Origin of the sequence: Paenibacillus silvestris (genome assembly GCF_009882985.1) — a bacterium.
Classification (GTDB): Bacteria; Bacillota; Bacilli; order Paenibacillales; family NBRC-103111; genus Paenibacillus_E; species Paenibacillus_E silvestris.
This window is the reverse complement of record NZ_WTUZ01000020.1, coordinates 1-57,671: the sequence shown is the minus strand read 5'-3', so window position 1 is coordinate 57,671 and position 57,671 is coordinate 1. Positions and strand designations below refer to the sequence as shown.

Here is a 57,671-nt window from a genome sequence, read left to right as displayed (position 1 = left end):
GCGGAATGCCGCGGTCAATCATTTCGATGCCGACGAGCTTGCGTGGTGCACCGTTGGCTTTATGCTCAGCGATCACATCACGCCCGATGAAGTCTCCTTTATCCAATTTCACAAAATAGTTCAGCCCAGCCTCCAGAGGTGAGATTTCATTGGAGAGCTCTTGCCCGTAAAGGGGAAGGCGTGCTTCAAAACGCAGCGTATCACGAGCGCCCAAGCCAGCCGGTACGAGACCATATTCTTGACCTGCCTCTAGCAGGAGCTTCCACAACTGAACGGCATCATGTTGATCGACGTACAGTTCAAAGCCGTCTTCTCCGGTATAACCGGTACGGGACAGTAGGGCGTTGATGTCGGCTACTTTCACATCTGGTAGGAAACGAAATGTTTTCAAAGTCTGGATAGGTGCGTCTGTCAATTTGGCTAAAATCTGTTCAGCGTGAGGACCTTGCACGGCGAGCATAGCGGTTTCATCAGAAATGTTGGTGATCTCGGTGTGTCCAGTTAGATTCTGCTGCATCCATGCCACATCTTTGTCGATGTTGGATGCGTTAATTACTAGCATGTAGTTGTTGTCGCCTAGTTTATAAACGAGCAAATCGTCTACGACGCCACCGTCTGGGTAACACATGAGGCTGTATTGGCATTGTCCGTTTTCGAGCTTTGCCACATCGTTCGTGGTGATCTTTTGCAGGAAAGGGAGGGCGTCTTCTCCGGTAACCCGGACTTCTCCCATGTGCGACACATCAAAAAGCCCAGCCTGCTGCCTGACGGCATCGTGCTCTTTTTGAATACCCGTGAACTGCACCGGCAGCTCCCAGCCTCCAAAATCAATAACTCGCGCTCCATGCTCCGCATAAACAGGGAAGAGCGGTGTTCGTTTCAGCATGTGTTTACCTCACCTTCGATTTTGTACATCCCATATCTTGCCCAAAATGCAAAAAAGAGCAAAAGATATGCAACACAAACATACCTTTTGCCCTGTCCTTTTTACCTGAGAGTTACCCCGATTAGACCTATGTACGGCCCATCAAGTTTCCCCGTTGGTGTCCGAATTCCCGCTTGCGCGTTCATCCAAAGCTCTCCAGAGTTGCGTCCGGTACAAGTCCTTTTGCCTGAGAGATTCACCACTATTGGGCTTACTCCTTCGGCGCCGCGTTACTTCACTGCGGTCTCTCCCTGCACCATCATTCGCCAATATTCAGTTTTTAGTATTGTATTAATTTTTGCCCACAGAGGTGTGAATTGTCAATTGTTACTTTTCATAAAATTTACCTTCGTCCGCCTTGACTTTAATGTTCCCATTAGATTAAGCTAAAATCAAAATTTGCTGGTAAGCGAGGGCGTAAACCGATGAGTAACGTACAAGCCAATTTGTTATACACCAAAGAGCATGAGTGGGTAGAGAAGCTGTCAGACACGGTAGTCCGTGTGGGTATTACTGATTTTGCCCAAGATCAATTGGGAGATATTGTGTTTGTTGAGCTGCCTAAGGCTGGGACAACCATTACCGCAAATGAAAGCATCGGCAGTGTGGAATCCGTTAAGACGGTTTCCGATATTTTCTCGCCCGTATCCGGCAAAGTAACAGCTGTGAACGGTTCATTGGAAGGGTCTCCAGAGCTGGTAAACAGTGCACCGTTCGGCGAAGGCTGGATGGTTGAGGTCGAGGTTTCCGGCGCGGAAGCACTTGAGGGTTTGCTGACGGCTGCTGAATATGCTTCGTATATTGGCAACGAATAAAACGCGTTAAAGAACGAGTTCCTAACCATCGAATTTCGATGGTAGGGCTCGTTTTTTTGTGTTTACCGATTTTTTGGAGCAGCTGCAACTGATCTTCGGGTATGCAAGCATGCGCCAAGGCTATGTTGTATTTAATACAACCTTTTCATATATTTTCTATGCAAAATTGCCGCTAGGTTGCACAAAATACAACTATTTTGGGGCTATGGAGACCAAAACAGTTTTTTTAGTTCAAATGGTTGTATAAAGTGCAATGAAGTGATGAGTCCGGGCTTGGTAATCGTTTTCAAGTTGCACAAAATACAACATAGCGTGGGGAGATTGCACGATAGTAGTTAAAAACACAATGTACATGTGCCGCCTCAAACTGTTACAGCTCAATGAGCTCACGTTCCCCAAACTGTACCAGCTCAAAGCGATCGCCTCCCCGGAGCTGTACCAGCCCACCGCACTCGCTCCCAGAGCTGTATCAGCACACCGAACTGTACCAGCTCAACGCACTCGTCCTCTCCCAGTTGTAACATCCCAATGAGCTCGCTCTTACCAAACCTGTACCATATCAACGCACTCGTTTTATCCAAACTGTTACAGCCCAAAGCACTAACCCTCCCCCGAGCTGTACCAGCTCAATCTACTCGTTCTCCCCAAACTGTTACAGCCCATTCATCTGCCCTCCATACACTGTAATTTCCCGAAAATTCCAGTTCATTATTCAATGCTTTCAATGTCTATTTCGTATGAATATCCGCCTCGACAGCAAAGTCGATTTTTGTCGTTAAAACTGTTTTTAGACTTGACAGCGTTTAAAGATGAGGAATATAATAAAAAACATGAAATAGGTAACCGGTTACACATCGTTTATCAAGGTAACATAAATAATTAATATGTCATGTGTAAATAATAGTATTTATCGAGATAAAGGAAAATTTCGGAAGCATGTAACCGGTACCCTACGCAAGAATTTCTTTGCTGAGAGTACGGGTTTGCTTTTTAGTAGGAGTGAGTCGTAACCAGTGGCAACAATTAGAGATGTAGCGAAGTTGGCAGGCGTTTCCGTAGCGACTATTTCCCGATTCTTGAACAAAAACGGATATGTCAATGAAGAAACAAAATTACGAGTAGAGCAAGCGATCAAGACGCTTCAGTACGAGCCGAACGCGATGGCTAGAGGGCTTGCTGGAAGAAAGACAGGCACCATTGCCTTAATATTCCCAGACATCACGAACCCATTCTTTGCGGAGCTAGCCAGAGCTGTTGAGGATGTTGCCCGCATGTATGGATACACAGTCATCCTATGTAATTCGGATAATCAAGCGGACAAAGAGCAAACCTACATCAGGGTCCTGAAACAGCGGTATGTAGACGGCATTTTGTTTGCTTCCTACAGTCTTCGCTCTGATGATGTTGATGCTTTGAATAACGAGAAAATTCCTTTCATTATGCTGGATAGAGCGCCGCGCGAGACCTCGTGCACGGTTGTAAGCTCCAAGCATTTGGAAGGGGCACAGCAAGCTGTACAGCATTTGCTGGATGAGGGCTGCACGAAAATTGCTCATATTTACGGCCCACAAGACACAGTAACCGGAAGAGAGCGGTTCATGGGATACGAGCAATCTGTGAAACATTTTCCTTGGTACTCGCCAAGCCTCGTAGAACCTGGTTATTTCCGCGTTGACGGCGGAATGGAAGCGGTTGAAAACCTGATGAAACGCCATCCTGATATTGACGGAATTTTTGCCGGCAACGATACGATGGCTGTTGGAGCACTTAAGAAATTACAGCGAATGGGCGTGCGCGTCCCTGATCAAGTTGCGTTGTGCGGTTTCGATGGGATCGACCTAACGGTCATCGTCGAGCCGGAAATTACGACGGTCGCACAATCGATTTATGATATGGGGATGCTGTCAACACGGCTTCTTATTAAGAAAATCGAGGGTGACAACAGCGAAGATCAAACGCATCTATTCGATGTCAAACTCATTCCTCGCGAATCAACGAGAAGAAAAAGAAAAGAATGAACCATCGAATCGGATAATGGACAGTGGAGGTAGTAAAACAATGGAACAATTCAAAATTTTGGCGCCCTGCGGGATGTTAGGTTACGGATTTCCGAAATCATCGTTTATAAGAGGCATGGAGCATAAACCTGATGCCATCGTCGTGGATGCCGGATCAACGGATGCTGGTCCTCATAAATTAGGAGCGGGTACGGCGATTGTCAGTAAGCAAGCTTGCAAGAAAGATTTGGAATTGATGATTGTAGCTGGTGCAGAGGCTAAGATTCCGGTCATTATCGGATCTGCCGGAGGAAGCGGCGCCAAGGTCCATGTTGAATGGACACGAGCAATCATTATGGAAATTCTTGAAGAAAACAAGATTACAGGGTTGAAAGTCGCGACAATCTGGGCGGACATTCCTAAAGAGGTCGTGGAAGCTAAATTAGCAGCAGGCGAGTGTGAACCACTTGGCATTGCAGTGAAGACGCTTACGAAGGAAAGATTGGAAGCTACCAACGGTATTGTCGCCCAAATGGGACATGAACCTATTATCGCAGCGCTTCAAGAAGGCGCTGACATTATCATCTGTGGTCGCGCTTACGATCCTTCACCGTTTGCCGCGGTAGCGATGCATCATGGTTTTGATACAGCGCTTGCGTATCATTTGGGTAAAATTCTCGAATGCTCAGCACTTTGTGCAGAACCAGGGACAACGAAAGATTGCATGCTGGGCATTCTGACTAAAGATTCATTTATCGTTAAACCTCTGAACGATAAACGGAAATGTACGGCAGTTTCCGTAGCTGCACACACGTTTTATGAGAAGGATCATCCTTATCTGCTTCATGGTCCTGGACTTGTTCTGGATCTTGAACACTGCGAGTTCAAGGAATTGGGAGACGATAGCGTAGAAGTACGAGGCAGCCGAATCTTGCCATCCCCTGAGTATAAAATCAAGCTTGAGGGCGCAATGAAAGTGGCTTACCGAACACTCGTTGTCGCAGGTATCCGCGACCCGCTTTTGATCGAACGAATCGAAGAAGTTGAAGACTTGGTCAAGCAGCAGGTTTGGGAGTACTATAGCGAAGTCCCGCAAGAGGATTATGAAATTAATTTCATTAATTACGGTCTTAATGGCGTGCTCGGTGAATTGGAGCCGCAAAAAAAGGCCGGTCACGAATTAGGTGTTGTATTCGAAGTTGTTGCTAAGACACAGGAGCTGGCGAACACAATCTGCAGCTCTGTCAGATCTACATTCTTACATTACGGCTATGAGGGCAGGAAATCGACAGCAGGCAATCTGGCGTTCCCTTTTGCTCCAAGCGATATCCCTTTCGGTGCTGTGTATGAATTCTCTGTTTATCATTTGATGCAAGTTGCGGATGGCAATGAGATGTTCCGTAACGAATATATCGAGGTGTAATTATGAAGCTAGTAGATGCAGCCAAAGTACTGAGAAGTAAGAACAGCGGACCATTTGAAATTACCGTAGATGCCCTTTTCACAGATTCGGAGATTTATTACAAAATTAAGAATTCCGGCATCATTAACAAGGATTTGGTATCGAAGCTTTATAACATTGAGCAAGATAAGATCATGCATATCGTCTTTTTCGATCAAGCGCTCGGCTTCAAAATTACGTTCGCGCGGAAAGTTTCTTCAGGCACGTTCTTAGATCGTGACGTATACGGTGCTCAACAGCATGCCCCACTGATGGAATTGGAAGTCGACGTATGATGGGAAAGGAGTCGATTCAAATCAGAACGCATTCGAAAGTTAAACAAATGTGGAGTGACAAAGTCCTCTACTTGATGCTTTTGCCGGGAATCGCTTATTTTATCATTTTTCACATCTGGCCGATTATCGGCATGAAGCTAGCCTTTTACGATTATCAAATTCTCGGAGATAACGTTTTTGTTGGATTTAAATATTTCCGGGAGCTCTTCAGCACGCCAGTTTTTGAGCAGGTATTAAAAAATACGCTCATTATCAGCGCGATGAAAATGTTTCTTATTTTTCCAATTCCGATCATCTTCGCGCTCATCCTTAACGAGTTCATTAACGGAAAGTTCCGGAAATCGATTCAAGTTATTTCGTATTTGCCGCATTTTCTTTCCTGGGTCGTTATTGCCGGGGTATGGTTCGACTTTTTATCCAAGTCAAATGGTGTCGTGAATGAGATTATTCAAGCCTTGGGGTTTCAACCGCACGATTTCTTGACAGATAAATCAGCAATTAGATGGGTGCTTGTTGCCAGTGAAGCATGGCGGAATATCGGCTGGGATTCGATCATTTTCCTTGCAGCCATCATGGGTGTGAATCAAAGCTTGTACGAAGCGGCGCATGTTGATGGAGCCAATCGCTGGCACATTGTAACGCGAATTGTTCTGCCTCATCTGTACATTCCAATGGTGACCATCTTTATTCTAAATGTCGGATTTATTATGAATGCAGGGCTGGATCAAGTGTTGAACTTCACGAATGATTCCGTCAATAGCCGTATCGATATTATCGATACTTATGTTTATCGCGTTGGTTTGATCAACGGTCAGTATTCGTTCGCTACAGCGGCTAATTTGTTCAAAAGTATGATTGGGGTCGTGCTGGTGCTTTCCACGCATTTCATATCCAAGAAACTGACCTCGAAAGGCGCATGGTAAGGAGGAGTAAGCATGAGTGTCCAAAAATTTTCGTTCACCAAATTAGTGCTGGGTGCCGTACTCGTCCTCTTATCGCTGACGATGTTTGTACCGATTATGAACTTGATCGCCAAAGCTTTCTCGAACCCCAGCAAAGTCCATATGCTGCATGGCTATGACATTTTGCCAAAAGGTTTCTCGTTCATCAATTTCCAGGTGGTGCTCAGCAATCCGATTGTCGGGAAAGCGTTAATGAACTCTTTATTTATTACGATTGTGGGTACGGTGTTCAGCATTTTCTTCACAACGATTACAGCTTACGTATTGACACGTAAAAATCTGGTCGGCAAAACGCCTATCATGATTTTCCTCATCATTATCATGATTTTTGAGCCAGGTATCGTGCAAGAATATATGGTCATCAAAGACCTGCACTTGCTGGATAATCTTTGGGCGATGGTCCTCTACCGCACGATTAACGTCTTTTATTTGATCATTATGATGCGGTTTATTGAAGAAATTCCTGACTCTCTCGTTGAGGCTGCTAAAATCGATGGCGCTGGGCACATGACTGTGTTCATGCGGATTATCTTACCGCTGTCCCGTATTCCGCTTCTGACGATCGGCATGTTCTATGCGGTAGCTAGATGGAATGAATTCTTCAAATCGAGCATTTTCTTATCAAGCCGAGACAACACCGTGCTGCAAGTACTGCTCAGGCAATTCGTTGTTGAAGGAGATACGACGACGTTAGTCGGTGCGGCTGATTTGATGAAAAACAACCATATCGCACAACTGGACTTCTCGTCCTTGAAAGCGGCTACGATTGTCATTGCTATGGTTCCGATTCTAATGCTATATCCCATTATTCTGAAGCATTATACCAAAGGAGTAATGGAAGGCGGCGTAAAAGAATAGTATTCAAACATTATTTTGGGAGGCAATCCAAATGAAAAAAGCGCTTTTTGCAATGGCTGCAGTCGTTCTGGTCACTACAACAGCATGCAGTTCCGGAGGGGACAAATCAACGAACACGTCTGCACCATCTGCAACACAAAATGGCCAGGCGGTTACGACAGTCTCCATTTTAGCCAAGGATTTTGCACCAGACGATCCTAACGTTCAGAAATTGGTTAAAGGTATCGAAGATGGCATGAAAGCAGAAGGCAAAAATGTTAAGCTGCAAATTACGCCTGTGCAAAGCGGAACGTATTCCGAGAAAATGGGCTTACTCTTACAAAGCGGTAACATCCCTGATCTTATCTACTTCCAAGGTGGAGATTATCAATTCGCAACGACTCAGAAAATTTTGGAGGATCTGACTCCATATATCGATAAATCCAAATATGTTAAGGCTTCTATGAATCCTTATAACATTGAAAGAATGAAGAACTACCCTTACTTGCTATGGTTGTCACCGGTTAGCAGTGCTATTCCTGTCGTGCGTCAAGACTTGATGGACAAAACAGCATCCGGTAAAGCCGCTTTGGAAAACCCAACAATCGATAACTACTACACGTTCTTCAAAGAGTTAAAGGAAAAAAGCGGCGCGAAATATGCCTATACAACAGCAGGCAATCTCGATGAGTTGGACGCTATGTTCGGGCAAGCCTTCGGATTAACGACAACTTGGCTCAAAGGTACAGACGGTAAATTCACTTTCGGCAAAACAACCCAGTCTGAAAAAGAGAAACTGGAATTCTACGCTAAAATGTACAAAGAGGGCTTGCTTGATCCTGAGTTCCTGACGAAGAAATGGGATACGAAAGAAAAAGCGTTCTATGACGGTCAAGCCGCTATCATGGCGGGTACACAAGGTAAAGTAATTGACCTGTACAACTCCAAATCAACTGCGCAAAATGGTGCAGGCGCGAAAGTCGTTCCACTGCCGCCGGCAAAAGGGAAAGGCCAAGGTTACACACCGGTTGATACAAGTAAAGAAAGCCGTGGTTTCGCGATTTCCAAAACGTCCAAAAACAAAGATATGGCCTTTGCTGTATTAGAATACATGGCTAGTCCAAAAGGTCAAATGATGGATAAGCTTGGTTTTGAAGGCTCCGAGTATCAAGTCGTTGATAACAAAATCAAACTGACAGATAAGTTTGCTGCTTGGTATCCGCACTTTGTCGAGTCCGTTATCAGCTTCACGCCGGACAAAGAGTTTGATCCAACTACACCTTACTTCTCGGAACCGGCAGCGAAATCGCTCAAACTGTTCGAGAGCAATTCGACTAAAGACAATACCTTCATTATGCCTGCCGATTTGACGGCGAAATGGGATGCAGCTACGGCTGTTTACAAAGAGTTCGCTGCTGATATCGTAACTGGCAAGAAAACAGGCGCTGATTTCGATAAGTTCGTTCAAGCCTGGAACGCTGCAGGCGGTAAAGATGTAACGGATTATGCGAATAAAACAATTAAATAAATCAGGCTTTGAAGCCAATAAATGAACTGCAAAGTGTGGGGTGTAACAACCCTGCACTCCCTGTAGAAGGGAGTAAGTCAAATGGTTACTTTTGCTGATAGAGTGAAAGGCGTTGTTTTCGGCACAGCTTATGGCGATGCGATGGGCGCTGTCGTTGAGAAAATGACGTTTAATGAAATTCATGAAAAGTATGGTCGGGTAGAAACAACGATGACCAAATGGTGGAAAGCGGATTGGCCGGAAGACAAGAGGCTCGGCAGGATGAGGGGCGAAGGCATCGTTACGGATGATACGCTCATGACGCTTGCACTTATGAATGTATATGGCATTGAACGTCGTCATTTGGATGCTTACGATCTGGCGAATGAATTTGTCAAAGAGATCTCGTTTCGTCCCAAATATATTCCCGAACTGGGAAAAGTAGCGATGGTCATGGATCGCTTGTTTTATCCAGAGAAGCATATTTTCAACCGTCATGTGCTTGCCAATTGCGAACCCCGCGAAGGTGGGTATGGCAATATGGTTAACTGCGGTGCTGCTATGTATATCTCACCGATCGGCATTGTGAATGCCTGCAATCCGAAGGCTGCTTATGATGAAGCGATTCTTTTTGCATCCGGTCATCAAGTCAGCTATGGCTTGGAAGCGGCGGGTGTTTTGGCAGCTTGTGTTGCGAAAGCATTTGAACCTGATGTGACGGTAGAAGATATCATTCAAACAGCCTTAACCTATGCGAAAGATGGTACCAAGCAGGCGATTCAAGATCTATGTGATACAGCTCGATCCTTGAAGAAAGTCAAGCATAACCGGGCTGAAGTTGTTGGGCAACTGCACGCTGTAATGGGCAAATATTCGCCAATGGGTGATGATGTCAACCGCAGCATTCATAAAGTAGGCATTCCTTCTAACCATTATACCCCTAGTCGATTGTTCTCGATTGAGGAACTCCCACTAGCACTGGCTTACATTATTTTGCATGATGGGGATTTATTGGAGGCAGTCAAAGACGGAGTGAGCTCTGGTCGCGACACGGATTCTATTGGTGTTATGGCTGGTGCCATTCTTGGAGCTATGCACGGCGTTGCGGCTATTCCACAAGCTGAAATTGCTGTTATTGAACAGATTAATAAGCAAGAAATCGAGAAGCACTGCCATGCATTTATTGAAGCTGCCTCATTCATTATCGAGCAAGACATCGCACTCAGCAACCGTAGACAACAACAGATTCGTTCTATTATTTAAAAGGTGGTGTAATCGTTGATTCCTTCTAATTATTTGGAAAAAATTTATTCTGGTTACTTAGGTATGAACATTGGCATAAGACTAGGCGCTCCGGTAGAACCGACGATTTGGACTTATGAAAGAATACAAAGCACATATGGCGACATTACGGACTATGTCAAAGAGTTTAAGAATTTCGCAGCGGACGACGATGCGAACGGTCCATTCTACTTCTTGCGCGCACTGTATGACGATGCCAAGGACCGCGATATTACGCCTAATGATGTAGCTCGCGCTTGGTTGAACTATGCTCGTGAGGGTATCGGAATGTTCTGGTGGGGCGGATATGGCGTAAGTACAGAGCATACAGCCTACATCAATTTGAAAAAAGGGATTGAAGCTCCTCAGTCTGGATCGATTGAGCAAAATGGACTTATTATCGCCGAACAAATTGGCGGTCAAATTTTCATCGACACATGGGGTCTCGTTAACCCTGGTAATCCGAAAAAAGCAGCTGATTTCGGTGAGGCGGCAGCTCGCGTTTCACATGACGGCGAAGGTGTGCTAGGCGCAAGATTCTTCTGTGCAGCTATTTCCAAAGCATTCGAAACAAGCGACATCAATGAAATTATTGAAGCTGGTTTGGCTCAAATTCCAGTTGACTCGATCTATGCCAAAGTGTCCCGAGCAGTACTTGAGTTCCACGCACAACATCCGAATGATTTCAGAGCATGCCGTGACATGCTTGAAAGAGACTGGGGTTACGACAAGTATACAGGCGTATGCCACATCATTCCTAATGCAGGCGTCTGCGTACTGTCCATGATTTACGGTCAAGGCGACTTCAACAAAACGGTTGAAATTGCCACGATGTGTGGTTGGGACACAGATTGCAATGCTGGTAACGTTGGTACGGTTCTGGGTGTAGCTTGTGGTCTCGAAGGTATTGCAGATAAGTATCGTAAACCGATCAACGATTCCATCGTAATGTCAGGGATTTCGGGCTTTATGAATATTCTCGATATTCCAACCTACGCGAAAGAATTGGCAATTCTAGGCTATCGCTTGGCGAATGTTCCTTGCCCAGAAGGTCTTGTAGAGAGCTTCACAGAGCACGATATTTATTTCGACTTCGAGCTGCCGGGTTCCACACATAACATCCGTATCTCGGATCCGTTCTTCTGCCAGGCGAAACATTCAACGGAGAAGTCCTTCAAGGGAACAGGCTCGCTGGAAGTTGTGTTTGACCGTATGACTCGTGGAGAAAAATCAAAAGTATTCTACAAACCATTTTACACACGTGATGATTTCAGTGACGAAAGATACTCACCGACATTTGCGCCTAAAGCATCCTCTGGTCAAAAAGTATCCATGCAAATCTTCTTGGATCAATGGGGCGGCAATGAAACAATGGGCATCGCACCTTATGTGCGCTTATCCAATAGCAAAAAAGAGCTTGTACAAGGTTATGTGAAGCTCGTTGATCAAGAGTGGGTTCATGTTGAATTTGTCATCCCGGATTCCGAAGGCGAGCTGATTGATGAAGTCGGTATCGTGCTAGAGGCTTATTCGACTCGCAAGCCGAAAAGCTTGGGACGCATTTTCATTGATGAATTCCGTATCTACGGCAACGCAGATTACACGATTGATTTCAACAAGCAATTGAGCAATTTTGGCTGTATTACACCATTTGCACATAACAATGGAGCTTGGAGTTTAGAAGCAGGCGCAATGTATCTTATGACGGCGGAGCCAAGCGAAGCCTATACAGGTAACTACTTTGCCAAAGATTACTCCGTATCTGTAGAGCTCAACCCGCAAAGCGGACATTCGCACTTAGTGGCAGTTCGTGCGCAAGGCGCAATGAGAGGTTATCATGTAGGATTTGATGGAGCTAATCAAGTGTCTCTGTATATCAATAACTTCGGCTTTACGAAGCTAGCGAGTGCAGAGTTCCCGTGGCAGCTTGGCAAAGACTACGACTTCAAAGTGACGGTGCAGGGGAATTCCATTAATTTCGCTATTGACGGACAAGACGTTTTGAAGCACACTGACGATACGTTCAACTACGGGATGTTTGGCGTAAGCACAAGAACTGCAGCTAGAACTTATTTCAGACATATTAGATTTATGGAAATTTAGAAATTGTAGGTGGAGCGGGGAACGTTATGAAAATAATCGTAATTGGCAGTGCAAATATGGATATGGTCATGCGGACTAGCCGTATTCCAGAAATGGGCGAAACAATGCGGGGCGATGGATTTATCCTATCCGCCGGAGGCAAGGGAGCCAATCAGGCGGTTGCTTGCGCAAAAATGGGCGCTGATACCTGGTTTATGGCGAAAGTTGGCGACGATATTTTTGGGCAATCGTTGATCGGCAGCCTCAAAGGGTTCGGTGTAAAAACGGATTATGTAGGAATTGAACCTGAAGTTTCGACAGGTGTAGCCGCGATTACGGTTTGCGATGGGAATAATGCGATCATTCTAGACGGCGGCGCCAATAACCTAGTTAAACCTGGTTATATTGAAAGCTACAAAGAAGAAGTGCTCTCGGCCTCAGCTATTATGCTGCAGCTGGAAATTCCGGTGGAAACCGTCTATGCGACCATTCAGCTTGCGAAAGGCAAGGTGCCGATTTTCCTAAATCCGGCGCCTGCCATTCCACTGGATGACAAGATGTTGGATGGTGTGGATTATTTCACGCCGAATGAAATCGAGTGCCGGTTGTATACGAATGTGGAAGTGAAGACTACGGAGGATGCTTTCGCGGCGCTGGATATTTTACGCGGCAAAGGGATTCGCTTCCCGTTGATTACACTTGGTGAAAAAGGCATTGTGTACTATAACGGCACCGAAAATGTGTATATGGAAGGTCGGAAAGTGAAGGCCATAGATACAACGGCTGCTGGAGACACGTTCTCCGGGACGCTTGCCGCTATGATTGCTTCAGGCAAATCCCTCGATGAAGCGGTCAACATTGCGCAGCTTGCGTCTTCGATTTCGGTTACCCGCATGGGCGCACAGAATTCGATCCCGTATTTATCGGAGCTTTCGGATCTATGATGAACCTAGGTGAAATCCGTTTTCATGAGCTATTGAAAACTGCTGAGCATTTAGGTGAACACCGTATTCGTACGGTGGAGCGGAGGTCAGACCCATACGGCGACTATGCCGCTATGTATATGGAGACCGAACTCATCCCGGGTGAGTGGGTGAAAACGTATTTCTGGATAGGCGTTCCTTATGGGGAAACGCCTTTTCCTGCTATGCTGCACATCCACGGGGGAGGTTCGCAGACAGCAAATGTGGAACATGTCCGGCATTGGATGAGCAAAGGGTATGTCGCGCTTAGCTATGACTGGAAAGAGGAACTTTCTGGACAGGAGCATTATTCCGATTTGGCGGACATGCCTACCAAAGACATGGAAGAAGAGTTTGATCCGCTGCAATCGGTCATGTTCACGCGTCTCATCCACGCGAAGAAAATGGTAACGTGGCTGGCTCAGCTGCCTGAAGTGGACGCGGAGCGGATGGGTGCTTTCGGCATTTCCCGAGGAGGCACAGTAACCAGACTGCTTAATGCCTGGGATAGCCGCTTGCAGGCAGTGGCTCCTATCTATGGCTGCGGCAAGCACATGTCGCCAGGACGGCTGAATCGTAACGTTCGCAGGCCGCATACATTGGAAGACACCTACGATTGGGAGCGGCTGCTTAGCGGTTTGAAGCTAGCCGAGCGGGAGCAGTCGCCGATGCTGATCATGTCGGCGACGAATGATTACTGGGGCTGGATGGATGCCATCTGCGAAGGAGCTGCGCACCTTCCGAAGACGAAGCGCGGGCTGTATTTCGCTGCCAATCAGAATCATCATCTCGATGGCTGGGCAGGCGCTGCATTGGACTGTTGGATGGATGCGCTTGTGAAGGGAGAGGGGCATTGGCGGCAAGCTCCGTCCGCTGTTGTTTCTGTTAGCGAGGGAGCACTGCGGGTGACCTCCGAATTTGGCGCTGAGGGGCTGTCCGCGCTTCCGCTAAAGCTCCGCTTTTGCTGGTCTTGGTATGACTGGAGCGAGGTGCTTCCGCCGGGGAGATACTGGCATGTGAAGGAACTCGACTGTTCAGAGGCCAGCGACTTCAGCGTGGAGATACCGATTATTGATCCTGCAATAAGCGGTTTCGTCTATGTGGATGCCATCTATGCGGATGGCGTGAAAACGAGCAGTTTCCCTCTGCGATTCTCTCCCATTTATCTGGGAGCAGTTGCATCGGGTGTGCCTTTAACGCTAGAGTTGGCTGATTTCACTCGCGGGCTCGATGGATGGCATTGTCCGGAACAGCGGACGGAGCCATTTGATCCTGATTTCCGCTATGTGTTTGTGGACGATCCATCCGGAGGCAAGGCGCTTGCCTTGGACGAACCGGGCATGAAATTTGCCCTGGTCACGCATAAGCCGGTCGACCCGATTATACAAGGGGACAAAGACCATTTGCAGCTGCAGCTCAGGCTGTTTACGGACGTTCCGGGCGTGTGGGAGGTATCGGTTTTCTATCGGCCGGATCAAGCGGGCCAGATCGTATGGGTGAGTGAGGTTGAGGGAGTTCTTGGCTGGGCGAATGTACGACTAGCACGGCAGTCGTTTGGCCATGCAGACGGCAAGGTGCTCTCGTCTTGGGAGAAGATGCACAAGATCTGTGTGACTTTTCTTCCTGAACAGGTGGAGGCCATCTGTGGTGGCAGACCGGCTCTTGGTTCGGTTCGTTTTATTTAAGGGGACGGGTTACTATGAACTTGAACTAACGCCGATTACTCCTGCTAATTTCTTTTAATGGTCTACTTTTACAGATTTAACTGGAATTTCTACAGCTAATTTCACCGAATCTAGCCGATTTGGTCCATCTACCAGCGATATAGCTGGAGTTACTACCGTTATTTCATTCTCTGCGACAGCAGAGCGCAGAATAACGGTAGTTTTTCCATCTATTATCTCCGTATGACTACGCTATCATTGGTAAAAATAACTGTTGACACAAACTGAGCTACTTACTACTATAAAGGTGTGGGTAATTGGATGATCCAATTCTCAGCATATTGCCAGACGGAAGGTACTCATCATGACAATAAAGAAAATTAAGTACCACAGAGTGTATGAGGATGTCATTGAGCAGATTGAAAAGCTGATCCTTGAAGGCAACCTTGCTCCTGGAGACGTTTTGCCAACGGAAAGAGAGCTTGCCCAAGCTTTCGGAATCAGCCGCGGGACTTTGCGTGAAGCGTTCCGAATTCTGGAACGAGAAGGGCTGATCGAGACTCGTCCAGGTGGCGGTCGATTTCTTAACAAGAACCTCAGCAAGGCGGAAGATAAAACGAGAATCCTCGATAATATTGAGAGAGCTACGATTATTGAGCTGCTTGAGGCTAGGGAGATTTTTGAAACAGGCATCGTGGAATTGGCAGCACAAAGAGCATCCGATCAGGATATTCTAGAAATTGAAAGCGCTCTCGAAAAATGGGGCACTATTGACAGCGAATCGGATGATCCCGTTTCTCCAGATCAAGCCTTTCATCTATCCATAGCCAAAGCAACACATAATGTGGTGTTGGTGAATCTCATCGATCTTAACATGGATTTGTTGAAAAGGACGGCTACGAAGACAGTGGAAATACCTGGCCGTAGAAGTGAAGTGTACAAAGAGCATTTTAACATTTTCCAGGCTATTAAAGAGAGAGATCCACTTAAAGCGAAAGAAACGCTGCTGTACCACTTGAAGCAAGTCAAACAAAATATTCAATTGAAATAGCCGAAAACGGATGAAGTCTATCCGTCTCATGTAATTGGGTCATCCAATTACCCAAATCATAATGTAATCGCTTTATCTTAAATGTAAGCGGCTACAAGGATATCATTTTCGATTCTCGTGCCGTATCCCATTCTTCTAGAGGCACTACTACGAAACGATTGAAGTAATGGAAGACGGCTTCAGAATAATAGATAGACAAAAAAGGGAGGAAATAGAATGAAAAAGTCACTTCTTATGGTGGTCACGGCTTTAATGGTTGTAACAACCGCATGCTCCAGCGGCGGCAGCAAATCTCCGAGCAATTCGGCAGCTCCAACGTCTGCACCAGCTGCAACAACAGCAGGGGATGCGACGAAAGAGCCGGTTACACTTTCCATTGTGGCGAAAGATTTAATGGGAGATGACCCTGGTGTTCAGAAGCTGATGAAAGGCATCGAAGAAGGAATGAAGGCGGAGGGCAAAAATATTAAGCTGAAAGTAGTCCCTGTACAAAGCGGGACCTACTCAGAGAAGCTGGGCTTGCTGCTGCAAAGCGGCAATATTCCTGATCTTATTTACTTCCAAGGCGGCGACTACCAATTTGCCGTGACACAAAAAATCCTCGAAGATTTGACGCCTTTTATCGATAAGTCGACGAATGTGAAGGCATCGATGAACGTTTTTAACCAAGAGAGAATGAAGAACTATCCATATCTGTTATGGCTGTCGCCTCTGAATAGTGCTGTGCCTGTCGTTCGTCAAGACTGGTTTGATAAAACCGCATCGGGCAAGGACCTGCTGTCCAATCCAACAAGTGATAATTACTATGCCTTCTTCAAAGAGTTGAAGGAGAAAAGCGGCGCGAAGTACGCCTACACGGCGGCTGGAACACTCGATGAGCTCGACGTTATGTTCGGTCAGTCCTTTGGTCTGACATCCACGTGGATCAAAGGTGATGACGGTAAATATGCCTTCGGCAAAACAACACAGTTTGAAAAAGATAAACTTCTATTCTACGCCAAATTGTACAAAGATGGCCTGCTGGATCCCGAGTTCCTGACCAAGAAATGGGATACGAAAGAGAAAGCCTTTTATGATGGGCAAGCAGCTATCATGGCAGGTACTCAAGGCAAAGTTATCGACATCTACAACAATAAATCGGTTAGTCAAAATGGAGCAGCTGCCAAAGTCATGACACTGCCGCCAGCAAAAGGCAAAGCACAAGGTTATACCCCGGTTGATATCAGTAAGGAAAGCCGCGGCTTTGCTATCGCTAAGACATCAAAGAACAAAGATATGGCCTTTGCGGTTCTGGAATATATGGCCGGTCAGAAAGGTCAAATGCTAGATAAGCTTGGTGTTGAGGGCGATGAATACCAAATCGTGAACAACAAAATCAAATTAACGGATAAATTTGCAGCGTGGTTCCCGCACTTTGTAGAGTCCACAGTGAACTTCAAGCCGGATAAAGAGTTTGATCCAGCAACACCTTATTTCTCTGAACAGGCAAGCAAATCTCTGCAAATGTTCGCTTCCATGTCGACGAAAGACAATACCTTTGTCATTCCTGCTGAGCTTGCTTCCAAGTGGGATGCTTCCACGGCCAAGTACAAAGAGTTTGCAGCTGATCTCGTAACTGGCAAGAAAAGCGCAGCAGATTTCGATAAGTTTGTTCAAGATTGGAACGCAGCAGGCGGTAAAGAAGTGACGGAATACGCGAATAAAACGATCAAATAAATAACTGACTAGGGTGGGGCGTGAGCCCCACTTTTTACCAATGAATAGAGAGGTGAAGGCAATGGAAGCGCAGGCATTTCATACGGAAGATGACAATCGGGTGTTCATTCCAGAAACATCGTACATTTATCGTGTTCAACATCGCATCATGGAGGGGGATTGCCAGTGTGATCACGGCCCATTTCTAGTTACGGTGCAGGCTTTCTATATGGATAAATACCCTGTTACCAATGAGCAATACAAGCAGTTTCTTGATGAGAGCGGCTATTATCCAGAGGACAGTCACAATTTTATCAAACATTGGCAAGAAAGCGGTATTCCTCAGGGGAAGGAGAATCATCCGGTTATTTGGGTCAGTCAAGAGGATGCAAGAGCTTATGCAAAATGGAAAGGCGGCAGACTTCCGAAGGAGACGGAATGGCAGCTTGCGGCGGGAGGCAACCAGAAATTAAAGTGGCCATGGGGCAATCAATACAACGCCGATAAGTGTCATTCTTCCGGTTTCGATACGATGCCGGTCGATACTTTTTCGTCCAACAGCAGCCCTTATGGTTGTGTAGACCTGTCCGGCAATGCTTGGGAATGGATGGATGACACCGTAAACGATGAACAGCACAAATTCACCTTTTTAAGGGGAGGCTCCTATTATAAGGCGCCGCATACCTGGCATGCGGAAGGCGGTCCACACCCGACTGATTATCATCTGAAATTCCAACTGTTGAATGAAGGGTTAAACCGCTGCGAAACCGTTGGTTTCCGCTGCGTATACGAGGTGACACGATGATTCTGAGCGATAAGGTTATGAACATAATTACGATTAAAAATGACAAAATGGGATTTGCCATCAAGCATGATGGCCGTCTGATGCTGCATCAAGTGTTTCACAATGCGATCCATCAGCGTGCTGAATTGACATCGGAAGAAGCTGAATTGTTCACGATGGAGCTTGAAGGCGGGCACATGCTCCCTTGCAGCCAGTGGCTCATTACCGGGATTGAGTCGGGAGGTGATCAAACGGAAGAACTAGTATCCGTTTCATTATCGATTCAATGCGGGCAGGATGAACTGATGGCAAAAGTTATTTTTCTTCATCAGTTGGAGGATCAATCGATTCGATACCTGATCCAGCTTAGCGCTAAGTGGGATGAATCAGGGCCGAAGGAAGTTTACTTACACATGCCATTCCTGGCGAATCTTAGATTGGACGAAGAGCATCCGAATCATTACTATTTTCCGTCTAACCCTCAATCGAAGCGGGATGGCAGCAGCATCATGCAGATGCACGTTGAATTTACGATGCCGCTTGGCATTTTCCATCCCAATCAGCTCCATGGTTTTAGCTTGGAATTCCCTAACTTAAATGAATATTGGTTCATTTGGGTGCAAAATCGCAACATGGAATTAAAGCAAATGGCATCTCTTACGGAGCTTAAGCAGCACCGCTTGCTGCTTCGCCCTGATCCATCACTGGCTGATGTGATGGAAATCAAGTTCTCGGCGATTGAGCGCGGGTGGGTGGAGTTCTTCAACAACTGGAGGCAGAATGCCCGCAAGCCGATTTCTTTCAAAGAGTACGAGCGGCCGGAGTTGAAATGGTACAACGATACGTTTCTGCAGCATTTTACGTATATCTTCAGCAAAGAAGTATATGATTTTGAAAAAAATCAGATTGACGTGGAACGTTTACTTCAACAAGGTGAAGCATTCGGAGGCTATGATTCCGTGCTATTATGGCATCAGTATCCGCGCCTTGGTGTAGACAGCAGAAATCAATGGGAGTTTTTCGGGGAGTTTCCTGGAGGCATGCCGGGATTGAAAAATACGGTGGAACAATTTCACCAGCGCGGCGTAAAGGTATTCTTGCCTTTTAAACCGTGGGATATTGGCTTTGACGAGTCTGTGAAGCAATCCACGCTGAGTATCGTGGAGATCGTAAGAGAAACGGATATCGACGGCGTATTCCTGGATACGATGGACAGTGTTCCCGATAGTTTCCGCGATGCGGTTCACGAAATTAAACCTGACTTCGTTTTCTGCTCCGAAGGGCGCCCGAAAAAGAAGCATCAAATTGAAATCATTACCGGTTCGTGGAACCAGTTCAAGAATAAAGAATCAATGCCGGAGACCGATATCTTCCGATATGTGATGACGGAGCATTTTTCGCCGATTATTTCACGCTGGCATGTTGGCATTCGCAAGGATTTGCTCATTAAGCGGGCTATCTTTAATGGTACTGGCATACTGGTTTGGCAGGATGTTTTTGGCAGTTGGTTGCCCTATAACAAGCTTCAGCAGGCGGCAATCAAGAAGTGGAAGACCATCTGGCGGGAGCATAAAGCCAACTACCAGAGTTCGGGCCCTGTCCCGTTATATCCAACTCTGCAGAGTGGATTGTATTGTAATGCCTTTCCAGCCGATGATGGGAGGAGTATTATTTATACAGTTTATAATGACACGGATGAGGAGATTCTTGGGGATTTGTTGACATGTACGAGCTCGGAAATCACGAGTATAGCGGAGCTGTGGGATGATCTTCCGGTGCATGTGGAGCAGCTTGAGGGGTATGATCTTATTCGCGGGACTGTGAAGTCTAAACAGTTGTCGATTATTAAAGTGGGTTTATGATAGATACGAGGTTAGCTGCCCCTTCTTATGAGATTAACTGGAAAAACTACTGCTATTTATTGGAATAGGGCTGCTAAAGTTTGATTAACTGGAATTTCTCCTGTTAATGGGATAGTTGAGCTAGTGAAGTGGGGTATTCAAGACTAATTAGCGGTATTTTTTCCATTTAATTAGCAATATAAGTCGGTATATGATTAAAATAACTGGAGTATTTCCCGTTAATTATAAACTGCGGATAGTGGATACGCAATTATCCTGATTGCCAGGGCCGCGTTTGGTGAAAGGAAAAAAACGAGAAACGAAGCGAGAACTGACCGCTTTCATTTCTCGTTTTTTTGAATTCAACCCTGGGACACACTCTCTTGCACTCAATCCACCAACCGCAAAAGCTCCGCCTTCACACTATCGTAAGCGTTCCGATCGCCTTTTTTAGCATAAAATCGAAGCCCGTCTATGCCCTTGAATAGCAGCGCACACTTCAAACGCTCCTCGAAATGCGGAATGTCTCGCCCCTCGCTAGCCCAAGCGCTGCGCACCATTTCTGGAAATTGCAACTGCGGCGTCCAGAGATGCTGCGTCGCCAAATCGAACACGAAGTCGCCATAGAAGGCCATCTCCCAGTCAACAATACCCGTGACACGCTGCCCGTCCGTCAGCATATTCCCCAGATGGAAATCGCCATGCACAAGATATCGCTGCTGCGTGGAATAGGTCGATAACTCTATCATGATGCCGTATAAGTGCTGATAAACGTCCTTTTCCAGGAAAGTATCCTCAAAGAGCGCATACCAGTTATGCCAGAAGCCAGTCTGCTCCTCCCGAAAGAAGGAAGCAAGGAAATCAGGCCAACTCTCGTGCGTGCCGTCTCCTGAGGGCTGAATCCAGCCATACCCTTTGGCCCGGCCAAGCTGGACTTCATTCTTTATTTTAAAATGCTGGATAAGATCGGGAAGAATCTGCTTGATTTCGGCTTCCGGATAGGAGATGATGGTACGTCCCGGTACCTTTTCGGCAATGGAAAAGCACAGATCTTCGTTCACACGGCCAATCTCAAGAACACGAGGAATCGGCAGGCCTTGGGACGAAAATGTTTCATGCACATAACGTTCTCTAACAAAACCTTCACTGCCACTGTTAAAATGAATGATAAATTCCTCATCGTGCTGTCTATAGCTGAACACTTTGCTAACTTCGCCTTGCTCAATCGGCTGTAAATCGGTAACTGGCTTGTTCAAAATCTGCTGCAAGAAAGCTTCTGCTGATCGGGTATCCATGTTGGGTTTAATGCCGGACATCTTGCCATCACCTTCCCTAATTCATCCTATGTTGGTTATTCGCAGCCTGGCTATATGAGACATGAAAGCAGGATACTTCCTAGTCTATCACGAAAATCTGTAGTGGAAAAATAAAACAATTCGGAGAGAAATTTCATTATACAAAAGGAGCGAACAATGAACTTATTTCATTTTAGTGAAGAAAGCGGAATTCGTGTGTTTGTGCCTAGAGTGAAAGAAAATCATAATAATATGCCTCCCGTCGTCTGGGCGATTGAAGATGTTCACGCTTTTACCTACTATTTTCCAAGAAATTGTCCCCGTATTGTCTATACAAGAACGAATGAGATCTCCGATGAGGATCATGAGAAGTTTTTTAACCTAACCTCCTCCGATATTGTCGTGACGGTTGAAACAGATTGGTACGAACGCATACAACGTACAACGCTATATCGATATAAAATGCCGAGCGACACCTTTCAAGTATTTGATGCCTGTGCCGGTTACTACATTTCCCCTCAAACCATCATTCCTGAAGAAGTTGAACCACTTACGAACCTCTTGGATCGCCTCATGCAGCTGGGTATCGAGGTGAGATTCACCCCTAACCTGCATCCACTGAGAAACGCTATTTTGAGCTCAACGTTGAACGATTTTGGTATACATAGATTTGCGAACGCGAAAGGGGCTGACCTATGATGGAGCATAGCGCCCAAATAACTAGCAAGTGAATTTGACCTCACCAAACACAACTGACAGCACGCTGTCAGGGTATCTCCTGTATGATTAAGGTAACAATGAGAGATGACATTTAGCCAAGGGAGAGATTATTATGACAGAGCAAATACGGAACATGTACGATTACCATGTATGGGCAAATCAAACAATGCTGAATCACTTGAAAAAACTGGGCCAGGACATTTACACACAGGAGATTCAAAGTGTTTTTCCAACAGTGGCTAAGACCATCGCTCACATTTATGTTGTGGATTCCGGTTGGTTAGATATGATGCAGGGCAAAAGCATGAAGGAAGCCATGACGGATTCGGGCCAATTGACGGCTAATGCGGAAACCAAGAGCATGGAGGAAATAGAAATCATGTATGCCCAATTGGCAGACAGGTTCAAAGCATTTCTGGATGCGCAAGAATCCTTAGAGGAGACGATTGTGCTAGATAATCCTTATGCAGGGGTGCGTGATACCAGCCGCGCGGAAATGCTCCTTCAAGTGGTCAATCATGGCACCTATCACCGGGGAAATATTACTGCGATGCTGCGCCAAATGGGGCACGCCTCTGTGATGACGGAGTTTGCGCTGTTTTGGTATGCGGGCTAAATTACTCCTATTCCTTCATATTTTGCAGAGCTTCAATCGCATAATTCAGCTCAACATCTTGTCCTCGAACATACTTCTCTTCGAAAGTTTGCTCATTTAAAGGGATCTTGATATCGGGAATGGCTCCTCCTAACCCCTTATCGTTACTATCGCCTTGAATCATTTTTTCTTGATTCAGCGATCTTCCGTCTGGCATTTGCAGGACGTAACCTTCCGGCATTTCAACTACGATAGGGCTTGATACAACTCCAAATGATCCATTTGTTGATGTAAATCCGACAATTCGGGCATGGGGCAAGCCCTTGACTGCAAGCGGTAATCCTTCTCCGGAACTTCCAGTTCGTTGATTAATCAGAACAGCTAGCTTTCCGTCATAGGAAGGCGTTAAGGGTTTAATTGTACGAGTTTCATTAGGATTGATTTCAAATGTACCAGTCCTATGATTGTAATAACTCACATATTCATAAAACTTCGGCTCTTTCACCAAATAACCTGCCATCGCAGCAACGAGGTCATCATCTCCCCCCGGATTGTCCCGAACATCAATAATCAGGCCTTTTATTTGTTTTTCCTCAAACTCTTTTAACAGGTTTTCGAACACTTTTTCTGGATGAGTCATGGTCGCACTTGGAAGAAAGTATCTCATTTTCACATAGCCATACCCGTTGCTTAGAACTTTGCCTTCCACAGGTGCATCCGTTTTGGTTAACTTTACTCTTGTCTTTTTTAGTGTCTCGTAATTGTCGTCATACGCCTTTAGCGTTACTTTTTTAATTTCGTTATCACCTTTGTTTTTAAAAGCTACCTGAATGTCTTTTCCAATGGACGTTCTTGTCATGAACCTTCCTTGATTAGCAAGTTGGTCACCCCCCCGTAGCCATGGGAGCTTCGCTCCAGGAGGTAGTCTGATAAGCTTCTCGCGCCTCCTTGCCATCCCAGGAAATGATCTCAGCCCCAAGCTCGATGCCGCTTTGTTCAGCAGGACTGCCTGCTATAAGCAAATTGACCATTACCTTGCTTTGATCTAATTGAATCGTACTTAAACCAACACCACCGCCAACTTCTCGTTTGAATATTTGATTGTCATCGTACAAGTTCTCATTCATGATTTTGACATGCCCGTCTCGAAAAGAAGAAAGATACGATCTTAACGTCTTATCATATAATTCTTTATCCTTCTGCTGCTCTGCCTGTTGAAAAAGGGGTTCATACTTATCTTTCAGTGCCGCCCAGTCGACCTTTTTCCATTCCCCAAAGGGGTATTCTCTGGAGAGTCGCTCGTTCAGTCGTACAAAGGCTTGGGAATAGCTTAAATGGCTGAATTGACTCACCGGATTGAAACGGGACTCACCTGCCAGCATCATGGATAGGACAAGAGGGGAGAAACCAATTAGACAGAGAACGACCCTTAGTATTCTGTACTTGGGCATAGGGATGCAACGAACCGGTCTATATACTTTCTTGACTGTACATAAGAAAATTACCGCGGTCACAGCGTAGAGTAACAATGCCAGAATAGTTTTATCGCCTTGTAACACACTTACAATCGCGATAAGGAGGCCAGCGCTGGGCAGAAAATCAAACCACCTAACATATTTTTGGATAGGTATTGCGTACCACACTAAAACAATGAAATTGATAGCAAGTAATAGTAATTCATAATCAGTGAACCACTTGAGTGAGCCAAACAGATTTCCAATCGTGATCATTTTGTTATCTCCTTCCTACGAAGCTTAGAATGTTTCTAAAGCTTAGAAAAGAAATATGAACGGAGCGTGAATAACAAAAACCGGCACCCCTAGGTACCGGCTAATCAATTAAAGCTTATTTGGCGGAGAGATTGGAATACATAGGGTGAACTTTGCACCTTGTCCGACTGTGCTTTCTACTTCAATGTTTCCATGATGATTGACAATAATTTGCTTCACAATGGCGAGACCTAGACCGCTGCCCAGGCTGTTACGAGATTTATCCGTTTTGTAAAAGCGCACGAAAATATGACTCAATTCCTCAGGCTTAATTCCAATCCCTGAATCTTGGATGGAAACGGTATGTACATGGCTATTGGTTAGAAGCTCAATCCGGATTGTGCCATGATCAGGCGTGAATTTGATACTATTTCCAAGCAGGTTAATCCAAACTTGATTGAGCTGGTCGTAATCGGCTGTGATCTTAGCGGCAATGGGCAGCGTCAAGTCGATTCGAATGTTTTTGGCGGCCCAGAGCGGTTCGCAAGAAACAACGGCCTGTCGGATTTGTTCATCGAGGTTGAACGTTTTTAAGACAAAAGGATGATGCGTTGATTCGAGGGAAGCAAGCTTGAGTAAATTATCGCTAAGTCGTGACAGTCTATCGCTTTCCATAAGAATGATATCCAAATACCGCTTCCGATTCTCTGGTGTTACCAGATGGTCAAGCTTCAGTGCTTTCGCAAAACCCGAAATGGAAGTTAACGGTGATTGAATTTCATGCGAAACATTGGAAACAAAATCCTGCCGCATCGTTTCCAACTGCTTAAGCTCACGGGCCGTCTCGTTGAAGCTTCGGGCAAGAATCCCTAATTCATCTTTTCGCGTAAGCTTTAATTTCACATCGAAATCGCCCTTAGCAAGTCGTTTGGTGGCTTTGGTCAATAATTTAAGGGGCATTACCAGGAAACGCGCAGCAATTAGAATGCACAAGCTTCCTATAACGAGTACCAGCAGCAAAATAGTAATTAGAAATCGATATAGAGTCTTCTCATTTTTGGTGGATGACAGTAAAAAAAAGAGCATAATTTTCACCTTTGAACACAAACGGTAGCCCGACATACATGACTCCTTCCGCTTTAACTTCTGATCGATATGTGCCGCCTTTCAGCACCTGTTGGAGGGGAGCTTGGTCAATAGCAGCAACTTGCCCTTTATTATCCGACCAAAATAATTTGATTTCACCAGAGGTAGTAAAAACCTGAATCGGGTACGCGGTTATCTGAGATGTCTTCTCCATGAAAGCTTCCAGATCCTGAGGCTGCGTTTGTTGATAAAGCCCCACAATATTATTGCTTACCTTCATCATATCGTTCTGTCCTATTTCGTTTAACTCTTTTTGGAAGATGGCGACTCCGATAATGAAGGATGAGATTAAGCCGATGACGATTGCAGCTAAAAAGGTGAGCACCACACGAACATATAAACTCTTCATTGTGCAACAACCACAAGTCTGTATCCAAGACCTCGTGTTGTTTCAATATAGAAATGGTTGATATCACTGGCAAATCTCTGTCGGAGCCTCTTGATGTGCACATCCACGGTCCTGTCGTCGCCTTCGTAGTCCGTCCCCCAAATTTGAATGATAAGGTGCTCCCGTGTGAAAATTTGGCCGGGATGACTGGCTAGCTTACACAGCAATTCGAACTCTTTTAAAGGGAGGGAATGTTCCTCATTTCCGCGAACGACCTTGTAAGTGTTGAGATTCAGCACAATTTCACCCAGGTGTATGAGCTTGGAGGAGAATATCCGGGAACGTTTCAACAGTGCTTTAACTCGCAGTACGAGCTCTACCGGATCAAATGGTTTTGCCAGATAATCGTCCGTCCCGAGCTGGAAGCCTTTCACTTTATGCGCGGATTCTCCTTTCGCTGTCACCATTAACAGGAGGATATGAGGATCCCGGCTTCTGATTTCTTTGCATAAATCCCAGCCATCCAGCAGTGGCATCATAATATCAAGTATGACAAGTTCAACGACTGTATCCTCCAGCACCGAGAGAGCTTCTTCTCCATTTCCTGCTTCAATAATGTCAAATCCTTCATTTTGCAGAAAAAGGCCCATCAGCTCGCGAATATGCCGGTCATCATCGGCAATAAGTATTTTGGTCACTCGTAGACTAACTCCTTTTGATAACTATTTTCGGGGTTCTAATTTATGAGTTGATCTAGTAAAGTGCTACTTAAACCAGCCCTTTTTCCAGAACCAAGCGAACATGCCAAGACCTATGCCGAACATGAAGATGAGAATAGCAAAATAGCCCCAGTGCCACTTCAATTCGGGCATATAGGCGAAATTCATCCCGTATAGTCCGGCAATGAACGTCAATGGCATGAAAATCGTGGTTATGACCGTCAATGTTTTCATAATGTTGTTCATTCGATTGGAATTCAAGGAGATGTAACTGTCGCGCATATCGGCCGTCATATCCCGGTTGGATTCAATCATCTCAGAAAGTTTAAGCAAATGATCATGAATATCCGTAAAGAATACAATGTGCGCTCGAAATTGTTCAATTCGATCCGTATTGATGACCCTGTACAGAAGATCGCGCATAGGTACGATCGTCCTGCGTATTTTTAGCAGCTTGGAGCGGATTTCAAAAATATCATTCATGAGCACCTCAATGCTCTCCGAGTGTACATTGTTCTCAATCTCGCTCAGTTGATCCTCTATTTGATACACACTTGGGAAATACTGATCAACCAAATTGTCAAGCACTAAGTAAGCGGCATAAATATGGCCTTCGCTTCGCAAGTTTTCTAGCTCGGACAGTCGGCACCAGGCATCCTCAATTTCTCTGGAATCATGTTGATGGAACGTGACGATGTAGTTGCTTCCCACAAACATGTCCACTTCTTCCGCATCCAGTGTCTTAGCATTCATTGCGTGCATGACAAAGAAATGGACATTTTCGTAATGGTCCATCTTCGGTCTTTGCAGCAAATAGAAGCAGTCTTCAATGGCCAATGGGTGAAAATGAAAATGGTCCTTTAACTCCAATGCTTCCTCTTCGCTGGGATTGTGAAAGTCAACCCAATACCATTTTATGTTGGCGTCATTGAGTTGGCGGAGTGGGATATCGTGATGTACCGTATTATCGGTTGTAACCGCTAGTGAACGAATCATAACAAAACTCCTAGGTTCAAATACGTTATTAATTTCTTATTTTACCATACAATGACATCAGAGCAGAATTTCCTGGGCAATAATCCGGCGATTTTTGTGGTAAAAGCAAGAAACAGGGTTTGTGTGAGTATTTTGTAACACAATTGGAATATTTCTGTTACAGTCCTCTAATATAAGTGGGGTATTATAATAAACAAGACCCCCTTTTTTAATATAAACTTTGGACCTGGCCCCGTTGGCTAGGTCCCTTTTTTTAGGGATCGGAGGTGCTGTTCGTGTCAAAGCCCTTAGTTATTATAGTCAATGGCCTCCCGGGTACAGGCAAAACAACCCTAGCGAAGCGCCTTGAACAAGACCTGCGCATGCCATTATTCTCGCGGGACGGCATATATGAGACCCTATATGATGCGTTAGATTGCGAGAGCCAAGGCTGCCCGCCATTATTGGCACCTACTGCATTTACAATGCTCTACTCCATGGCAAGCACCTTGTTAGCAGCGGGCCAATCTATGATCATTGAAGGTTTTTTTGGCCGACCTGAGTTAAGGAGCGCCGAATTTATGAACCTACAGAAGGCTTACGGATTCGAACCTTTTCAGATCCTGTGTAGAGCGGACGGGAACGTGCTTCTAGAACGATTCCTTGCGCGTATGGGGGCAAAAGAACGCCATGCTGGTCACTCTGACTTGGCATGGATTGAGCAGGAAGAAAACAAGGAGAGAATTTTACGAGGGCATCTTACTCCGCTAACGCTTGGCGGTACAATCGCAGAAATTGACACAACTACTCCTGACAGTTTTGATTATACGCTTTTAATGAAATCGATCCAGACAGCTTTGTTGAACTCTTAAGCCATCTAAATCCACGACGGGGGAACAGCAGCATGCATGATATGACGCTTCCAGCGGAATTGTCCCAACTGCTCAGAGGTTACGAATGGCAAAGAATAACGCTCGGTTTATCGCAATCTCAAACCTACTTATTGTCGGGTGCTTCATCGAACTTATACATAAAAATCCAATCCCTCACCGCGGCTGAAAGCCTTTATTGGGAGAAAGAACGGTTAGTCTGGCTGCAAGGGAGGCTACCTGTCCCAGAGGTTGTCTATTACGGACAAGACGACGCCAATGAATTCATGCTAATGACAGAGATCGAGGGAATCAACGCCTCGGATAAGTCTTACGAAAGCATGCTTCCGCAATTAATGCAGCAATTAGCCATTGGCCTTAGAGCTGTACACGAAGTACCTGTTGAGGGCTGCCCTTTTGACAAAACACTGAATGCGAAAGTGGTGGAAGCCAGAAGACGAGTGGAGCAGCAGCTTGTTGACGAGGAGGATTTTGACCAGCAAAGAGAAGGACGCACGGCGGAAAATTTGGTGCAGGAGCTCCTGGACTTGAAGCCGGAGAGCGAAGATTTGGTTTTTACGCACGGGGATTACTGTTTACCCAATATCATCCTCAAGGATGGAAGGGTTCATGGTTTTATTGATTGGGGCAGGGCGGGAATCGCAGATCGGTATCAGGATATAGCCCTGGCGATCCGAAGTATAGGGTACAACTTTGGCAATGAGCATGTGCAAACTTTCCTTGATGCTTATGGTCTCACGGCCTTAGATGAAGCAAAAGTCCACTATTATCAACTCATGGATGAGTTTTTCTAAGTGCAGAGGAACTACAGTCCGCTATTTGGCCGAAAAATGGCTATGTCGCCGCTCGGAGGGAACTACGTTCCGCTATTTCATCGAATTCGGCTGACATTCAGTCATCCGAGGGGATATAAGACCCTGTAGTTCCGCTCATATGCAGAAATCAGCTATTTTGCTCGAATAGCGCCCTGTAGTTCCCTTTGCCTCCCTTTGTCTCCCTTTGTCACCACTGCCATCACAGCCATCACAGCCATCACCACTGCCACTCCCGCAGCTCATGACTTCGTCTTCATCTCGCCGAACTCGCCGAGCCAGCACCGCTCAAAAAAGGGACCTAGCCGCCAAGGCCAGGTCCCTTCTTATTTATCGCTTCGAACGATAGATTTCCTTCACGATCCGGTAAGCCAGCTTAGGCTTGCGATACTCATTCAGCAATCCTTTGTTGTTAAAGCTCCGCGCGCGATCGCGGAAATAAGGGCGATCACTGCGCACATCGACGCGGATGTCGGCGAAATGCCAAATCAGTGTTCCGACGATGCGCGGATCCTCACGGAAAATCTGCAGCGCCTGCTGCACAACATCAGCCTGATAGTCTTCACTGAACAAGCGCGGTTCCCAGCCTGCGTCACCGAAAATACCGGCTGCCCCGAACTCGCTCATGATCAGCGGCTTGTCCCCAGCGCCTTGCGCTTCAGCATTGCGATAATAGTTTTGCAGCATATCGCGGAATCCGTTTACGTTGCCTTCATACCAGCCGTAATATTTATTGATGCCGATGACATCGAAGTAAGACAGCACGATATCTTCCACGGGGTGCATGGTAGCGTAGGTGACTAGACGGCTTTCGTCCATGCTGCGGATTTTACCCACAAACTTTTTCGTAAGCTCAAGCGCCTCCGTCGTGCGTGTATCAATTTCATTATGAGCTCCCCAGAAAATAATGGAAGGATGATGATAATCCCGGGTAATCATTTCATCCAGCATCTTAACGCCACGTTCTGCAAAGAGAGGGCTAGCCAGTGTTTCTACACTCATAAAACAGCCCCACATCGGTATTTCGCTCCACAAAAGCATGCCATGTTCATCCAGTAAATCCATCCAGAACTGGCTTTGCGGATAATGCGAGCCGCGCACAATGTTGCAGCCTAGATCTTGCAGAATAGAGAGGTCTTTCAGCATGAGCTTAGGAGGGAAAGCAAAGCCCCACTCGGGATGCTCTTCGTGCCGGTTAACCCCTTGTAGATAGAGCTTTTTCCCGTTCAAAAGGATCTGGCCATTGTCGACGGAAACAGTACGAAATCCTGTACGGTCAATAAGGTCGTCCTCACCCGCTTGTACCTTGAACGTATATAGTTCTGGTTGGCCCACATCCCATCTACGGATGTTAGCAAGGGTTCCGCGTAGGGTCAATTGTGTGGATTGACCTGCTAGTAGTTGTACGGTTACAGCCGGGAAAACGAGTCCATTTGTAGAAGCATTAACCTCGACTTCGCTGTCGGTATTGCTCAAAGAGTTGACTTGGACTTGTAAGCTGATATCCGCTTGATCGCCTGTGAGATGATAATCGATTTTCATCGTATCAATGTAGACATCAGGCAGCTCTTGCAGCTCTACGGAACGGATAATACCGCCGTAAGAGTACCAATCGGCCACATCGGTCGGCAGTGTCTGCCAGTCCAACGTGCTGTCTACGCGAATAATAAGTTCATGCTGGCCTTGAGCCAAATGCGGAAGCAGCGTGCTGAACTGTGTATATCCTCCAAAATGATACCCGAGATGCAGACCATCTACATAGATATCCGCATGATGAAGAATGCCCTCAAAGATCAACCGAATGTTGCTGTCTTGTGTTGTATCGAAATAGGTGCGGTACCATGCGGCGCCAATATATTCGAATAAGCCTAATTCATTATTCCAACAGGAAGGAACAACGAGCTTACGGGAATCAGCAGGAAATTTCTTGTACCATTCTTCGGTAGTACCTAAATTACTTGGATCTGTGACAAAATCCCATAGACCATCAAGTGTGCGAGTTTTGCGAAGGATATGTTGTCCAAAAGTACGAATCAAAGGAAAAATCCCCTTTCATGTCTGTTTCGTAAAGCGTATCATGGAGGAATGGGTATGATCTATGGATAAAGGATTTTATCATTTGTCAAAATCGCTTTGCAGGTGGTGGCTATATGGAATCGAAAGCTCACAGAATTTATCATCTTCGTCTAACTTATGAGAAGCTTCCCGTACCTGGCTGGAAGGATATTCGCAATACGATGGATGTTCATTCGCTTTACTGGATCATGAGCGGGGAGGGGGAATTTTCGCATTCACCTGACGAAGAGCCCATCCAAGTGAAGACAGGGACGCTGATCTATCTGAAACCCGGTTTTTCTCTGACGATGTCATCTTCCACCGATCAACCGCTCTACATCCGAATGCTTTTATTTGATGCTTTTGATGTGCCTTACGAGCATGCGATCTGGCAAAAGCCAGTGTATCTAGACACGCTTGACCTGCCTTTTATCAAACTGTATTCCCCGGAACAGGCCGTATGGATTCATGAACAGTTTAAGCAAATGTGGTCGATCCAAGGGACTGATCCGCATGAAAGACAAGCCGAGTTTCAATATGTGCTATCCAGATTGCTTCATTATATGAGAGACACGCACGCATCGACTGACCCGTATATGAAAGCTTATCAGCAAGCGAAGTTTTGGATGGAAACCTGCTACAACCGTCCTCTCAAGATGGAGGAGCTGGCGCGGAATTTTCATATTTCTGTGTCTCAATTACGGAAAATGTTTATGCAGCAAACCGGTATATCCCCCAAGGAGTACTTGAACCGAATTCGTAATGAGAAAGCCAAAACATTGCTGCTGCTAACGGAAGAGCCTATGAAAGCGATCGCGGTCGCTTGCGGTTTTGCTGATGAGTTTCATTTTGGTAAAATGTTTCGGGCATGGAATGAAGTTTCCCCAGCTCGATTCAGAGCTTTGCATAAATAGCTCGGTCAGGTTGCGCAAGCATTTTTATGGTAAAATGATGTTTAAAATAAGATTTGGTTTGGGAGAGGGGCTTTACCTATGAGTGCCGAAATTGAGAAAAAATTTTTATTGCCTGCATTTCCTGCAGCTGAGTTGGACAAGCAAGAAATTAAGCTAGTATCCAAGCAGTACATTTATCAAACGTATTTAGCTTTTTCGGAGGATCAGGAAATTCGGGTGCGTCAGCTGGTTGATAGCTCTGGCGAGTCGCATTTTACACATACGTTCAAATCCGGTCATGGAATGGTTCGGGAAGAAATTGAGTACAACATCTCTGAGACTGTCTATAAACAGTTGTTGGATCACACGGGGTTGATTCCGTTAGAGAAGATTCGTACTACGGTTGAACATGCGGGGCTTTACTTTGAAATTGACGAATACAAGCAAGTAGATTTAGCGGTGGTTGAGGTCGAGTTTCCGAGCATCGAAGCGGCTGAGCAATTTGTAGCTCCTGCATGGTTCGGACGTGAGCTGGGCTCTGAGGACGAATTCCGTAACAAGTCCATGTGGGTTGCCTTGCAAAAGAAGTCTGCCATGGGGGATTAAAGAAGAACACTTGAAGGAGGGACATCTCATTTTGGACATAAGACGACTAGGGGAGCAGGACGTCCCACAGGTGCAAGAACTGCTCGTGGGTGTGGTTTCACGGCTGCCGTCCAGCGCTCTATATTCCATGGATCGTTTGGAAGCACTGTACGAATATGTTGAGCAAAAAGGTGAGATGTATGGCGCTTATCTGGGAGATACACTCGTTGCTTATACGGTGATCGCGTTCCCTGGGTTAAGCGCCAGTAATCTCGGACGTGAGTTTGGCGTACCAGAGGCAGAGCTGCCTAGAGTTGCTTCCCTGGAAGGCACCATCGTCCATGAATCAGCGAGAGGACAAGGACTGCAGCGGCGTTTCCACGCCTTCAGAGAACAGCGCGCACGGGAGAAGGATATGCTATATCTCTATGCAACTGTTCACCCAGACAACGTAGTAAGCCGCCAAAATCTAGAATCAGCTGGATTAACGCTGCAATTCTCCCGCCCGATGTACGGTGGTCTGCCGAGGCACTGTTATGCTAAGAAGCTATTTTGAAAGAGCAAGCTCTCTGACTTTTTTCCATTCATCTAATTGCTTTTCCAAATGCTCGACCAGTGTACTGACATCGCTCAGAAACTTGTCTTTGTCGCTGTCGTCGAGCTTGGAAGCCTCGCTCTGCAAATCGCTCGTACTTGGAGCTTGTACAACGGAGAGAAGCTGCTGCAGCTTAATTTGAATAGGGGCCATTGCCATTGTCGTTATTGTCGCCGTCTCATCTTGTTGAGATGGGCTGCTTGGCAAGGATAGCCCGTTGTGCTCCGCCAGAGGCGTATCGATTGCCGTGCTGGCTTTTTCTGCTTTCTGCACTTTAGTTGGAGCCTTGGCAGGAGCAGGTTTAGCCCGTTCTGCGCGGTTGTTTTGAAAAACAGACCACGTTTCGACCAATTCGTTCCCCGATTTGTACAAGAGCTTCCCTTTGGTGCTCTCCGAAATCTCTTTATCCTTGAACATTTTGGCGATTTTTTTCACGTCGCTTACCGGCATTTCGTCTCTGGCAATAATCAAGGCAAGTGGATCACGATGCTCGATGGCCAAATCCTTAATTGGCAGCAGTTGATCTTCTGTCAGCTTGTCCTTGCGAATTTCTGTGCCGCTAACGATCAGCTTTTTGACACTGTTGCCGAATTTTAATAGATCACATTTATTTTTGATGTAAGATTCAGGTTTACCTAGTTTACTGGAGAGGTATTTAATAGAAGAGCTGAATTTCGCATCGTTCATCAGCTTATGAAAAGCCTCGGCTTCCTCAATCGGGGAAAAGCCTTCCCGCGTCAAGTTCTCCGCAATTTGCTCCAAATAGATTTCCATCTCATCTGTCACAGTAGACACAATACAGGACATGGTTGGCTTTCCGAGCATTTTACTGGCTTTATACCTGCGGTTCCCATAAATGATTTTGTAGCGGTTGTTAGCTGTTGTTCTTACTTTAATCGGTGAAAGCAAACCAATTTCCTCAATACTTTTCATGAGTTCTTGAAGGGCTTCTTCATCGAACTGATATCTGGGCTGGTCCGTGTCTTCATCAATTAATGCGATAGGAATTTCAATAATGTCCATAACATATCTCCAATCGTTCAGGTTTCATCTAAATCTAAAGCTCGACATTGCGTTGTTTAAACTCCGTTGGGGTCAGCCCGGTAACAGCCTTGAAATTTCGGCAAAAATAATGAATGCTGGAATATCCTAATTTCATCGCAACGGCTTCAATCGTGGGTTCGTGCAGCAGGAGCAGCTGCGCTTGTTTCACTCTTTCCAGAACCAAATAGTGCTTCGGGGCATAGCCGGTTGCTTCGCGGAACAGCTCTGCGAAGTAAGTGGGATGGTAGCCGCATATAGCAGCAAGCTCAGGCGTCGACCAATTGCGGGACGCATCTTGCCGAATCGCCTCAATGGATGCTGCAATTTTGCTGTGCTCGGTTGCAGCGCGAAACCGTTTGTCCATTTGGTAGCGTATCAAGGACGTAAGGATTTGAATGAGATAACCGCGAGCAATCGAACCATAGCCAGGCTCCTGATGGACGAATTCCTTGGCAATTCGCGCGAACAGGCTTTCCAGCTGTGTAAACTCGTAGAAATGCCACATATCCACGTCTCCATGACCTTCCACATGAACGGTATAGGTTTTGGCAGGTCTTACTAGCTGATCTCTCGTATGTAAAATGATGGTCGGTTCTGGATGAATAGCTTCACTCGAGACGGAGTCCCAGCTGAAATGGATGCTGCCCAGCGTCGAGGGACCGCTTGATGAAATCGCCAAACGATGCGGCGTGTCTGAGCCATAGAACAGACAATTCCCCGGCAGTAAATTCAGGCATTTCCCTGCGAATTCGAAACTGGCAGATCCAGCAACCAGAAGGATGAGCTGGCAGTCAGGAATCGTCCGTGGTCCCCAAAAAGTACCGGCTGCAGCTTGAAAATAATTACTAAAGTTAACCGTAGGACGCAGATTTCCGAGTGTTCCGAGATGAGTCTTCATTGGACATCCCCCCACAAGGGTGTGACTTGCCTCTATTGTTTCACACTATCTGGGAAAAGTGCAAGACCTATTCCGGCTCCAAGTTATTTGATATATCCTGATTTTGGAAGTAGCGCCATTCGAATAAAAAGATTGATCTAGTGGTTCGCAGATGAAATAATAGAGAGGAATGATGTCGAATTATGACGCAAAAAGTTTCGGGTTGACGGGAGTAAAGTTGCATGAAAACAATGCAGTACACAATAATAGCTCTAGTTTTCATCCTATTGGTCTCTTCCTCTGAGTTTGTTTTCAGTAAGTATAAAGACTCCTTATTTAATGAACTTAGAATGACCGAACAGTCGCAATTATCCTCGAGGGCATTGGTATTGCAATCCGTGATTGACCGCAATTTTAACTTAATGGTCAGTTTAGAGGCCTATGTCAGTTCTAATTATTTGGAAAACAAAGATAACCAAGAGGTTTTGAATTACATTGCCTCTCTGTATCTTGGAGCACAGGCTTCAACACTTAATTTAATTATCGCGCCCAAAGGAATTGTGAAAGACGTGTTCCCACTTAAGGGCAATGAAAGCATACTGAATTGGGATTTGTTGAACGACCCTAGGATGAATGTACAACAGCAAATTTTACATGCGCTTCAAACGAAGAAAATGACCATGGATGGTCCGTATAAGCTGCTGCAGGGGATGAACGGTTTAGTAGCACGCAAAGCGATTTACCAAGACGGGGAATTCTGGGGATTCGTATCCGTTGGAGTTGATGTGGATCAATTGCTTGCTGAAGCGGGCATGAAGAATGGGGATCCAAGAAATGCTAGACTCGCCATCCGCAACCCAGGTCAACCTGCCTTTTTTGGCGATGACTCGGTTTTCCAAGCAAAGCACACGAAGGCCGTCATAGAGCTTGCGGATAATAGTTGGGAGCTTGGGGCGCTTCCTCCAAGCAGTGCGGCGCAGAGCATCAATCAGCAGATTTTAGTGACGCGAGCCTCATTCATTACGATATTGGTCCTTGGTTTGCTCTTCTTTCTTTATATGGTTAGGCAGCGGGACACGTTAAGCAAGTCTGTTCATGAGCGTACGCAAGAGCTGCAGCTCGCCAATGAACATTTGACGGCGGTGAATGAGGAACTGGTAGCTGGACAGCAGGAACTGCAGGATTCGACCAAAAGGCTGCAGGAATCCGAACACATGCTGTCTTATCTGGCCTACCATGATGTGCTGACAGGGATTCATAATCGCGCCTATTTTCAAATGGTTTTGAAGGAGCAGATCGTCTACAACGAAATCAATCATACTTCGCTGGCGGTGCTGTTTTTTGACTTGGATAATTTTAAAATGGTCAATGATTCGCATGGTCATCATATGGGTGATCTGATGCTGCGTGAGGTTGTAAACCGGATTCAGCAATCCGAGCTCCACTGTCACACATTCGCCAGATTCGGCGGGGATGAGTTTGCGATTCTGCTCGAAGATTGTCCGGATGAACAGGACGTACAGCGCTTTTGCGAGCAGTTAATTGAGATCATGAAGCCGCCGTGCCTGATTGCGGGTCGTGCTTTTTTCATCAATGCAAGCATAGGGATTGTACAATATCCTTACGGCGGATTGACATGGGAATCACTGCTTAAGAATGCGGATATCGCGATGTATATGGCCAAAAAAGAGACCGGCAGCTCCTACAGCTTCTTCGATAAGCAAATGGCGATGAATTCCGTATCCAAGCTCGAAATGGAGAACCACCTTCGTCAATCCATTGAACGGAACGAACTCGAGATTGTTTATCAACCTCAGGTTGATTGTCTATTGGGTAAAGTCATAGGTGTTGAAGCCTTGCTGCGCTGGAATCATACGTTGAAGGGATACATTTCCCCTTCAGAATTTATTCCGATTGCTGAAGAAATGGGATTCATCGTCGCCATCGGTGAGTGGGTGATGCGGGGAGCATGTCTGCAGATGAAGTCTTGGCATGACAGATTGGAAGAACCGTTAACGATATCTGTTAACCTCTCCGTTAAGCAGTTAAACGATGATCGGTTTGTCGATAAAGTGATTCAAATTTTGGACGAAACAGGCCTCGAGGCGAAGTATCTGGAAATTGAAATCACAGAAAATGTCGCGATGCGGGATGACCAGCTGGAGGCGCTCGGCCGTTTGCGTAAGTTAGGAATTGCGATTTCCGTTGACGATTTCGGCACGCATTATTCTTCACTCAGCTATTTAAAAAGGTTTCCCGTTACCAAAATTAAGCTGGACCAATCGTTTGTCCGCGGCGTACAAACCGATGACAAGGATCGGGCTATGATCAAAGCGATCATTTCAGTGGCCAAATCTTTTCAACTGCAAATCATTGCTGAAGGCGTTGAGACAGAAGAACAAGCTCGCTTCCTGGTTGCCAATGGTTGCAGTCAAATTCAAGGCTACTACTTCTTCCGACCCATGCCGGCTGATCAGACGCAAGCCATATTACAAGAGTGTTTGCAACCCAAGCTTGGTTTTATGAAAGAAACTTAAACGAAAGAGGCTGCCCCTGAGTAGAACAATCTACTTTTGGGACAGCCTTTTTTTATAGAGGGACAACTTGTTTTTGTTTATTTTTGAAGTAAACCCAATGTTTGAAGCCAATCTCTTTCAGCGTTTTGCTCACATCTTCCCAGTCATCGCCAACGCGGCTTGGGATATGCGCATCAGAGCCGAACGTTACCTCAACGCCATAGTGAAGGGCTTGTTCTAACATCGCGTGCGAAGGGTACCAGCCTCCGACATCTTTGGTCTTACCTGATGTATTGATTTCGATGGCTACACCAGACTCACCAATGACTTTCAAAGTTTCGTTGACTGCTGGTGTCGGGATGTCAGAGAAAGCTGGATAAAAGCCTTTCATAGCATCAATATGTCCAAGGATGTTGAACATGCCGGAGCGAGCCGATTCTGCAATAAGACGATAGTACTCTTCTTTATGCTCGATTTTCTGCATATCATTCAAATTTTTCCACCTGTTGCGATTGAAAATACTGACACCGCCGGATAAGTGCACGGAACCAATAATGTAGTCGAACGGATATTTGGCGTACTCCTGACGGTAGACATCAACATGCTCAGGGAAATAGTCGGATTCTACGCCTAACAGTACATCAATTTTACCTTCGTATTCTTTTTTAAGCTGAAGCACTTCCTCGATGTATCGGGGAAATTCGCTTTTGGCCATGGCGATTAAAGGTTGTGCGTGATCTTCCGGACTTCCGAAGTAGGGAGAGTGGTCTGAGATTCCAATCGCCTGTAGACCGCCGGCAATGGCGGCTTCGATATAGTCGCGAATTTTATCCTGGGCGTGCCCGCACCGATCGTGATGGGTATGTAGGTCGAATTTCATACGAGAATACCTCCTAAGCCTGTTAGTTTATTCTGAGCCGAGAAATTGGGTTTCCGGCATACCTTTTAAATCTCGAAGGAACTGCTGCATAGCAGAATTTAAGTAACGTCCCGACTTATATACTACACCTACAGGATGGGTAATATCCAACTCATTTACTTTCACTATTTTCAAAGTGCCGTGCCGCAGCTCATCCGCTACAGACAGCTTGGAAATAATGGCGACGCCAAGATTCAACTCGACCATGCGCTTCACTTCTTCACTGCTGGATAGCTCCATGACAATATGCGGCGAGACATCATAGTTTTTGAAAACTTGATCGACGAATCGTCTCCCAGCGGTTTCTGGAGAGAGCATAATGAATGAAATATTGCGCAGCTTTTCAATGGACAAGTGGGCGAATCGGCTGAGCGGGTGCTGCGTCGATACAACGAGCTCGAAATTGTCGTAATACAGCACGGAAGTTTCTAAGGCTTGATTTTTCTCAAATAAATACGTAATCCCGATATCGATTTGACTATTCTCAACAGAGGTCATAATTTGCGAAGATGTCATGGAGTGAATAGTCGTTTTGATCAAAGGGAATTGGTCTTGGAAATAAGAAAGCACCCGCGGTAAAATTTGCATGGCAATTGAGGTCGTCGTGCCGATGTGGATATGGCCTTGAGGTGTTTGGTGTAAATCTGACAAGCGCTGCTTGAGGTCACTGGCGATCCGCAGCATTTTCTCAGCATGCTCCAGGAATAGCTTACCGCTGTCTGTTAACGTGACAGGCTGGTTGCGATCGATGAGAATCGTGCCGAATTCGTCTTCTAGGCTCTTAATTTGCGCGGAAACGGCAGGTTGGGTCAAGTTGAGAATTTCGCCAGCTTTACGGAAGCTCATCGTCTTGGAAATCGTGAGCAACGTTTCCAACTGGTTCATATTCATAGGATTACCTCCTGCTATTCAAATTGTATTTACAAATAAAATTTATCGAAATTGTAAAGGGCATAAAAACCTTTTCTAACCTTATTATATGATAGGAAGGAGGGGGTCGGCAATGTTTCCCGGAAAACACGGACAACAACCTGTCGAATTTTATTGCCATATACTCAAATTTGATTATAATAATTATTATATATTAAATTGAATGATAAAAGGAGATTCATTTCATGTCGTTAACACGTAAGTCTAACCCCACCTGGACAGTTGTCGGGTTGATGTTAGGACTGTTGCTGGCTTCACTGGATCAGACGATCGTCTCTACAGCGATGCCAACCATTGTGTCCAAACTAGGGGGATTCAACCAGTTCGTCTGGGTTTTCTCAGCCTATTTGATTGCTAACGTCGCAGCCATGCCTATTTTCGGTAAGCTCTCGGATATGTACGGTCGTAAGTTATTTTTCATCATAGGGATCATCGTCTTCATGATCGGATCTGCCCTATGCGGAACAGCCACATCGATGACTCAGCTGATCGTGTATCGCGCGATCCAAGGTATCGGGGGCGGTGCCTTGATGCCCATTACATTTGCCATTATTTTTGACATCTTTCCTCCTGAGAAGCGGGGTAAAATGCAAGGGCTTTTCGGAGCCGTATTTGGCCTATCGAGCGTACTCGGTCCAATCATTGGCGCTTATTTCACGGATCATGTAACGTGGGAATGGATTTTCTTCATTAATCTGCCGCTTGGGGTAGTCGCGTTATTACTCATTATTTTTTCCTATCATGATTCTGTGGAACACAGTAAGGCCAAAATCGACTGGAGCGGAACAATTTTACTGACAGCAGCGATTGTGTCCCTGATGTTTGCGCTTGAGCTAGGTGGCAAAGAATATGCATGGGCTTCCTGGCAAATTATTAGTCTTTTCGCAGGATTTGCTGTTCTCTTAGCCGTCTTCCTGACGGTTGAAAAATACGCAGCTGAACCGATCGTTCCACTCGACTTGTTCAAGAATCGCCTTTTCACGGCAAGCATGGGTGTCAGTTTCGCTTACGGTGCTGTTCTGATTTCAGCAGGTACTTACATTCCTTTATTTATTCAAGGTGTATTTGAAGGCTCTGCTACAAGTGCGGGTTCTACGCTCACGCCGATGATGCTGGGTGTTGTAGTCAGCTCTGCGTTAGGCGGACGTTTCATCGGTAAATTCTCTTACCGCAATGTCATGTTGGTGTCCGCAGCACTATTGATTGTGGCTACATCGCTCATGGGTGGTATTTCCATCGATTCCAAGCGCTGGGTCATCACGACTTTTATGATTCTTATGGGACTTGGTATCGGAGCTTGCTTCCCGATTACTTCTATGTCCGCTTTGCATAAAGTAGACTTCCGACGCAGAGGTACGGTAACTTCGCTTGTTGGCTTCTTCCGTTCCGTAGGTTCGGCTATCGGAGTTGCGGTATTCGGTAGTATTCAGGTAAACTCACTTAGAGATAACATTACAGAATCCCTACAAGATCCGGCGATGGCTGAAAAGTTTCATGATGCGCGCATCTTGCTGCAGCCTCAGGTTCGTGCGAATATTCCTGTTGATGTGCTGCATAAGCTGCTGACTGCACTTGCTGATTCGATTGCTGTTGTTTTTCAAACAACGATTGTTTTAGCCGTCATTGGACTCGCGTTCATCTTGCTTATGGGCAATGCGAAGCTAGAAGTAGGGAAAGCTCCTGTCAAAGGGAGTGCACCTGTAGGACACTAGGAGGATAACCGCTATGTCGATGAAGCTCGTCATACTCGGTTTGTTGATGGAAGCTAATCGGCATACTTATGAGATTCGGCAAACAATGAAAGAAAGAGGCATGCATAATTATATGAAGCTGCAAGACGGCTCGCTTTATTATGCCATGGATCAACTGCGCAAAGACGGTCACGTGGAAGCACTTGAAGTCGTGCGTGATACGAACCGTCCGGAGAAAACTGTCTTTCAAATTACGGAGGCTGGGAAGCTTAAATTCCAAGAACTGCTGATCGAGCAGTTTCATGAAGAAATCAAGCACTATCACCCGCTCTACGTCGCTCTGCCATTTTCCGTACATGGTGATCAGTCCAAAATAGCCGATACTTTAGAGAATAAAATATTGGCCCAGAAAATGATCATGAACAAAATGAAAAGCCTGTATGAAGAGCATCTCAACGTAGTTCCTCGAGTTGTTTTACAGATGTTGGTTGGCACATATAAACGTTCATTCAGTGAATTGAAATGGCTGGAGCAGCTGCAAAAGGATGCCCGAGAGGGCCGCTTGCAGGAGAAGGGCTCTCCTCCTGATGTGGACTGGGAGCATTTAGATTGATTGTGTGAGGAAGAAACCGCAAACTTGAAACCACCAACCCACACGCAGTGTGGGTCGGCGGTTTTTTTTGTTTCCAGCATTCCTGCACGGCTGCAAAGGGAACTATGGTACGCTATTTCGCAGGAAAGGCACATATTCCACATGCAAGGGGAACTACAGTCCGTTATTTTGCGGGAATCACCTGAAAATCGGGTATGGAAGCCGAATAAAGCCCTGTAGTTCCGCTACCTAGAGGAAATAGCCGGTTTTCATGCAAATAGAGGCCTGTAGTTCCCAAAAATAAAACCCTAGCGGCATTCCCGCTAGGGTTATTGAAATTTGTTAGAGGCAGGTAGATGAAAGTTGGATGGATGGTGAGTAGCGTGAGTGGATGGTGGGAAAGATGAGCTTTCAATCATAGCGGCTTACAACCCGCCAAGCTCAGTAAACTGCGCGATGAAATGTGCCAAATCATCGCAGACCAGCTCCGGCGTCACGCCCGCCGACGCCAGCTGCTCGTGCACGTTATCCGCCGTTGCGACGCCGGTCAGCACGAGCGCCGTGCGACACCCCGACACCACGCCTCCGCGGATGTCGGTATGCACGTTATCGCCGATGACCCAGACATCGGCGGCAGGTAGACCAAGCCGCTCTATGGCGTAAGCCATGATGATCGGCGAAGGCTTCCCGATCACCACCGGCTCCACGCCGGAGGCGGCGGTGATCGAAGCAGCCAGGGAGCCAGCCCCTGGCAGAAGCCCTCCATCCGACGGCAGCATGCGGTCGGGATTGGTTAACACATAGGTCGCGCCAGCCTTCAGGTGGCGGACCGCTTCGGTCAGCTTCGCATAGGTGAAGCTGCGATCAATGCCTTGGACGACGTAATCTGGAGGCGTCGTCCCTTCAACAGCGAAGCCGGATGCCTCAAGGGCGATCCGCAGTCCGGCTTCGCCGACCATATGCACGCGGTTGCCCACGCGCTGCTCGGTCAAGTACTTGGCGGCGGCCTGCGAGGAGGTATAGACCGCCGTCGCCGGCACTTCAATGCCGAGCTCTAAGAGATGCTCGGCAACCTGCTCAGGTGTACGGGACGAATTGTTCGTCACCAATAAATAAGGCAATTCGTGCTGCTGCAGCCACTGAATGAAAGCAGCTGCATATGGAATCGGTTCATGGCCCCGATATAGCGTACCATCCAGATCTATGAGAAAACCGTTCATGTTGCAGTAACTCCTTCGGTGATTTTGACTTGTGTGGAGGGAAGTATAATTTCAACCGTCGTTCCTTCTTCCAGCTTACTTTGAATTTCCATCATACCGCCATGCGCCTCAATAATACGGTAACAGACCATAAGGCCAAGCCCAGTGCCTTTTTCCTTGGTACTATAGAAAGGTTCTCCCAGCTTAGGCAGCCGTTCTGGTGCAATACCGCACCCTTGATCAATGAAACGGATGGTAATGTTTCGCTTAACAGGGTCAGCTGCGACCTCGATACGCATTAATCCACCCTCTTCCATGGACTCCAGCGCATTTTTCAAGATATTAATGAAAACCTGTTTAATTTGCCGTTCGTCACATGTGACAGGGGGCAGACCCGGCTCAATATCGGCTTCGATTTGAATGTTATCGAGCAACGCTTGAGGCTGGAGAAGCTCGATCGTACTCATCACAATAGAGTCTACAGTTCGAATATCAAAATTGGTAGCTTGAGGCTTCGAGACGAACAGGAACTCATTGACGATAAACTCAATGCGCTGCAGCTCTTTTTGCATAATTTCTATGTAGTATTGTTCTTTGACACTTTTCGTTTTCATTAATAATTGAAGGAATCCCTTCAAGGCTGTCAATGGATTGCGGATTTCGTGCGCCACTCCAGCGGCTAGTTGTCCTACAGCGGAAAGTTTATCCGACTTGATAAGTAGCTCCTGGGTCTTTTTTAATGCGGTAATATCTTTAAATGTAATAACCGTACCTAGGATGTGCCCTTTCTCCTCTAGGATGGGGCTCGACATGAACTCGACAGGGAAAGCTGTGCCATCCTTTCTCCAGAACAAGTCCTCTTTCATAATGGGGGCATCCCGATTCAGAATCGTGTTCAGAATGGGACTTTCTTCGCGTGAAAAAGGAGTGCCATCGCTCTTCTCAGGCCGAATGAGATTATGTATTTGCCTGCCGAGCATTTCATCCACTTTCCAGCCAGTGATTGTTTCAGCAGCTTGATTCCAGAAGATCGTACGGCCGCTCATATCAATCCCATAAATGCCTTCTGAAACAGAGTTGAGGATGAGCTGATTTTGCTTATAGAGTTTGTCGATGACTTTCTTCTGTTCTTTAACCTCTGTAAGGTCCTTGAGAATGGCGTAAATGCCTACGACCTGATCATCGATTTTCGTCGGGACGAACGTTACATTAGAAGAGATCGGTATTCCGCTTTGATGAATAAAAGCAGCTTCGAAATTTTGCGGCATCCCAGCGGACGCCACTTGGAAGTGGTGCAAAGCTTTGAGCAAATCAGGCGGGCTGATCATTGGAATAAATGAAGTGGTGGAGTTCTCGCGTCCAAGACCGAGCAGGCTTTCAAGCCCGTGGTTGGCAGAAAGCACTTCACCGTCTAGGCTGAAAGAAATAATCGAGTCCGGATGGTTGTCGTATAGAGATTGGTACCGCTCTGCCGTTTCCAGAATAGCCGTTTCTCCTTTTTTGACTCTTCTGAGTACGTACCAAGCGAGTCCGACGATCGTGCCAAGAATGACGATATCGATTGTTAGCCGGATGGAATGGTGTTCGCTGACATAGGGAAGCTGATGAATAAGAAAGAAGTCCGCACCGATTAGCAGCAGAGCGATAATATGATAGACAAGTGTAAGTTGATATAACGTGCAATGTTTAATTGTCGTTTTCTGTTTCATCATGGTTGTCTTCCAGCTCTCCTTTAAAAGGACGAACACCCTGTAATCAGAACAGGATTCGACACATATTTATATATTCTTCCAGATAACCTGCTCTGTTTCCTGCTGATTAAGATCTTTACATGCAGTTTCGACAATTTTAGTATGAAGGCAGGAAGAGTGTCTGTATGTGAGTATAAGGAACTATTTTATGAAAAAATACAGTATACTTGTCCTAGTATTTTAGGTATAATGTTGAAAAAGGTCGTTTTTCGTGGAACTTATTCACAAATGAGATCGGAGCGGAGCTATGAAGGCGGAGTACATTAATCCTTTTTTGGAGTCGGCTAGAATTGTCATCGAGCAGGTTGCTAACATTCGTCCAACTACAGGGCAGCTCGGCGTCAAAGACGTCAAATTTGTGGAAAAGTATATTTGGATCCAGATCGGGATGACCGGACAAATGGAAGGCGATATTGTATTCGGCTTGGCTGAGGACGTCGCTTTGAAGATGGTATCCGCGATGATGGGCGGGTTTGTAATTACGGAAATGGACGAAATGGGCAAGAGCGCTATCTCTGAGCTTGGTAATATGATTAGCGGGAATGCAAGCACCATGTTGTTCAATCAAGGAGTAAGGGTAGATATCACGCCTCCGAAGCTTGTTCAATCAGCGACAGCTGCTGGTTTTGTACCGAAGAGGGCGCTAACCATTCCTTTGATTATGGAAAGCATTGGGGAACTGGACATTCAAGTGTTAATTACGTAATATGAATATTGGATTATAATGTTGTATACATAAGAAAGAAGAAATGGAGTACTGCGATAAGCGGTTCTCTTTTTTTTGTAACTTACTTACGGGAATGGGGAGAAATGACGTTGAACATTTCGAACAAAATCGTCTTGATTACAGGAGCGTCAAGCGGCATCGGCGCTGTTATGGCACAACAGTTTGCGGCGATGGGGGCGATTCCCATTTTGACAGCTCGCAGCACAGACAAGCTTGAGTCGATTGCGGCAGGCATTCAAGGCCAGCATGCTGTCTACCCACTTGATGTTACGAACACGCAGCAAGTAAATGACGTAGTAAGCCAGATTATAGCGAAATTCGGTCGTATTGACATTTTAATCAACAATGCAGGATACGGGATATTTGAGTCGTTTGCAGGGGCGCCGCTGGAACATTTTGAAGATATGATGAACGTGAACTACATGGGGGTTGTCCGCTGTACGCAGGCTGTATTGCCTCATATGTTGAAGGCGGGAAACGGTCATATCGTGAACATTGCCTCGATGGCAGGGAAGATCGGTTCAGCCAAATCTACGGGTTATTCGGCAACGAAACATGCTGTGCTCGGTTTCACGAACAGCTTGCGTCAGGAGCTGATGCGAACGGGGATTTCGGTTACGGCGATTAATCCTGGACCAATTTCCACGCCATTCTTCGATAAAGCAGATCCGAGCGGGAACTATGTTAAGAATGTCGCTTGGTTTATGCTCAAACCGGAGAAAGTTGTGAAAGAGCTGATCCATGCCATAGAGAAAAAAATACCAGAGAAGAACCTCCCTTTTGTAGCAGGCGTTGGCATTAAGCTGTTTCACTTATTTCCGCGGCTGTTCGATCGGTTAGCATCGGGGATTTTAAATAAAAAATAAAGCGGACCCCGGTCAATGGACTGGGAATCCGCTTTTTTCGTCGTGAGCGAAGTTACTTCGTGTCAGGCTTTTTGGCTTGCAGAGCTTGATTTAAATCACGAATCTCTTCGAAAATACGACGCACTTCTGCTTTGCTTTCGGGATGCGTTTGATTCCAATGAGAAGTAAGTGCCGGGAGCGATTTATGAACATGATTGAAAAATGCCCATACTTTTATTTTCTCAAGCATTTCAGGTGACGTATCTCCCGTAATGAGTTCTGCGGTTTTTAACACAAGAGCGTTGAATTCTTTCTCAAAATCTGTATTCATAGTTTCATCCCTTCGGATGGAAAATAGTAAGACACTTCTAGTTTATCTGATGATCTGACAGCTGTCAAAATAGGGGGACCCATGTCCATAGCACAATTACAGGATGGTCAATTAATAGACAGAGAGCAAATTCGGTGCTTTGTTAAGCATATTTCCTTATTTATTCTCACTTATGTAAGTCAGGGGTTGAAGGTGAAGGGGCTGCTAGCCGTTCCGGAAGGGACAAGTCCTCAGCCTGCTGTGATTTATTGTCGGGGTGGCATTAAGCGCGTCGGTATGGTTCGGAAAAGGCGAATTATATCAATGGCCAAGCGTGGTTATGTCGTCTTTGCTCCTTATTATAGAGGGAATGAAGGCGGTGAAGGGCGAGAGGATTTCGGCGGGGAAGACAGGTATGATTTATTTCACGCGATTCCTATGGTTCAGTCTTTAGAGGAAGTGCAGCCAGGACCTGTATCTTTAATCGGGTTTTCACGCGGAGCCGTAATGGTGATGCGCGCAGCAAGAGAGTGCAGTGGGGTAGGACCAGTTGTTGTTTGGAGCGGTGTGAGCGACATGCTCGACACGTATGAACAGCGCGTTGACCTGCGGCGGATGCTAAAGCGTGTTGTCGGACACCCGAAGAAAGAAATTGAAGCTTACGTGGATCGCTCGCCGGCGCATTGGGTTCACGAAATCGACACACCCATCTATATCATCCATGGGACTCTGGATTCGCAAGTAGATATCAGTCACGCCAAGAAATTGGCTGCTGCTTTGGAACAAGCAGGTAAATCTTACACAATGGCGCTGTTTACAGGATTAGAGCACCGCTTTCCTCGTAAGGAAGATGAGAAGGCACTTGATGACGTTTTTGCCTGGCTGCGCGAAAAAAACCAACATAAGCACTAAGTGGGTTTTATTACCATATTACTTTGTTTTTATTGTTGTTTACTCCCTAGCTTTGCCCTAAAATAAGGGTATGAAACAGATATGTTTTTACCTGGTTGGCTAGGGGGCGTTTATTTCGAAGTCGCTCAGACTGTTATTTAGCAGTGATTTTTACACTTTAGAGAAGAGCGTGCAGGAACAGATATATCATGAGTTCTATCTCCTCGTCTATCCGATGATTTATTTTATCCTTAGGGATCATGCGGCCGTGGAGGATATTATTCAAGAGTCTTTTCTTCGGGCTGTGCGGAAAGCGCCGCTGCTTCAGGATATTGATAAATATGAAAGCTGGGTCAAAAAGCTGACCCGAAATGTAACGCTGAATCACCTTCGCAAGCACAAGCGCAACAGAGATGAACTTGAAACGGAACTGATGCTCTGCATCAAGGAAACAGCACCCACCTCGGATTATTTGGGTTCCCTGGATCAAGAAGTTGAGCTGAAGCTCATGCGGGAAGCCATCATATCTTATATTAATCAACTCACGCCAGCTTACCGTCAAATAATTGCAATGAAATGGATACATAACTTATCTTACAAGGATATGGCGATTGAATTAGGGGTTACGGAGGGTGTTGTTCGGCAGCGGTTGTTCCGGGCGAGAGATGTCATCAAGCAGAAGTTGTTAGAAGAATGGGGAACGGGGAAATAAGAGTCCATGCGGACTCTTATTTCTGCTTATATAGAGGAGAATAGGCAGTCTATTGGTAGCTTTTTCAAAGTACTGATTTGTATCGATATACTGCGTGGCATATAATAAGATCATTAGGTAGAATGAGAAAAGGGGTTTACGTCCATTGAGTACAAGCTTTGAACAGCTGCAAATCGCACAAACATATTTAGATAAATTGAAAGAATTAGGTATTGGTGAGCCAACGCCGATTCAGGCCGAAGCCATTCCCGTCTTGAAACAAGGCAGTGATGCCATTATTCAGTCGCAGACAGGTACGGGCAAAACGTTAGCGTATTTGCTGCCGGCACTAGAACAAATTGATCCAACGCAGAAACAGCTGCAGGTTCTAGTTGTTGTTCCAACCAGGGAACTGGGTATGCAAATTATGCAGGAAATTGAAAAATTAACGGCTGACGGCCCTATCCGTTCGCAGTCTTTGATTGGCGGAGCGGCTGTGGTCAGACAAGTCGAGAAGCTTCGACTGCACCCTCATATTGTTGTAGGAACCCCAGGGCGCTTGCTTGAGCTTATGAAAATTAAGAAACTGACTTTGCATCATGTGAAAGTCGGAGTCATTGATGAAGTGGATCAAGTCTTCGAACTTGGTTCTATGCAAGATGTGGAGTCTGTTCTAAAAGGAATGCTGAAGTCCAGTCAGAAGGTGTTCGTATCTGCGACAATTCCACAAAGCACGGAACAAGCGGCTGGTAGATGGTTGAAGGAGCCTGTCATTATCAAAATCAACGCGAGCCAGCGCACGGCAGAAACGCTGGAGCACATGTATGTACTTTGCCAAGAGCGCGAAAAGGTGGATACGCTTCGGAGACTGGTGCGTTTAATTAAACCGAAGTCTGCAATTGTATTTATCAATGTCACAGATGATATCGCTCAAGTCGTAGCTAAGCTGCAGTATGTGGGATTATCCATTGAGGCTTTGTACGGAGAAGCTAGTAAACAAGATAGGGCTAAAGTCATGGGGAGTTTCCGGGAAGGGAAATTCCAACTGCTGCTCGCAACCGATGTGGCAGCGAGAGGGCTTGATATCGAAGGCGTAACGCATGTGTTCCACTTGGATCCTGCCACTAACGCGGAGTACTATCTCCACCGCGTAGGTAGGACAGGTCGGATGGGCCGCGAGGGCACGACCATTTCTATCGTGACACCGAAGGAGCAGTTCATTCTCGAAAAATTCGAGAAGCAGCTCGGTATCACGATCGAGCCGAAGGCGATGTACGAGGGCCGACTCGTCGATCCGGCCCAAGATCGCAGTGCGGCTACCATGCGCAGCCGCCGTGAAGCTGCTCGCCCGCGGGACGCAGCACCTGTGCGCAGCGGCTCCGCCGGCTCGCACTATGCTGCCGCGCCTGCGGGCGCGGTTCGCACTAGCGCGCCGGCGACGGACGCGCGCGAATCCAGCGCTGGCCCGGCGAAGCCGGCAGCGCCGAAGCACACGGCCGCCGGGGGCAAGGCCGTGAGTAAAGCCCAACGCGAGCGAGATCGCAAGAGCAAGGGCGCTCCTCGCTGGCTGAAAGAAAAGCAGCAGAACAAAGAGTAGCCGTAATTTGCAGCTGCAACTGTACGGCTTGCTGAATCTATCTTCTGCGAGGTGTTGAGACGTGCTGAAAAAAAGTTTTATTTCTCTCATCGTGCTTATCGTTATCCTTGCGGCCGCCATGGTGATGTTCATCCGGCACATCCAACCTACCGAGGTTCTAGACCTGAATTATCAAGAAATTTCAATTGCCAGTAAAATCGCGGACATTGTTAAGACACGGAAGCTTGAGGTTCAGATTACAGAGCAAGATTTGAATAATCTTGTGAAAAAGCAGCTATCCGCTCATCCAAATCTGCCTAACGGTGTTCGAATCGAAGGGGCAAAGCTTACATTACAGGGAAGTAACCTCGTGGCTGATGTCAATATTAGGTGGCAGGACAAGGTGCCAGTCGGTGCCCAGCTGTTTTTTAGCCTAGCATGGGATCCGCCGAATGTGGTCATTCAGCATCAAAATACGAGGGTCAGAGGCATACAAGTCCCAAAAGAATGGCTTCAGTTGGCTCCGATCGAGCTCTCGATTGAGGATCACTTACCGCTTCTTGTAGGCGTGAAGGATGTACGGTTCGAAGAGAAAGCCGTCCTCATTCAGTTGAAGGCACTGCGATAATAGTAGAATATTGGAGTGTTTTAATATCTCTCTAAAAAGGAAATGAGCCCTAGAAGTGATTCTAGAGGCTCATTTTTGTATCTCGTTGTACGATTCACTGTACAGCCAACTTTCAGCACAGTTACCCGATTCTGCGAGGATGATTTACTAAGGCGCCACTGAAATTCCAGTTAGTTGGGCAAAATCGGCATAATTAAAGGAAAATAGCAGGAGAAATCGGCGTCCCATATAAGCAATCCACTCAGTGAGGATAGAATCAAGTTTCCCTTTTTAAGTCGATGCCTGAAGCTTCCACCTGCGGGAATAGAGTACAACTCCGAAAACCACACACATGCCAGCGAGCACAAACCAAATCGAAAAGCCAACTTGAAACTTATCCATCCCCCAACCTACACCGAGCGGTAAGACGGATCCACCCAAACCACCCGCTGCGATAAGCGTGCTTGTTGTTTGCTCCGTGCGACCTGGGAGTAATTGATTGGCATAAATAAGAGCGACAGCGAACATCCCTGACATGAAGAGGCCAAGCAGCAGAACAATTGCGAAGCTGCTCCATAACTGGGTGCTGAACAACCACAAAAAGACGGTTATCAAACTGCCGCCAAAAGCGACGGCCAAATAGCGGAAATAAGTCATTTTTTCAGCAAGCACGCCGGCAAATAGACGTCCTGCCACCATGGCGATCCAATACGCTGTTACCGCCAAAGTGGATACAGAGCTAGTGGTATGCATTTGATCGATAAAAATTGAAGGCAGGAAATTAACGATTGTATTTTCCATCCCTACATAGAGGAAGAAAACAAGCATGAACAGGATAAGGAAGGTTAAGGAACTCCTTGTCAGAGCTGGAGGCTTAATCTCCTGCTGCGTTCTGTCGGCTTTATGGGCTAACAATTCGTCATGCTCACCTAAGGAAAGCTTCGACCAGATGAGGCCAGTTACAAGGGCGCTTAATCCGAGCAGCATAAATCCATATTTCCATAACCCATTGACGATCAGAATACTGGAAATAATCGGCATAAACAATGCGCCAAGTCCGAAGAAAACTTCAAGTGTGCTGAAGGCTGAGGCTTGTTTATCTTTGGCAGCCATTAACACGAAGGTTGAAATGCTCGCTTCTACGAGTCCGAAAGCCATACCGGCTATGAATGTGAGGCTGACGGCTAGAATCCAAGGAGGCAGCATGACAATTGTAATCATGGCCAAGAAAAGCAATCCGAAAGCCATGGTGATGGTGCTTCGCCGGCTAAAGCGGCGACTGAACGCGGGCATGCTGAGCACGCCAAGTAAGAATCCGCCGAATTCAAGGAACACCAGCATTCCGCCATCACTGTAGCTGCGTCCATAATGGGCAAGTAATTCGGGTAATACAGCCCCAAAAATAACATGGGTGCAGCCTGTTAATAAATAGGACAGGCACCCCATAATCAACAATCTTCTCATAGAATGGTGCTTCCTTTTTGTTCGCTCATATATTTTTCGTTATACGCAAATACATGCTCAACGGCTTCAGCAACAGACTCAACATGATAGTTTGCTTGTTGTTTGACCTCTGGATGAGCGCCTTTCATTGCATAACTATGCGGCGTGATTCCGAACATGGATACATCATTGAAGGAGTCACCGATACAGGCAATTTCCTCAGGTTTTAGACCCAATTGCGCTATGAGGGCAAGAAGTGAGTTGCCTTTAGAAACTTGCCGCGGCATAATGTCCAAGCAATCTTTGTCGGAGATGAACAGTTCGACTTGATCGCCCAGTTTTTCCTCCATTAATGCCTTAAGTGTAAGCAGAATATGAATATCCCCGAATGTAGAAATTTTACAAATAGGAAGATCCGCTTTCAACGACTGCTGAATGTCCTCTTTGAGAATAAAAGGACGGAATGTCCGGGACTGAACATCGTCAGAAGCGGGGGTCAAATGTGTAATGTAATTGGCTTCACCTGAACAAACAATCTTTACGACGTCAAAATCTTGCAGCAATTGATACGCTTGATAAGCTAATTCAGGTTCAAAAAGCTGGGATTTTAGGAAGGAGCCATCCTCCAAATGGATGAATGCGCCGTTTTGCGATACGGAGTATGCTCGATGACCGATTTCCTCTAGAACTTGTTGCATCTCCACATTCATTCTTCCTGATGCAAGGCAGAGCAGAATGTCGGCTTCTTTTACCTTTTTCAAAGCAGCCTGTTCTCGTGGGCTAACTTTCTTGCTGTGATCGAGCAAAGTGCCATCCAAATCACTTACGATAAGCTTAATCATCTAAGTCATCTCCTTCTGCCAATACGATTTCAACTTCACTTGCCAGTAATTTCTCCTTCATTTCCGGGCTTAAAGCTTGGTCAGTGACGAGGATATCGATGCTTTCAAAACCGACCACACGATGGAATAGCCGCTTGCCGAACTTAGAGTGATCCGCCAAAACGATGACTTGGTCAGCATGCTGGATCATCGCTCGAACTAAATAACTGTCCTCTTCATTAGGGGCTGACAGCCCTTCCTCTGTAATTCCGCAGGTCCCGATCAGGAGCTTATCGACGTGGTAATCATTTAACATCTCGATGGCTTTCGCGCCGTATACGCTATGGTGTTTACTATCCAACACGCCGCCAAGAATATGGATCGTTGTTTCGTCTTTACGGGTTAAAATAGCAGCAATTTCTATAGAGCTTGTAACCACAACATTATGTTTGGAGGATAGGGCGGTTGCAGCGTGTAGAACTGTTGTGGAGGCATCCATCATGATATAGTCGCCGTCCTGAATGAGCCCGGCAGCTGTTTTGCCAATGGTTAGCTTGGAGGATGATTCTGCTTGGAGCCGTTGTTCATAATTGCCGACTTCCTTGTACAGTGTGGGAAGGATGGCGCCGCCGCGTGTTCGCACAATACGGCCTTGTTCTTCAAGCTTTACCATGTCACGCCTAGCGGTATCTCGTGAAACATCATACAGCTCACAGATTAAATCAACCGTAATGCGCTTATTTGATTTTAAGTATTCGATGATGGAGATAAGTCTTTCTTCTTGAAACAAAGCTTTTTCACTCCTCTCGTATAAGTGTTTGTAAGTGAACTTAAGTATATTGCTTATTATATGGCGGCAGATTCGTTTTTTCAACTACTTTTTAGATTAAATTTTCGTAAAAAAAACCCGTACAGTCGCTCGAAGAACGAATGCACGGGTTTGGTTATTTCACAGCTGTTTTTTTGCGTGTTTTCACGTAGCTAGGATAAGTAATTTCCCCTGTATCAAGCTTTCTAATCTCATCTTCGTTCCAACCGCTGATTTTGTTGGTGCCCGTTATCCCAGTTAGCTTGATTTGATAGTGAGCAGCTATGTACTGCTGCAACTTGGTCATTTCTTCGGGCATGATCTCTCTTAACTTTTGTTTGCCATGCAATTGACCCAAAATAATTCCGATGGATTCTGCAGCCAGACTTGTATTTGGTTGAATTCTTGTGCTGCCGTATGCAATTGCTGAGGAGCCAACATTTTTCCCAGCGGCAATGACATTGTCGTAATTTTTCAATAAAAAGCTGCGCAGCGGCATGCCGTATTTATCTGGACGTCCCATCTCAATGCCCCACTTGTTGGCGCTAGTGCCCTGTAGATCTAGTGGATAGCCGCCGATGCTGACATTATCCCAGAACATGGTGCCAGAAAGCAGGTCAGAAGGTTTTAAGACATAATCCATCTCGTAGTGATTATATTCCCTTACATAAGGGTAGGTTGGTAATTCCCCAAGTTCAGCATGCTCCCAGCCCGGTAAGGTTTTGCGGAAATGTCCCAGGATGGATGCCGTCTCTTTGTTGCCCAGCGTAACAGCCTCTTGGATGGATTCCGGTTTGGATGGGTCAACGGTATACACAAGAAGGGCGTTGATCAAAACTTCCCCGTCTCTTTGATTTACAGCATTCAAACCTCTTAGAAATACGCGGTCATTGGAAGGATGATAGGCTTTTGTCATACCGCTTAGCCCGATTGCATAGCTGTCGTTGACTGAACCGCCGCCAAATTGTTTAGATTTCTCTTCAGGTTTTAGTGCGTTGAAAGTTGTACTGAACTTCTTCCAATCGACATGCTTGAACTTCATCATCATACCGGCGCTCATGTATTCGATATCCTTTTGCCCGTAAAACTTCTCAAGTCCTGGCAATCTCTTGGCATCTAGCCGTGAGATGAGTGCGGCGTAATCACTATTTTCGACCCAGTAGCTGGCGGTGATCTTCTTTTTTTCATTCTTGTCCGTCGTGTAAACGATAGAAGCAACTTTGTGCATGCTGTCTGGCGTGTTGATTTGCTCAATTTCACTTAAAACAACGCCGGATTCGATAGGGATATCTTTAGCCAGTTTATCCATATAGGTTGAAAACTCGGAAAGCTTACGGATTTTAGCATTTCGGAAGCCGTCGAATAATTCTTTAGCCCGGCCCTGCACTAATAAATGACCTTGATCGTCGCGTGTTTCATCCAAAAACAACATTTGACTCTGAAGGATTTGGCCCCCAAAAGCTTTATGAGGATCCAATACTTTAACCTTCAAACCCTCGTCTGCTGCTGCCCTTGCTAGGTAAAGACCTTCCAGCTCGCTGCCAATCACAACAACGTCATACTGCTCTGATGGTAACGTATTTTTAATTTCTGCTGCCGGCGTCGCAGGTGCTTCACTAACAGGGGGAGGATCTTGATGCGTGTTAGTTGGCGCTGTTACAACAGCTGGTTCAACACTTGCTTGTTTAAGCCCGATTTTGCTATAGGAATAGACTGACAATGCAATTAGAACAACGGCTAGAGCAATAACGAGTTGAACTCTGGGATTACGTAAACGCATGCGTGCACTCCTTTAGCGGTAGTGTTTTATATCGTTTAGTTTAGCAGTTTCAGGGGGGATTTAATAGACTCGACAATGTGCTAGTTTTAAAGTTTTACAGCTCCACCCCCCAAAACATTTCCTCAAGGGCGAATCCTTGTATCATAACCAGGAACCCTTCGCGAAGGCTCCACATTATTTATACCAATCATATGAATAAGGGAGAGGGAACTTGAAATGAAAAAGAACCTAATGAAGAAAGCTGTAGCAACAGGACTTGTACTAACAATGGTAATGGGAGGCGCTTCTGCAGCGTTTGCCAAAGGAAATGACCATGATGATCGTGGTAAAGGAAACAACAACAATAATAACAATAGCTATAACAGCTCTTATAATATTGGTAAAAATGGAGTAAAAGGCAACATTCAAATTCGCATTAACTTTGATGATCTCAAAGGCGCTCAATGGGCGATGCGTTACATAGCTAGCTTGGCATCCAAACAAGTTTTTGAAGGATACGAAGATGGTACGTTCAAACCAGATAAATCCGTTTCCCGTATTGAAGCGATTACAGCAGCGGTGAGATTGATGGGATTGCGTGAGCAAGCCGAATCTGCCACAGAAATGGCTACCAAACTAAACTTCAAAGATGCGGACAAAATCCCTGCATGGGCAGTAGGATACGTGGCCGTAGCACTTGAAAACGATCTATTCACAGAAAACGATAGCTCCGTTGAACCTTCTAAAGAAGCAGATCGCCTATGGGCAACTACGCTGCTAGTGAAAGCTCTGAAACTAGAGTCCGAAGCTAAAGCGAAAATGAACACACAACTTACTTTTAAAGATGCTAAACAAATCCCTGCTGGATCCGTTGGATATGTTGCTGTAGCAATCGAAAAAGGTCTTGTTGATGGCTTTGAAGATAACACATTCAGACCAGGTCAAAACGTGACTCGTGCACAATTGGCAGCTCTATTGGATCGTACAGGCGAGCAAATGCCTGATGACCAAAACTCTTCTACTGGAACAGTGAACGCAGTTGTATATAACAATGTGCTTCCAGTAACGAAAGCAGGAGTTACAACTAACTATGTTCTTCACCCAGATGCTTTCATTTTGCGTAATGGTGTGAAAGTAGCTTCTTCTGCGCTTCAAGTAGGCGATGAAGTGAAAGTTCGTTCTTTCAATAATCAAGTTGTCTTCATCGAGGTTACTAAATTGGCGCAAGCTAACCAAAACTTGTCCGTTATTGGTACATTAAACGGAACAACCGTTGATTCACAAGGTAGAATTACTACGATTTCCATTACTCAAAACATCAATGGTGTTAACCAAACTACGGTTTATAACGTTGCAGCTAATGTCACTTTGACTGGTAACGTTGGTTCATTTACACAAGGCCGTCTTGTAGAACTTAAAGGTCAAAACCAAATTGTTTCTACTATTGATGTGAAATAAATAGAGAGTTATTAGAGAGATATAAAAAGGTTGAATATACACGACAGCTCCTTGCTTCTAACAGCGGGGAGCTGTTGTGCTTTTGTGCCGTATAAACTTCTTTTCTTGTGGGAAACTATTCTTTATCTTGAAAGGAGTGGCATGATTATGAACGAAACACTGATGGAGACATTCAAAAGGTATTACGCTGACTATAGAGTTGCAGCCAATGTGGAACAGAGCTTCACTGATGCGTACCAAGCCATCGCTTATCATGTTATTGAACAAACAGATCATTTAGCGCAGAGCGGCAACTTGGAAGGCATTCAGAATATGGTCCGAGAGTTTAAAGAAATTGGTTTATCCATTGCACCCAGTAATGATGCTCTCAAAGAGCGTTTCGAACAGGAATTAGTAGAAAATATGCTGAATCATGGCCATTCCTAAAAAAGTGTAGAATAGAGTTGCATTATTACGATCACCATGGTATATTGTTTTTCCGGCCAAAACGAGCTGAAAATTTTATCGAATCATGTAAAAATAAAGCTTGCATCTGACTGGTTGAATATGCTATATTGTAATTCCGGCCGCGAGAGTGGGACGGAATGAGAGAGAAATTGATCTTTGAAAACTGAACAACGAGTGAGTAAACACAGTCGAGTAATCGACTATAAAGAGATGAATAATCTCGCTAGCAAGTCAATGAGTACAATTAAGCTTTTCTACAATGGAGAGTTTGATCCTGGCTCAGGACGAACGCTGGCGGCGTGCCTAATACAT

Annotated in this window: 53 protein-coding genes and 1 riboswitch (1 of these 54 running past the window's edge); of the genes, 33 read left to right on the top strand and 20 right to left on the bottom strand. The window is 45.8% G+C overall.

Annotated features, from left to right (window positions below):
- A protein-coding gene (gene gcvT, locus GQF01_RS15605; protein WP_161407685.1) for a glycine cleavage system aminomethyltransferase GcvT crosses the window boundary here: on the bottom strand, window positions 1-886 show its 5' portion. Its footprint begins 209 nt before the window's first position; 886 of the gene's 1,095 nt are visible here — the first part of the coding sequence; the start codon lies at window positions 884-886; its stop codon lies beyond the left edge, outside the window.
- 204 nt (window positions 887-1,090) lie between these two features.
- Window positions 1,091-1,188: riboswitch (glycine riboswitch) on the bottom strand.
- 162 nt (window positions 1,189-1,350) lie between these two features.
- Between gcvT and gcvH the strand changes: the two genes are divergently transcribed.
- The 15 genes from gcvH to GQF01_RS15530 all read left to right on the top strand — a co-directional run bounded on the left by gcvH (window position 1,351) and on the right by GQF01_RS15530 (window position 20,161).
- The gene (gene gcvH / locus GQF01_RS15600; protein WP_161407684.1) at window positions 1,351-1,740 is read left to right on the top strand and encodes a glycine cleavage system protein GcvH; all 390 of its coding nucleotides are present in this window, start codon (window positions 1,351-1,353) and stop codon (window positions 1,738-1,740) included.
- A 1,013-nt stretch (window positions 1,741-2,753) separates the two neighbouring features.
- Window positions 2,754-3,758, top strand: coding sequence for a LacI family DNA-binding transcriptional regulator (locus tag GQF01_RS15595; RefSeq protein WP_145658025.1), 1,005 nt, complete (start codon window positions 2,754-2,756; stop codon window positions 3,756-3,758).
- 40 nt (window positions 3,759-3,798) lie between these two features.
- On the top strand, window positions 3,799-5,160 hold the full coding sequence (locus tag GQF01_RS15590) for an acyclic terpene utilization AtuA family protein (RefSeq protein ID WP_161407683.1): 1,362 nt from the start codon (window positions 3,799-3,801) through the stop codon (window positions 5,158-5,160).
- A 2-nt stretch (window positions 5,161-5,162) separates the two neighbouring features.
- Complete coding sequence (locus tag GQF01_RS15585; RefSeq protein WP_202556400.1) at window positions 5,163-5,474, top strand: DUF4387 domain-containing protein; 312 nt, start codon at window positions 5,163-5,165, stop codon at window positions 5,472-5,474.
- The gene (locus GQF01_RS15580) at window positions 5,471-6,397 is read left to right on the top strand and encodes an ABC transporter permease (RefSeq protein ID WP_235959778.1); all 927 of its coding nucleotides are present in this window, start codon (window positions 5,471-5,473) and stop codon (window positions 6,395-6,397) included. The genes GQF01_RS15585 and GQF01_RS15580 overlap by 4 nt, the downstream gene beginning before the upstream one ends.
- A gap of 12 nt (window positions 6,398-6,409) precedes the next feature.
- Complete coding sequence (locus tag GQF01_RS15575) at window positions 6,410-7,294, top strand: carbohydrate ABC transporter permease (protein ID WP_161407682.1); 885 nt, start codon at window positions 6,410-6,412, stop codon at window positions 7,292-7,294.
- 31 nt (window positions 7,295-7,325) lie between these two features.
- Window positions 7,326-8,801 carry an extracellular solute-binding protein gene (locus GQF01_RS15570; RefSeq protein WP_161407681.1) on the top strand — a complete coding sequence of 492 codons (1,476 nt, stop codon included), beginning with the start codon at window positions 7,326-7,328 and terminating at the stop codon, window positions 8,799-8,801.
- An 81-nt stretch (window positions 8,802-8,882) separates the two neighbouring features.
- On the top strand, window positions 8,883-10,043 hold the full coding sequence (locus tag GQF01_RS15565; RefSeq protein WP_161407680.1) for an ADP-ribosylglycohydrolase family protein: 1,161 nt from the start codon (window positions 8,883-8,885) through the stop codon (window positions 10,041-10,043).
- Window positions 10,044-10,058: 15 nt separating this feature from the next.
- Window positions 10,059-12,164, top strand: coding sequence for an ADP-ribosylglycohydrolase family protein (locus tag GQF01_RS15560; RefSeq protein WP_202556398.1), 2,106 nt, complete (start codon window positions 10,059-10,061; stop codon window positions 12,162-12,164).
- Between the two features lie 26 nt (window positions 12,165-12,190).
- The gene (rbsK, locus tag GQF01_RS15555) at window positions 12,191-13,087 is read left to right on the top strand and encodes a ribokinase (protein WP_161407679.1); all 897 of its coding nucleotides are present in this window, start codon (window positions 12,191-12,193) and stop codon (window positions 13,085-13,087) included.
- Window positions 13,084-14,790 (top strand): dienelactone hydrolase family protein, encoded by a 1,707-nt coding sequence (locus GQF01_RS15550; RefSeq protein WP_161407678.1) that lies wholly within the window; start codon window positions 13,084-13,086, stop codon window positions 14,788-14,790. The genes rbsK and GQF01_RS15550 overlap by 4 nt, the downstream gene beginning before the upstream one ends.
- A 343-nt stretch (window positions 14,791-15,133) precedes the next feature.
- Window positions 15,134-15,820 (top strand): FadR/GntR family transcriptional regulator, encoded by a 687-nt coding sequence (locus GQF01_RS15545; protein ID WP_161407677.1) that lies wholly within the window; start codon window positions 15,134-15,136, stop codon window positions 15,818-15,820.
- Between the two features lie 216 nt (window positions 15,821-16,036).
- Window positions 16,037-17,536: an extracellular solute-binding protein gene (locus tag GQF01_RS15540; RefSeq protein ID WP_161407676.1), complete on the top strand. Its 1,500-nt coding sequence runs from the start codon at window positions 16,037-16,039 to the stop codon at window positions 17,534-17,536.
- A gap of 40 nt (window positions 17,537-17,576) precedes the next feature.
- Window positions 17,577-18,320: a formylglycine-generating enzyme family protein gene (locus GQF01_RS15535; RefSeq protein WP_161407675.1), complete on the top strand. Its 744-nt coding sequence runs from the start codon at window positions 17,577-17,579 to the stop codon at window positions 18,318-18,320.
- Window positions 18,317-20,161, top strand: coding sequence for a hypothetical protein (locus GQF01_RS15530; RefSeq protein WP_161407674.1), 1,845 nt, complete (start codon window positions 18,317-18,319; stop codon window positions 20,159-20,161). Before GQF01_RS15535 ends, GQF01_RS15530 begins: the two co-directional genes overlap by 4 nt.
- Window positions 20,162-20,529: 368 nt before the next feature.
- Here the strand turns inward: GQF01_RS15530 and GQF01_RS15525 are convergent, their stop codons facing one another.
- Complete coding sequence (locus tag GQF01_RS15525; protein ID WP_235959775.1) at window positions 20,530-21,435, bottom strand: phosphotransferase family protein; 906 nt, start codon at window positions 21,433-21,435, stop codon at window positions 20,530-20,532.
- A 177-nt stretch (window positions 21,436-21,612) separates the two neighbouring features.
- On the opposite strand from GQF01_RS15525, the gene GQF01_RS15520 reads away from it, so the two are divergent.
- Window positions 21,613-22,134 (top strand): DUF6886 family protein, encoded by a 522-nt coding sequence (locus tag GQF01_RS15520; RefSeq protein WP_161407672.1) that lies wholly within the window; start codon window positions 21,613-21,615, stop codon window positions 22,132-22,134.
- Window positions 22,135-22,267: 133 nt separating this feature from the next.
- Entirely contained in the window at window positions 22,268-22,771 is a 504-nt protein-coding gene (locus tag GQF01_RS15515) for a DinB family protein (protein WP_161407671.1), read from the top strand.
- Between the two features lie 7 nt (window positions 22,772-22,778).
- Here GQF01_RS15515 and GQF01_RS15510 read toward each other — a convergent pair whose 3' ends face one another.
- The 6 genes from GQF01_RS15510 to corA all read right to left on the bottom strand — a co-directional run bounded on the left by GQF01_RS15510 (window position 22,779) and on the right by corA (window position 27,648).
- Window positions 22,779-23,609, bottom strand: coding sequence for a S41 family peptidase (locus GQF01_RS15510; RefSeq protein WP_161407670.1), 831 nt, complete (start codon window positions 23,607-23,609; stop codon window positions 22,779-22,781).
- Window positions 23,610-23,634: 25 nt separating this feature from the next.
- Complete coding sequence (locus tag GQF01_RS15505) at window positions 23,635-24,480, bottom strand: hypothetical protein (protein WP_161407669.1); 846 nt, start codon at window positions 24,478-24,480, stop codon at window positions 23,635-23,637.
- A gap of 108 nt (window positions 24,481-24,588) precedes the next feature.
- Window positions 24,589-25,479 carry a HAMP domain-containing sensor histidine kinase gene (locus tag GQF01_RS15500; RefSeq protein WP_235959764.1) on the bottom strand — a complete coding sequence of 297 codons (891 nt, stop codon included), beginning with the start codon at window positions 25,477-25,479 and terminating at the stop codon, window positions 24,589-24,591.
- A gap of 31 nt (window positions 25,480-25,510) precedes the next feature.
- Entirely contained in the window at window positions 25,511-25,954 is a 444-nt protein-coding gene (locus tag GQF01_RS36310) for a hypothetical protein (protein ID WP_235959761.1), read from the bottom strand.
- A complete protein-coding gene (locus GQF01_RS15495; protein ID WP_161407668.1) occupies window positions 25,951-26,631 on the bottom strand; it encodes a response regulator transcription factor in 681 nt (226 codons plus the stop codon). Before GQF01_RS15495 ends, GQF01_RS36310 begins: the two co-directional genes overlap by 4 nt.
- A 66-nt stretch (window positions 26,632-26,697) precedes the next feature.
- Entirely contained in the window at window positions 26,698-27,648 is a 951-nt protein-coding gene (corA, locus tag GQF01_RS15490) for a magnesium/cobalt transporter CorA (protein ID WP_161407667.1), read from the bottom strand.
- A 275-nt stretch (window positions 27,649-27,923) separates the two neighbouring features.
- On the opposite strand from corA, the gene GQF01_RS15485 reads away from it, so the two are divergent.
- Window positions 27,924-28,499 carry an AAA family ATPase gene (locus GQF01_RS15485; RefSeq protein ID WP_161407666.1) on the top strand — a complete coding sequence of 192 codons (576 nt, stop codon included), beginning with the start codon at window positions 27,924-27,926 and terminating at the stop codon, window positions 28,497-28,499.
- Window positions 28,500-28,531: 32 nt separating this feature from the next.
- Window positions 28,532-29,311 (top strand): APH(3') family aminoglycoside O-phosphotransferase, encoded by a 780-nt coding sequence (locus tag GQF01_RS15480; RefSeq protein ID WP_161407665.1) that lies wholly within the window; start codon window positions 28,532-28,534, stop codon window positions 29,309-29,311.
- Between the two features lie 348 nt (window positions 29,312-29,659).
- On the opposite strand, the gene GQF01_RS15475 is transcribed toward GQF01_RS15480, so the two are convergent.
- Window positions 29,660-31,366 carry a glycoside hydrolase family 2 protein gene (locus GQF01_RS15475; RefSeq protein ID WP_161407664.1) on the bottom strand — a complete coding sequence of 569 codons (1,707 nt, stop codon included), beginning with the start codon at window positions 31,364-31,366 and terminating at the stop codon, window positions 29,660-29,662.
- A gap of 113 nt (window positions 31,367-31,479) precedes the next feature.
- Between GQF01_RS15475 and GQF01_RS15470 the strand changes: the two genes are divergently transcribed.
- The 3 genes from GQF01_RS15470 (at window position 31,480) to GQF01_RS15460 (ending at window position 33,418) form a co-directional block, all read left to right on the top strand.
- Window positions 31,480-32,298, top strand: coding sequence for a helix-turn-helix transcriptional regulator (locus GQF01_RS15470; RefSeq protein WP_161407663.1), 819 nt, complete (start codon window positions 31,480-31,482; stop codon window positions 32,296-32,298).
- A 78-nt stretch (window positions 32,299-32,376) separates the two neighbouring features.
- Window positions 32,377-32,883, top strand: a complete 507-nt coding sequence (locus tag GQF01_RS15465; protein WP_161407662.1) for a CYTH domain-containing protein — start codon at window positions 32,377-32,379, stop codon at window positions 32,881-32,883.
- A 31-nt stretch (window positions 32,884-32,914) separates the two neighbouring features.
- Window positions 32,915-33,418, top strand: a complete 504-nt coding sequence (locus GQF01_RS15460; protein ID WP_235959758.1) for a GNAT family N-acetyltransferase — start codon at window positions 32,915-32,917, stop codon at window positions 33,416-33,418.
- On the opposite strand, the gene GQF01_RS15455 is transcribed toward GQF01_RS15460, so the two are convergent.
- Complete coding sequence (locus tag GQF01_RS15455; protein ID WP_161407661.1) at window positions 33,410-34,480, bottom strand: ParB/RepB/Spo0J family partition protein; 1,071 nt, start codon at window positions 34,478-34,480, stop codon at window positions 33,410-33,412. The genes GQF01_RS15460 and GQF01_RS15455 overlap by 9 nt on opposite strands.
- A 34-nt stretch (window positions 34,481-34,514) precedes the next feature.
- Window positions 34,515-35,399, bottom strand: a complete 885-nt coding sequence (locus GQF01_RS15450) for a helix-turn-helix domain-containing protein (protein ID WP_161407660.1) — start codon at window positions 35,397-35,399, stop codon at window positions 34,515-34,517.
- Window positions 35,400-35,620: 221 nt separating this feature from the next.
- Here GQF01_RS15450 and GQF01_RS15445 point away from each other — a divergent pair, with 221 nt between their 5' ends.
- Entirely contained in the window at window positions 35,621-37,915 is a 2,295-nt protein-coding gene (locus tag GQF01_RS15445) for a bifunctional diguanylate cyclase/phosphodiesterase (protein ID WP_161407659.1), read from the top strand.
- A gap of 52 nt (window positions 37,916-37,967) precedes the next feature.
- On the opposite strand, the gene GQF01_RS15440 is transcribed toward GQF01_RS15445, so the two are convergent.
- Window positions 37,968-38,774 (bottom strand): histidinol-phosphatase, encoded by an 807-nt coding sequence (locus tag GQF01_RS15440; protein WP_161407658.1) that lies wholly within the window; start codon window positions 38,772-38,774, stop codon window positions 37,968-37,970.
- Window positions 38,775-38,801: 27 nt separating this feature from the next.
- Complete coding sequence (locus GQF01_RS15435) at window positions 38,802-39,704, bottom strand: LysR family transcriptional regulator (RefSeq protein WP_145657963.1); 903 nt, start codon at window positions 39,702-39,704, stop codon at window positions 38,802-38,804.
- A gap of 224 nt (window positions 39,705-39,928) precedes the next feature.
- Between GQF01_RS15435 and GQF01_RS15430 the strand changes: the two genes are divergently transcribed.
- Entirely contained in the window at window positions 39,929-41,455 is a 1,527-nt protein-coding gene (locus tag GQF01_RS15430; protein ID WP_161407657.1) for an MDR family MFS transporter, read from the top strand.
- 13 nt (window positions 41,456-41,468) lie between these two features.
- A complete protein-coding gene (locus tag GQF01_RS15425) occupies window positions 41,469-42,047 on the top strand; it encodes a PadR family transcriptional regulator (protein WP_161407656.1) in 579 nt (192 codons plus the stop codon).
- A 404-nt stretch (window positions 42,048-42,451) separates the two neighbouring features.
- On the opposite strand, the gene GQF01_RS15420 is transcribed toward GQF01_RS15425, so the two are convergent.
- A complete protein-coding gene (locus GQF01_RS15420) occupies window positions 42,452-43,246 on the bottom strand; it encodes a TIGR01457 family HAD-type hydrolase (RefSeq protein WP_161407655.1) in 795 nt (264 codons plus the stop codon).
- Window positions 43,243-44,937, bottom strand: a complete 1,695-nt coding sequence (locus GQF01_RS15415) for a PAS domain-containing sensor histidine kinase (RefSeq protein ID WP_161407654.1) — start codon at window positions 44,935-44,937, stop codon at window positions 43,243-43,245. Before GQF01_RS15415 ends, GQF01_RS15420 begins: the two co-directional genes overlap by 4 nt.
- Window positions 44,938-45,223: 286 nt before the next feature.
- Here GQF01_RS15415 and GQF01_RS15410 point away from each other — a divergent pair, with 286 nt between their 5' ends.
- Both GQF01_RS15410 and GQF01_RS15405 read left to right on the top strand, forming a co-directional pair.
- Complete coding sequence (locus tag GQF01_RS15410) at window positions 45,224-45,682, top strand: chemotaxis protein CheX (RefSeq protein WP_161407653.1); 459 nt, start codon at window positions 45,224-45,226, stop codon at window positions 45,680-45,682.
- A gap of 104 nt (window positions 45,683-45,786) precedes the next feature.
- On the top strand, window positions 45,787-46,569 hold the full coding sequence (locus GQF01_RS15405) for an SDR family NAD(P)-dependent oxidoreductase (RefSeq protein ID WP_161407652.1): 783 nt from the start codon (window positions 45,787-45,789) through the stop codon (window positions 46,567-46,569).
- Between the two features lie 52 nt (window positions 46,570-46,621).
- Here GQF01_RS15405 and GQF01_RS15400 read toward each other — a convergent pair whose 3' ends face one another.
- Complete coding sequence (locus GQF01_RS15400) at window positions 46,622-46,879, bottom strand: DUF2573 family protein (protein WP_161407651.1); 258 nt, start codon at window positions 46,877-46,879, stop codon at window positions 46,622-46,624.
- Window positions 46,880-46,960: 81 nt separating this feature from the next.
- Between GQF01_RS15400 and GQF01_RS15395 the strand changes: the two genes are divergently transcribed.
- The 4 genes from GQF01_RS15395 (at window position 46,961) to GQF01_RS15380 (ending at window position 50,644) form a co-directional block, all read left to right on the top strand.
- Entirely contained in the window at window positions 46,961-47,770 is an 810-nt protein-coding gene (locus tag GQF01_RS15395; RefSeq protein WP_161407650.1) for an alpha/beta hydrolase family protein, read from the top strand.
- A 169-nt stretch (window positions 47,771-47,939) separates the two neighbouring features.
- The gene (locus tag GQF01_RS15390; protein ID WP_328803467.1) at window positions 47,940-48,461 is read left to right on the top strand and encodes an RNA polymerase sigma factor; all 522 of its coding nucleotides are present in this window, start codon (window positions 47,940-47,942) and stop codon (window positions 48,459-48,461) included.
- Between the two features lie 145 nt (window positions 48,462-48,606).
- Window positions 48,607-50,037 carry a DEAD/DEAH box helicase gene (locus GQF01_RS15385; protein ID WP_161407649.1) on the top strand — a complete coding sequence of 477 codons (1,431 nt, stop codon included), beginning with the start codon at window positions 48,607-48,609 and terminating at the stop codon, window positions 50,035-50,037.
- A 61-nt stretch (window positions 50,038-50,098) separates the two neighbouring features.
- Entirely contained in the window at window positions 50,099-50,644 is a 546-nt protein-coding gene (locus GQF01_RS15380) for a hypothetical protein (RefSeq protein WP_161407648.1), read from the top strand.
- Window positions 50,645-50,914: 270 nt separating this feature from the next.
- Here GQF01_RS15380 and GQF01_RS15375 read toward each other — a convergent pair whose 3' ends face one another.
- The 4 genes from GQF01_RS15375 to GQF01_RS15360 form a co-directional block, all read right to left on the bottom strand.
- Window positions 50,915-52,087: an MFS transporter gene (locus GQF01_RS15375; protein ID WP_161407647.1), complete on the bottom strand. Its 1,173-nt coding sequence runs from the start codon at window positions 52,085-52,087 to the stop codon at window positions 50,915-50,917.
- Window positions 52,084-52,908, bottom strand: a complete 825-nt coding sequence (locus GQF01_RS15370; protein WP_161407646.1) for an HAD family hydrolase — start codon at window positions 52,906-52,908, stop codon at window positions 52,084-52,086. Before GQF01_RS15370 ends, GQF01_RS15375 begins: the two co-directional genes overlap by 4 nt.
- The gene (locus GQF01_RS15365; RefSeq protein WP_161407645.1) at window positions 52,901-53,677 is read right to left on the bottom strand and encodes a DeoR/GlpR family DNA-binding transcription regulator; all 777 of its coding nucleotides are present in this window, start codon (window positions 53,675-53,677) and stop codon (window positions 52,901-52,903) included. The genes GQF01_RS15370 and GQF01_RS15365 overlap by 8 nt, the downstream gene beginning before the upstream one ends.
- Before the next feature lie 154 nt (window positions 53,678-53,831).
- A complete protein-coding gene (locus tag GQF01_RS15360) occupies window positions 53,832-55,475 on the bottom strand; it encodes an FAD-dependent oxidoreductase (RefSeq protein WP_161407644.1) in 1,644 nt (547 codons plus the stop codon).
- A 216-nt stretch (window positions 55,476-55,691) separates the two neighbouring features.
- Between GQF01_RS15360 and GQF01_RS15355 the strand changes: the two genes are divergently transcribed.
- Both GQF01_RS15355 and GQF01_RS15350 read left to right on the top strand, forming a co-directional pair.
- A complete protein-coding gene (locus GQF01_RS15355) occupies window positions 55,692-56,912 on the top strand; it encodes an S-layer homology domain-containing protein (RefSeq protein ID WP_161407643.1) in 1,221 nt (406 codons plus the stop codon).
- Window positions 56,913-57,059: 147 nt separating this feature from the next.
- Window positions 57,060-57,338, top strand: coding sequence for a hypothetical protein (locus GQF01_RS15350; protein WP_161407642.1), 279 nt, complete (start codon window positions 57,060-57,062; stop codon window positions 57,336-57,338).
- Window positions 57,339-57,671 lie beyond the last annotated feature (333 nt).

What these genes read in the sequence shown, in the direction of transcription:
- gcvH (WP_161407684.1), top strand. Translation starts at nt 1,351, where the DNA reads ATGAGTAACGTACAAGCCAATTTGTTATACACCAAAGAGCATGAGTGG.
- GQF01_RS15590 (WP_161407683.1), top strand. Translation starts at nt 3,799, where the DNA reads ATGGAACAATTCAAAATTTTGGCGCCCTGCGGGATGTTAGGTTACGGA.
- GQF01_RS15585 (WP_202556400.1), top strand. Translation starts at nt 5,163, where the DNA reads ATGAAGCTAGTAGATGCAGCCAAAGTACTGAGAAGTAAGAACAGCGGA.
- GQF01_RS15580 (WP_235959778.1), top strand. Translation starts at nt 5,471, where the DNA reads ATGATGGGAAAGGAGTCGATTCAAATCAGAACGCATTCGAAAGTTAAA.
- GQF01_RS15575 (WP_161407682.1), top strand. Translation starts at nt 6,410, where the DNA reads ATGAGTGTCCAAAAATTTTCGTTCACCAAATTAGTGCTGGGTGCCGTA.
- GQF01_RS15570 (WP_161407681.1), top strand. Translation starts at nt 7,326, where the DNA reads ATGAAAAAAGCGCTTTTTGCAATGGCTGCAGTCGTTCTGGTCACTACA.
- GQF01_RS15565 (WP_161407680.1), top strand. Translation starts at nt 8,883, where the DNA reads ATGGTTACTTTTGCTGATAGAGTGAAAGGCGTTGTTTTCGGCACAGCT.
- rbsK (WP_161407679.1), top strand. Translation starts at nt 12,191, where the DNA reads ATGAAAATAATCGTAATTGGCAGTGCAAATATGGATATGGTCATGCGG.
- GQF01_RS15550 (WP_161407678.1), top strand. Translation starts at nt 13,084, where the DNA reads ATGATGAACCTAGGTGAAATCCGTTTTCATGAGCTATTGAAAACTGCT.
- GQF01_RS15545 (WP_161407677.1), top strand. Translation starts at nt 15,134, where the DNA reads ATGACAATAAAGAAAATTAAGTACCACAGAGTGTATGAGGATGTCATT.
- GQF01_RS15540 (WP_161407676.1), top strand. Translation starts at nt 16,037, where the DNA reads ATGAAAAAGTCACTTCTTATGGTGGTCACGGCTTTAATGGTTGTAACA.
- GQF01_RS15535 (WP_161407675.1), top strand. Translation starts at nt 17,577, where the DNA reads ATGAATAGAGAGGTGAAGGCAATGGAAGCGCAGGCATTTCATACGGAA.
- GQF01_RS15530 (WP_161407674.1), top strand. Translation starts at nt 18,317, where the DNA reads ATGATTCTGAGCGATAAGGTTATGAACATAATTACGATTAAAAATGAC.
- GQF01_RS15525 (WP_235959775.1), bottom strand. Translation starts at nt 21,435, where the DNA reads ATGGATACCCGATCAGCAGAAGCTTTCTTGCAGCAGATTTTGAACAAG.
- GQF01_RS15520 (WP_161407672.1), top strand. Translation starts at nt 21,613, where the DNA reads ATGAACTTATTTCATTTTAGTGAAGAAAGCGGAATTCGTGTGTTTGTG.
- GQF01_RS15515 (WP_161407671.1), top strand. Translation starts at nt 22,268, where the DNA reads ATGACAGAGCAAATACGGAACATGTACGATTACCATGTATGGGCAAAT.
- GQF01_RS15510 (WP_161407670.1), bottom strand. Translation starts at nt 23,609, where the DNA reads ATGACAAGAACGTCCATTGGAAAAGACATTCAGGTAGCTTTTAAAAAC.
- GQF01_RS15505 (WP_161407669.1), bottom strand. Translation starts at nt 24,480, where the DNA reads ATGATCACGATTGGAAATCTGTTTGGCTCACTCAAGTGGTTCACTGAT.
- GQF01_RS36310 (WP_235959761.1), bottom strand. Translation starts at nt 25,954, where the DNA reads ATGAAGAGTTTATATGTTCGTGTGGTGCTCACCTTTTTAGCTGCAATC.
- corA (WP_161407667.1), bottom strand. Translation starts at nt 27,648, where the DNA reads ATGATTCGTTCACTAGCGGTTACAACCGATAATACGGTACATCACGAT.
- GQF01_RS15480 (WP_161407665.1), top strand. Translation starts at nt 28,532, where the DNA reads ATGCATGATATGACGCTTCCAGCGGAATTGTCCCAACTGCTCAGAGGT.
- GQF01_RS15470 (WP_161407663.1), top strand. Translation starts at nt 31,480, where the DNA reads ATGGAATCGAAAGCTCACAGAATTTATCATCTTCGTCTAACTTATGAG.
- GQF01_RS15465 (WP_161407662.1), top strand. Translation starts at nt 32,377, where the DNA reads ATGAGTGCCGAAATTGAGAAAAAATTTTTATTGCCTGCATTTCCTGCA.
- GQF01_RS15455 (WP_161407661.1), bottom strand. Translation starts at nt 34,480, where the DNA reads ATGGACATTATTGAAATTCCTATCGCATTAATTGATGAAGACACGGAC.
- GQF01_RS15450 (WP_161407660.1), bottom strand. Translation starts at nt 35,399, where the DNA reads ATGAAGACTCATCTCGGAACACTCGGAAATCTGCGTCCTACGGTTAAC.
- GQF01_RS15445 (WP_161407659.1), top strand. Translation starts at nt 35,621, where the DNA reads ATGAAAACAATGCAGTACACAATAATAGCTCTAGTTTTCATCCTATTG.
- GQF01_RS15440 (WP_161407658.1), bottom strand. Translation starts at nt 38,774, where the DNA reads ATGAAATTCGACCTACATACCCATCACGATCGGTGCGGGCACGCCCAG.
- GQF01_RS15435 (WP_145657963.1), bottom strand. Translation starts at nt 39,704, where the DNA reads ATGAATATGAACCAGTTGGAAACGTTGCTCACGATTTCCAAGACGATG.
- GQF01_RS15430 (WP_161407657.1), top strand. Translation starts at nt 39,929, where the DNA reads ATGTCGTTAACACGTAAGTCTAACCCCACCTGGACAGTTGTCGGGTTG.
- GQF01_RS15425 (WP_161407656.1), top strand. Translation starts at nt 41,469, where the DNA reads ATGTCGATGAAGCTCGTCATACTCGGTTTGTTGATGGAAGCTAATCGG.
- GQF01_RS15420 (WP_161407655.1), bottom strand. Translation starts at nt 43,246, where the DNA reads ATGAACGGTTTTCTCATAGATCTGGATGGTACGCTATATCGGGGCCAT.
- GQF01_RS15415 (WP_161407654.1), bottom strand. Translation starts at nt 44,937, where the DNA reads ATGATGAAACAGAAAACGACAATTAAACATTGCACGTTATATCAACTT.
- GQF01_RS15410 (WP_161407653.1), top strand. Translation starts at nt 45,224, where the DNA reads ATGAAGGCGGAGTACATTAATCCTTTTTTGGAGTCGGCTAGAATTGTC.
- GQF01_RS15405 (WP_161407652.1), top strand. Translation starts at nt 45,787, where the DNA reads ATGACGTTGAACATTTCGAACAAAATCGTCTTGATTACAGGAGCGTCA.
- GQF01_RS15400 (WP_161407651.1), bottom strand. Translation starts at nt 46,879, where the DNA reads ATGAATACAGATTTTGAGAAAGAATTCAACGCTCTTGTGTTAAAAACC.
- GQF01_RS15395 (WP_161407650.1), top strand. Translation starts at nt 46,961, where the DNA reads ATGTCCATAGCACAATTACAGGATGGTCAATTAATAGACAGAGAGCAA.
- GQF01_RS15375 (WP_161407647.1), bottom strand. Translation starts at nt 52,087, where the DNA reads ATGAGAAGATTGTTGATTATGGGGTGCCTGTCCTATTTATTAACAGGC.
- GQF01_RS15370 (WP_161407646.1), bottom strand. Translation starts at nt 52,908, where the DNA reads ATGATTAAGCTTATCGTAAGTGATTTGGATGGCACTTTGCTCGATCAC.
- GQF01_RS15360 (WP_161407644.1), bottom strand. Translation starts at nt 55,475, where the DNA reads ATGCGTTTACGTAATCCCAGAGTTCAACTCGTTATTGCTCTAGCCGTT.
- GQF01_RS15355 (WP_161407643.1), top strand. Translation starts at nt 55,692, where the DNA reads ATGAAAAAGAACCTAATGAAGAAAGCTGTAGCAACAGGACTTGTACTA.
- GQF01_RS15350 (WP_161407642.1), top strand. Translation starts at nt 57,060, where the DNA reads ATGAACGAAACACTGATGGAGACATTCAAAAGGTATTACGCTGACTAT.